This window comes from Paraburkholderia sp. D1E, assembly GCF_052682275.1.
Window position 1 is genome coordinate 2,642,070 of record NZ_JBQYMB010000001.1, and the last position, 56,306, is coordinate 2,698,375.

Here is a 56,306-nt window from a genome sequence, read left to right on the forward strand (position 1 = left end):
ACCGGTTTCGAACAGGACGACAGGGCGCACGATCTTGCCGCGTTCGCAGTCGCGCAGGGCCATTTCGAGTGCGGCGGCAATCTTGCTGCCGGACACTTCGCCGATGCTGCCGCCCTGGAACGCGGACTCGATGGCAGCAACAACAGCCGGCTCGCCGTCGATGGTGCCGCGCGCGATCACGCAGCCGTCATCCGCCTGGCAGACGACGCCTTGCAGCGGCAGCCACGGCGACTCGATCTTGTCGAACGGTCCGAGCAGTTCGCGGAACGTGCCGGCGTCGAGCAGCGAGCGCGCGCGTTCGCGCGCGGACAATTCAATGAAGCTTTCGTGCAGCATCGACGCGGGACGTGCAATGGTGACGGTCGTCATGCGTCGTCTCCCTGTTCCGCGGCTTCGATGGCTTCCGCAAGCCGCAGCGCGACGACCCCGGGCGTCGCGCCGAAGTCGTTGATTTCGATCTGCGCGGCGCCGTCGTAGCGCGTGAAGAAGCGGTCGAGCACGCTCTTCCAGATGTGGCTATAGCCGTCGACACTGGTACGCACGACTACATGCGCGCTCAGGGCCGCGCTGTTTTCTGCGGGCGACAGCAGGACTTCCAGATCGCCCGAACCGACCACGCCGACATGCGCGCGGGTCGTGACGGCGCGTTGTGCCGGATAGTCGAAGGTCAGATGTTCCATGAGGCAGAGCTCCCACTGGCGTCGTGATGCGCCAGCATGTCGAGAAAGAGGGTGGCGGCGAGCAGATCGGCTGCGCCGCCGGGCGATGCGTTGAGCGACAGCAATGCATGCTCGAGTGCGACCAGGGCGGCGTGACCGTCCGCCGTCGAGCTTCCGCCCGCTTGCAGGACGCGGCGCGCGCCTTGTTGTGCAGCGTGCAAACCAGGCAAACCCGCGCGATGCAGCAGGCAGGTGTCGTCGAGCGACACCATGATCGAGAGCAGGGCGTCGATGCGCGCGGCGTTCTCGCTGACGCCACCGGCTCGCGCTGCGAGTAACGCAGGCAAACCGATATCGATGACGTGCGGGAAACCGTCTTGTGCCTCACGGCGCGCTCCGCCTACCTGATAACGCTGCCGCGCCCGCTCGCCGTGACTATCGGCGGGGGCGGCGAAGCAATCCGGGAAGCAGGCAATCTGCGCGGCGAGCGTGCAGACGTGCGACGCTTTCGGATGCGTGGCGTTGCCCGTCATTGACGCACCCGCCACCAGCAGGCCGACGATCCAGATCGCGCCACGATGCGCGTTGCTACCGCCGGTGGCATGCAGCATGTCCTGTTCGCCGGCGCGACCGATCTGTGCGAGTTCAGTACGCAAAGGCGCGGAGGGTTCACGCTGGCGGCGCGCTGAGCGTGCAAGCGCCGCGAAGGTCGGTTCGAGCGCATGGGCCGAGCGCAGCATGGTGGCGAGATCGAGGTCGCGATGCGCGCCGCTGCCGCGTCGGTCGACTAGCGCGGGTTTCGGCGTGAGTTGCGCTTCTTCGATCAGCGCGGTGACGGCGTAGCGTGCGAGTCGCGCATCGAACGTTCCCGTTAGTACAGTAACCGTAGGGCCATTTGCCGTGCTTGCCGCGTGCAAAACCGTGCCGCGCTGGCGTGCCGGCGCGATGTACGAATGCACGGCGACATCAGTTGCCGGCGCGGCGTCGGTCCCACGCTCGAGCAAAGCTTCGCGCGAGCCCATCGTCACCAGCTCCTGAAGCGAGCCGGCGGCGCGTACAGGCCGCCCGACCACGTCACCAGATCGTCGATGCTGCGTGCCGCCAGCAGCGAACGCTTTGCTTCGCCGCGCCGAATGCCGAGATCTTCCGGATACGCGACGATGCCGCGCCGGCGTAACTCAGCAGTCTTTTCCGGCCTGGCGCGCAGCCCGATCGGCGTTACGCCGGCCACGGCAGCGAGTGCCGCGCGACGCTCGTCGATCCCTTCGGCTTTATGCAAATACGCGATGCCTTCCTCGGTGACCACATGGCTCACGTCGTCGCCGTAGATCATCACGGGGGCGATCGGCATGCCGCTCTTCGCGCCAACGGCGACCGCATCGAGTTCATCGACGAAAGTCGGTTCACCGCCTTTCTTGTAAGTCTCGGCCAACTGCACGACCAGCTTCTGTCCGCGCGAGACCGGACCCTGATCCTTCAGCAGCTTGAGCCACGCTTCGCTCGAATGACGCCGGCCGCGCGGATCGTGGCCCATGTTCGGCGCACCACCGAAACCGGCAAGGCGGCCGCGCGTAACGGTCGATGAATTCGCGTCTGCATCGATCTGCAAGGTCGAGCCGATAAACAGATCGACGCCGTATTGCCCGGCCAGTTGGCACAGCACACGGTTCGAGCGCAGGCTGCCGTCGTTGCCCGTGAAAAATACGTCGGGGCGCGCTTCGATGTACGCCTCCATGCCGACTTCGCTGCCGAAGCAATGGATGCTTTCGACCCAACCCGATTCGATCGCGGGGATCATCGTGGGATGGGGATTGAGCGTCCAGTTGCGGCAGATTTTGCCCTTCAGGCCAAGCGATTCGCCGTAAGTAGGCAGTAGCAATTCGATCGCCGCGGTATCGAAGCCGATGCCGTGATTCAGCGAGCTCACGCCATACGGCTCGTAGATGCCGCGAATCACCATCATCGCGGTGAGCACCTGCAAGTCGCCGATATGACGCGGGTCGCGGGTGAACAAAGGCTCGACGGCGAACGGCCTGTCCGCCTGCACGACCACGTCGACCCACGAACCCGGAATATCGACGCGCGGCAGTTCATCGACGATCTCGTTGACCTGCACGATTACGATGCCGTGCCGGAACGCAGCGGCCTCCGCGATAGTCGGCGTGTCTTCAGTATTCGGGCCGGTGTACAGATTGCCGTGACGGTCGGCTTTCTCCGCGCACAGCAGCGCGACGTGCGGCGTGAGGTCAACGAACATCCGCGCGTACAACTCGACGTAGGTATAGATCGCGCCGATTTCCAGCTGGCCGTCTTCCAGCAGTTGCGCGACGCGCAAACTCTGCGGCCCGGCAAACGAGAAATCGACCTTGTGCGCGATACCACGCTCGAACAGCGTCAGATGTTCAGGGCGGCCGATGCTCGATATCAGCAGATGCACGTCGTGAATCTTTTGCGGATCCACCTTGGCGAGCGAACGGGACAGGAAGTCGGCCTGCTTCTGATTGTCGCCTTCAAGCGCGACGCGGTCGCCTGGTCGAATCAGCGTTTCGAGTGCATCGACGATGAGGTTTGTCGGCAGGACCCCGTCTTCCAGCCACGGCGCAATGGCCGCGAGGCGACGGTTCTTTTCGTCGCGGCGCGTGGTCCAGGAACGTGCGGTGGTGGACGCTTCGACGGCTTCGGCGGGTCGGTTCATCGGCGGATTCAGCTCCCGGTGGTAGTGCGCGTGCGTTTGGCACGCGGCTTGGGTTGGTTCGCAAGCGCGGCTTCCGTCTGCGCGCGTTCAGTCAGGAAACGATGAAGCAGATCGCCGGTGCCGAGCAGATGCGCGACGACCAGGGACTGTGCAGCAGGAATATCACGGCGTTTGACAGCGTCGAGCAAGGCGGCGTGTTCATTGTCCGACTCGCCTTTGTATGAGGGCAAGCCGAACTTCAAACGCAGATACCGTTCGCCGCGCCGATGCAGCGTGCCGATCATATCTTCGAGTTGTGGACGGGCCGCGGGCGCATACAGGCTCATATGAAACGCCACATTGCGCGCGACGTACAACGACGGGTCCGACTCGCGTTCAGCGGCGCGGCACAGGCTCGTCGATTCCCGCAGCGTGACAGCGGTGTGATTCGGAATTGCGAGGCCGATGGCGAGGCTTTCCAGCGCGGAGCGGATTTCGTAGATTTCGCGCGCCTCATCCGCCGATAACGGCGCGACGGTCGCGCCTTTATGCACGGCGGCTCTCGCCCAGCCTTCGCTTTCGAGCTGACGCAGGGCCTCGCGCACGGGAATGGCGCTGACCGAGAAATGCCGCGCGATTGCGTCCTGCCGCAGCGGCGCGCCAGGCGCCAGCGTGCCGTCGACAATCGCCGCGCGCAGCGCCTCCGCGATGACGCGGGACGTGCTCTCACGCGGCGCCGCCGCGGGTAGAAGCGGACTGCGCGCCGGGGCGTCCAGGGGAAAACCATCTATTGCGTCGCTCATAATATCAAATATTATATATAAAAAAGTGCGCTTTGCAGGCGGGCAAACCCGGAAAGTTTTTCACCATCGGCGGCCCGCGGTACGCGCTCACGTTACACAGGGCACATCGATCCACTAACGGGCGCGTCTCGTCGTTCCCTTGATAAAAGCCAGATACGCCATGTACGCCAACCGCAGGGCCGGAGGAGCATGATGAATTCACTAACCGACCGCACGCCGGTCGTTCGGCGCCGCACGCCGCTCAATCGTTCGCAGATCGCAGGGTTTTGGGGAGCATGGGCTGGCTGGACGCTCGACGGGATGGACTCGTTCATCTACGCGCTTGTGTTGACGCCGGCGTTGACCGAGTTGTTGCCGCGCTCGGGGTACGCCGCGACGCCCGCGAATGTCGGCCTCGCCGGCTCGATTCTGTTCGCGCTGTTTCTGGTCGGCTGGGGGCTGTCGTTCATCTGGGGGCCGCTGGCTGACCGCTTCGGCCGCACCAAGGTGCTGGCGGGCACCATTTTCACGTTCGCCATTTTCACGGGACTTGCCGCGACCTCGCACAACGTGTGGGAGCTCGCCATCTATCGCTTCATTGCCGGGGTCGGCATTGGCGGCGAGTGGGCGTTGGCGGGGACGTATGTGGCCGAGGCATGGCCGGAAGATCGCCGCAAGATGGGTGCGGGTTATCTGCAAACGGGTTATTACGCGGGATTCTTCCTTGCGGCGGCGCTCAACTACACGATCGGCGTGCATTACGGCTGGCGCGCGATGTTCCTGACCGGCGCCGTGCCGGTCGTGGTCGCGATCCTGGTGCTGCTGCGCGTGAAGGAATCGGAGAAGTGGCAGAAGGCGGAGGCCGGCACTGTGCGCGCCAAACCGCTGCGCGAAATCCTCGGGCCAGCGTATCGGCGCCGCACGTGGGTCGCGTGCATTCTGCTGACGATCGCGATCATCGGTTTGTGGGCGGGCGCGGTATACGAGCCATCGGCTGTGATTCAACTGGCGACCAAGGCCGGCATGGCGAAGAACGATGCGATCAGGACGGCGTCGCTGGCAACCGGCTTGCTCTCCATTGCGACGATTCTCGGCTGTCTCGCGTTGCCGCCGCTCGCGGAGCGGATCGGCCGCAAGAAGACGCTGGCGATTTACTTTCTCGGCATGGCGGTGGCGATTGTCGGCAGTTTCGGCTGGGCGTTCTATCTGCCGAATGGGCTCGCGCCATTTATCGCGTGGCTCTGCGTGCTGGGCTTCTTTGGCGGCAATTTCGCGCTGTTCAGCTTGTGGCTGCCGGAGCAGTTCGAGACCCGCGTACGGGCGACGGCGTTCGCGTTCTGCACGTCGTTTGGACGGTTTGTCGGGGCGGGTGTCAATTTCCTGCTTGGCGCGGCGGTGCTGCATATGCATACGCTTGGCCTGCCGGTGGCGCTGACGGCGGTGGCGTTTATCGTCGGCTTGTTCGTGATTCCGTTCGCGCCGGAGACGAAGGGGGAGGTGTTGCCGCAATGAGGTTGGCCGTTTGGCTGAGTGGCGCGCACGATCGCTAGCGGGCATGCTTCCTATTATTAGACGACGTCTTCCTGCGCAGTTTTCGGTTTGCTGATCTGTACGTAACTCTGTACAATGATTGCGGTGGTTCGATGCGGTTTTGCTGCTGTGAACTGCCGCTTCACATTTGGCAGCCTTCGGGGTACAGGTACTCTGTTCGGCGGTGGAAACGTCTCTAATTTTTGACAGGAGCGACTGGGGGAAACCCTCTCAGATCGAGAAAACGAATGAACGTCCTTACTTACAGCGAGGCGCGTGCCGGCTTTAAGCAAGCGATGGACGACGTCTGCCGCGATCACACGCCCATGCTGATAACCAGGCAGAGCGGAGAAAATGTGGTCATGGTTTCGCTCGAGGATTTCAATGCGATGCAAGAAACCTTGTATCTCCTGAGTTCTTCGAAGAATGCCCAGCGGCTCGCCAGGTCCATCGCCCAGTTGAATGCCGGTGGTGCGTCCCCGCGCGAACTGCTGACCGATGAACAAACAAAGAAGCCGCAACGAGGAGGCCGCAAAGGCGGATAGTGTTTTTATGTTCACCGATGAAGCATGGGACGACTATCGGTATTGGCAGGAAACCGATCGCAGAGTCTTACGCAAAATCAATACTCTGCTAGAGGAGTGCCGGCGCGATCCTTACTGCGGCACCGGAAAACCGGAGGCGCTTGTCGGCAGCTTAAGCGGCTTCTGGTCAAGACGCATTACTCACGCTGATCGCCTGGTCTACTTGCCGAGAGACGGAAAGGTCTATGTGATCGCTTGCCGTTTCCACTACGACGACTAAAACAAAAAAACCGGGCACGTTGCCCGGTTTTTTTGTTTGACGCATCAACGCGTGCCACGCGTTACAACAATCATATATGCCACCTTGCCGACACCGTCAGCGTGCGCGGCGCGCCGGGCATGTTGTACATATCTGCGTTGCCGTGCGCCGCGATGAAGTACTTGCGGTCGAACAGGTTATCCAGCGTTAATGCCACGTCCACGTTCTTGCCGTGATACCCCGCGCCGAGATCGAACGTCACGAAAGAAGGCAACGTGACCGCATCGCTCGCTGACGTATAGCGCGCCGACTGGAACTGTGCCCCGCCCGCGGCATAGAAACCGTACTTTAGATCGCGCTTGATCCACACGCTTGCGCTATGACGCGGCATCAAGCCTGGCGTGTTGTCGTGCAGCACCAATCCCGCGGAACTCGCTTGCGGCGAGCCATCGACGTTTCCATTCAGATACGCATAGCCCGCATACACGGACCACTTCGGCGCGATTTCTCCCGTCGTGGATAGTTCCAGCCCGCGCACGTGCTGCGTGCCGATCGGTAGCGCGTAAGTCGGGTTGGATGGATCGGCGATCTGCTGATTGGTCTGCTTCATGTCGAACAGCGCGACGCTCGCGCTCGCGCGGCCCAGGTCGAACTTCGAGCCGATTTCGAAGCTGGTGGTCTTTTGCGGCGCCAGCGCCGAACCGTTGGCAAACGCGCCGCTGCTGATCAGCGTATCGGCGAGCGGTGAGAACGACTGGCTATACGACGCGTACAGCGACACCCAGTCGAGCGGTTCGTAAATCAGACCGACACGCGGACTCCACGCGCGATCCGTGCGGTCCAGATTCACGTGCGCCGTGGTGTAGTCGTTGCGGGTCTGCGTCAGGTAGTCGAAGCGCAGGCCGGCGAGAATCTTCCAGTGCTCGGTCAGCGAGATCAGGTCTTGTGCATAGACGCCGGCGAGTCCCAGCACGGTCGATGCATTCGTCTTCGCCGCCGTACCCGGCTTCACACCCGGCAAATCGATGAGTTGCGGATCAAACAGGTTATATGTCGCGACTTTGCTGGTCGAGTAGATGGTGTCGAATTTCTGCTGTTGCGACAGTTCAACGCCGTATAGCAACTCGTGCTTCATGCCGAACAGCGTGGTTTTCTGCGTCAACTCGAAGAGACCATCCACGCCGTGATCGTGGCGAAAGCGGGTGCTTTGATCGAGCGTGACGACCGGATTCGGCGCCGTCCTGATCGGCTCATACGTGACGTAGTTTTTGCGTTCGAGCGAAAAGTCGTACGCGCGCACGGCGGTGTGCAACGACAGCGAATCGTTGAAGCGATGATCGAGCGACGCGGTCGCGCTCTTCGCATCGATATCGTTATAGGACGTGTTCGTGGCGTTTGCCGAGCCGTAATACGTGTTGATCGGCACGTTGACCGGACGGCCGAGGTAGGCGGGCAGGCCTTGGTCCGAGGTGCGGCGGTCGTGCAGATAATCGGCTTCGAGATTGAGCGTGGTGTCTTTATCGATACGGAATTGCGCGGATGGCGCCACGGCCTGACGATTCAACTGGAACTGGTCGCGAAAGCTGTTCGAATTCTCGGCAGCGCCGGTGATGCGAAAACGCGCGGTGTCGTTCGCATTCCAGCCGAGATCGAATTCGCCGCGCCGTTCGCCTTCGGTGCCGAGCGTCACACCCACAGCTTGCTGTGGATCCGCTGTCGGCTTCTTCAGTACGCGGTTGATCAGGCCGCCGGCCGAGCCGCGTCCATAGAGTACGGCTGCGGGCCCCTTCAGCACGTCGACACGTTCGACGTTCGACAGATCGCGATAGTAGAGTGCATCGTCGCGAATACCGTCGACGTATTGATCGGTGATGTTGTTGAAGCCACGCAAGGTGATCTGGTCACGCTGGCCGTCGCCAACCGAAAAGCCGATGCCCGGCACATTGCGCAACGCGTCCTGCAGCGAGGTCGCGTTCTGTTCGTCGAGTAGTGCGCGCGGCACGACGTTGACTGTTTGCGGCACGTCCATCAACGACATATTCATCTTCGTCGCGGTGTTCGAGGTGCCCGAATCGTACGAGCGGTCGGCCGCGGCTTTGACGGCGATGGCGGGCAGCGTGCTGTCGGTCGTGCCGGCGGCCGGCGTAGCTTCCTGCGCCAGCAAAGGTTTGGCGCTGGCAAGAGATGTGGCGAGCAGCAGCGCGCGATAGGTATTCTTGTTGACGTTCATGGCAACGTTCTTCGAGTGTGGATCGGTGGTGCTATTGGTTTTGGCGTACAGCAAAAGCGGTAATGCAAAAGCACCAGGCTGGCGCAAAGACGGCGCAAGCAGGCGCGCACGGCCACGCAGAGGCCGTGTGGTCGGTCAGGCGAGATGAAGTGGTGAATTCCCCTGTTGCTATCGAACGAATTCGGAAGTTGAAACGGCCGGGGCGCCGCGTGTCAGCGCGTGAAATGCGCTGACGTGACATCGGCTGCCTCGGAATGGCATGTCGATGTGGGGATGGGAGGTGCAGCAGAAGCCGGATCAGTGCCCGGCTTGTAATATTTTGAAATTATAAACGAGAACTATTCTCGATTGTGCGAAATGAATGGAAGTTGCAGGGTTTTCGTATGCTCAATGCTCAATCCGCGTGATGCCGCGCCCGTCCGCCGGGGCGCAGCATCGAAAGTAGCGGCCAGCCGAGATTCACGCCAAGGCTGGCGATCACGATCAACGCCATGCCCGCGAGTTGCGGCAGCGACAGCGCCCGCCCATACACAACGGCATCGACCACGATCGCCGTCAGCGGATAGACGAACAGCAGCACGGCGATGATCGGCGTGGTCAGCTTCGGCAGCGCGCCGTAGATCAGCACATACGACAGCCCCGTATGCAGCACGCCCATGCCGACCAGCCAGAACCACTGCATTGGCCCGATATGCACGGCGGTCAGCGGCGCGATGAACGGCAGGCACACCACGCCGACCGCGCATTGTGCGAGCGTCAGCAGATGCGGCCGCAAGTTGCCGAGCCCTTTGGCAATCAGCGTGACGCTCGCGTACAGCACGGACCCCGCCAGCGCCTCACCGATGCCGATCAGATAGCTCGTGTGACCCTGCAGATTCTCGGTAGCCGCAACGCCTGAGGCCAGAACAAGCCCGACGAACGCGGTCGCGATCCAGCCGAGCCGGTCGACGCCGAGGCGTTCGTTGAACAGCGCCGCACCCATCAGCACGACCCAGAACGGCTGCACATGAAATACCACCGTCGCCACCGCAATGCTGGTGCGATGAATCGCGTCGAAGAAACCGACCCATTGCGTGACCATCAGCACGCCGGAGATCAGCGCGAGCGTGACGGTGCGCCGCGTGAAATGCGCTCGTGTGAAGAAACCTTTCCACGCACAGTACGCGGCGAGCGACAGGAAACCGAACAGGCAGCGAAAGAACACCAGCGTCAGCGCGCCGAGTCGCGCTTCCTCGACGAAGATGCCGAGCGTGCCCATCAGAAGCCCGCCGCTGGCCAGCGTAATAGCGCCTTGTTGACGTTGGGTGAGGGACATGCCGAGCAGCTCCGTGAGGTGGAGTCACAAGTATTGCGCGGCTTGCGCAGCACGGACAAACGAATTAAATTGAGTAATTCCATAAGCTGGATTGATAAATCATGCACCCCGAATTCGACGTCGATTTGCTGCGAACCTTCGTCGCGGTGGTGGAAACGGGCAGCTTCACGAAGGCGTCGACGACCGTGCATCGCTCGCAGGCGGCGGTCAGCATGCAGATCAAGCGGCTCGAAACCATGCTCGGCACCACACTGTTCGCCCGCACCACGCGCAATCTCTCGCTTACGCGGCCCGGCAATACGCTGCTCGAATACGCACGGCGTGTGCTGGCGTTGCATGAGGAAGCGTGGTCGGCGATCGTGCGGCCCGAGGTGACCGGGCGCGTGGTGCTGGGCGCACCGGACGATTACGTGTCGTCGCTCCTGTCGCCGGTGTTGCGGCGCTTTTCGAATCTGTATCCGCATGTGGAGATCGAGATCGTCTGCGCGCAGAGCACGTCGCTCGCGCCGATGCTGGCCGATAACAAGATCGATCTGGCCTTCGTTACGCGCGACCGCAAACTGCGCGGCGAATTCGTACGCAGCGAGCCGATGGTGTGGGTGGGGGCGTCGATGGATACGCCGGTGCTGGCGGCGTCACCTTTGCCGGTCGGGCTTTACGAGCCGGGCTGTGTGGCGCGCCAACATACGCTGGCGGCGCTGGACGGTGCGCGTATCCGCTATCGGGCGGCTTTTAGCAGTGCAAGTCTGATGGGTTTGGTGGCGACCGTCGATGCGGGGCTTTCGGTGATCGCGCTTACGCGCTGCAGCGTGCCGCCGCGGCTGGCGATACTCGGCGAAGCGCAAGGCTTGCCGAAGATTGCACCGCTGGAAATCGTGGTGGCGCGCAGCGCCAAATCGGACCGGCCGACATGCGATTATCTGGCCGCGCAGATGGTGCAGGATTTGTCGCTGCGGCCGCAGACACGTGGGGCTGCGGCCTAACTGCATGGCTCTACCTCGCGGCTCAAACTCGCGGATAAGCCGTCACCTCGCCATCCACGGCGAGCCGCACGTGTTCGCCCGGACGCGGCGACAGATATCCAGGCACGCGAGCGCGCACCACGGTCCGCGCGCCGGACTGCAATTGCAGCGCGACGCCTGCGTCCTGCCCCTGAAAGATCACCTCCTGCACGACGGCGTCGTAGGACGCCACGCCATTCGGCATCGTTTCCTCGGCGCGCAGCAGACGGATCTGTTCCGGCCGTACCATCACGTCGACCGCGCCGTTGCCCATCGGCTCGCACAGCGGCAAATCGCCGAGCTCGCAGTTCACGCGATCCTGCTTCACCACGCCCGGCAGCAACACGGCTTCACCGACGAATGAGGCGAGTTCACGCGTCACCGGCCTGCGGTACAGCGTCTCCGGAGTCGCGGTCTGGATCAGCCGGCCGTTCCACAGCACGGCGACCTCATGACCGAGCGACAGCGCTTCCGATTGATCGTGTGTGACGAGCACCGCGGTCGCGCCGGCCGCGGCCAGGGCGCTCGCCACCGCTTGCCGTGTTTCGAGCCGCAGTGCGGCGTCGAGCGAGGAGAAGGGCTCGTCGAGCATCACCAGCGTCGGCGACGGCGCGAGCGCACGAGCAAGCGCGACACGCTGCTGCTGACCGCCTGACAGTTGCTGCGGCGCCCGCCCGCTGAAGTTCGCCGGCAAGCCGACCAGCTCCAGCAATTCGGCCACACGATGCCGCGCGCGTCGCTGCGTGCGCGGTAAACCGAACACGATGTTGTCCGCCACGGAAAGATGCGGAAACAGTGCGCCTTCCTGCGGGACATAGCCAATGCGGCGCTGCTCGGAAGGCACATGCAGGTTGTCGCCGGCGACGCGGCGGCCGTCGATTTCGACGCTGCCGCTATCCGCGCGTTCGAAGCCGCACAGCAGGCGCAGCAAGGTGGTTTTGCCGCTGCCGGATGGTCCGAGCAGCGCGAGCAGCGTGCCGCGCTCGACGGAGAGATCGATACCGTGCAGCACGGGATGGCCGTCGAACGATTTTTGCAGTCCGCGGATACGAAGTTCGCTCATGAAAATCCGATGTCTAGGAGCAGGGCGATGGTGCGCGACGTTCAGTTGCGTTCGCCGAGTAAAGCCGATTTGCCGAGCAACGCGAACAGGAGGCCGGAGGCGAACAGCGAAATGCCGGTGAGGAGCGCCGCATAAGGCGCCGCGGCGGCGAACGCCATCGTCGACGTGTCGGCCCAGACCTGGGTCGCGAGGGTTCGCGTGTCGATCGGGGAGAGCAGCAGCGTCGCGTTCAACTCGGTGACGACCGAGATGAACACCATCGCCGCTGCCGCGCCAAGCCCGGGACCCGCCAGCGGCAACACCACGCGGAACAGAGTCTGCGACCAGGTCAGACCGAGGGCGCGCGCAGTCTCTTCGAGGCGCGGCTGCGCCTGCATGAAGGCGGCGCGCACGCTCACCAGCGCCACCGGCATGAACAGCATCGCGTAAGCGATCACCAGCAGCGTCGCGCTTTGATAGAGCGGTTGCAGCGCATGCACCGCGAGCGATACGATCGCCAGCGCGATCACCAGCCCCGGTATGCCTTGAGCCAGAAAAACGGTGCGTTCGAACAGCGTCGCGAAACGCGTCGGATAGCGCACCAGCAGAAACGCGAGCGGCACGACCAGCAGCGTGGTCAACAGCGCGGCAGCGAGCCCGAAACCGAGCGACGAGATCGTCGCGCTGAACAGCAGTTCGGGCGACACGTCGGCCGGTGTGACGGCGGCCGCGCCCGGTTGCGTGAGCCAGTAGCCGATCATGCCGAGCGGCACGCCGAGCGTCGCGATCGCCAGCGCAGCGAAACCGGCCACGACGATCCAGCGCCACGCGCCGAGGTCGTAGCGCAAGACCGCGCGACGCGTCCCGCGATCGACGCGTTCATAACGCGCCGCGCCGCGTACCCGAAACTCGAACGCCAGCACGATCAGGCAGATCACGATCAGCAGGCACGCGAGCAGTGAAGCGCCGCCGCCATCGAAACTGGTGCGGTATTCCGCATAGATTTGCGTGGTGAAGGTGCGAAAGCGCAGCAGCGTAAACGCACCGAATTCGGACAGCACGCCAAGCGCCACCAGCAGCATGCCGCCGAGCAGCGCGGGGCGCAGTTGCGGCAACACGACGCGAATGAACGTGGCCCAGCGGTTGCAGCCGAGCGCGCGCGCGCTTTCTTCAAGTGCCGGGTCCATACTGCGCAACGCCGCGGCCACCGGCAGATAAACGAGCGGGAAATACGCGGCGCTCAGCACCAGCAGCGCGCCGTTGAAGTCCTGCAGATCCAGGCTCAGCGACACCCACGCATAGCTCGAGATGAAGGCCGGCATCGCGAGCGGCGCGGCGGTGAGCACGGCCCAGATACGACGCCCCGGCAAATGCGTGCGTTCGACAAACCATGCGGCCGCCGTGCCGACGACAGCGCAGACGAGCGTGGTCGATACGGTGATCAGCAGCGTGTTGACCAGCAGTTCGCCGACCAGTGGCCGGAAGATCAGATCGACCGCCTCGTCGATGCCGAAGCTCGCCGCCCGCCAGAAGGTAAACGCAATCGGCAGCAACACCAGCAAAGCGCTGAGTGCTGCTGCCGCAAACAAACCGCGCGGCGCGCGCAAACGGGCGCGCGCCGGGGCGGAGGTTACAGCCGGAGGCCCGGCTGACACGGCATCGCTCATTTACAGCAAGCCTGCCTGACGCAGCAGTTTGCCTGCCAGGCTGTCGTCGCCGAGTTGCTGGATCGTCAGCGCCGGCGGGTTCAGTTCAGTGAAGGGCTTGAGGATCGGGTCCGGTGCAACGCCTGCATGCAACGGATATTCGAACATGACGTGGCTGTTCGCCATCAGCTTCTGTGCACGCTCGCTGACCAGATACGCAAGAAACTTCTGCGCGCCGTCCGTGTTGTGCGCGGACTTCAGCACCGCTGCGCCCGATACGTTCACCAGCGCGCCGGCGTCGCCGTTGCCGAAGTGATAGATCGCGCTGCGGGTTTTCGCATCGCCGATTTCAGCGTGCAGACGTGCCCAGTAGTAGTTGTTGATCAGACCCGTCGCGACACCGCCGCGATTGACGGCTGCCACCACGCCTTCGTCGTCGTCGAAAATCTGCGAGTTGGCTTTCAGGCCCTTCAGCCATGCGACGGTTTGCGCTTCACCCTTCAGTGCGAGCACGGCGCTCACGAGCGGCAGGAAGTCGCCGTCGCTCGGTGCAATGCCGACCTTGCCTTTCCATTCCGGCTTGGCCAGATCGAACAGCGACTGCGGCAGTTGCGATGCCTGCACCTTGGCCGTGTTGTAGGCCAGCACGTTTTCGCGTGCGGTCACGCCAACCCATACACCGCCCGGCGAATTGAAACGCGCCGGCACGGTGGCGAGCGTCGAGTCGTTCACGTGGCTCAGCAGGCCTTTCTCTTCGAGCAGCATCAACTCAGGCGAGTTTTCCGTGAAGTAGACGTCAGCGGGCGTGGCGGTGCCTTCCGCGACGAGTTGCGCGGCCATCGCCGGGCCTTCGCCGCTGCGGATCTTTACCGAAATGCCCGACTCTTTCTCGAAATCTTTAGCCAGCAGATTGACGACCTGCTCGTGCTGCGCGCTGTACAGCGTGATCGACGCAGCGTGGGCCGTCGACGGTACGGTCGCGAAGGCGGCCAGCGTGAGGGCGGCTGCGCTGCTGAGCAGGCGCAGGCGGGTGCCAAACCAGGAATGAGCCATGATCCTAAAATCCGTTAATGATGTTATTGGTCTTCGCCATGCCGCTTGCCTCGTGGCATAGCGGCTTACTTCGCGGCTTGCATTACGTCTCGAACAGTCCTGCGCCGATATACGAACCCGGCTTCGCGCCCGGCGGCACAGCGAACACCGCGCTGCCGACGTGCGTCGTGAACTGGTTCATCATGTCGAACTTCGCGAGCTTGTCATTGATCGGAATGAAGCCGGTACGCGGGTCGCTCTGGTGAGCCACGAAAATCAGGCCCGCGTCGTACTCGGTTTCCTGACGCCATGGCGGCCAGCGCTCGATGTAGAAGTTCGTGCCGTCGTTGTACGAGTACGAGCGGCGCAGAATCTGCGCACCGTTGTTGCTCGCCTGATTCGACAGACGCACGTGCGAGTTCTCCGGAATCACCGGATTGCCGTCCTTGTCTTCTTCCTTCAGGTCCACCGCGTCGAACTCGTTCTTCTTGCCGATCGGCGCGCCGCTGTATTTGTGGCGGCCGAATACCTGCTCCTGGAAATCCACCTCGGTGTTGTCCCAGTGTTCGAGCGTGATGCGGATGCGCCGCACCACCGTATAGGTGCCGCCTTCCATCCAGGGTGCGTCGGCGGTGGCGCCGGCCCAGATGAATTCGTTCATCAACTGCGGCTTCGCGGTCGACGGATTGTTGGTGCCGTCCTTGAAGCCCATCAGATTGCGCGGCGTCTGACCGCGCGGACCCGACAGGAAACCGGATTGACCCCAACGCATCGCTGCGGTGCCGTACGCGAGACGCGCCAGTTGCCGGACCGCGTGAAACGCGACCTGCTGATCGTTCGCGCAGGCCTGGATGAACAGGTCGCCGCCGGTCTTCTGCTCGATCAACTGATCGCCGTTAAAACGCGGCAGATCGACGAGCGCGGCGGGGCGGCGCGCGGCGAGGCCGTAGCGGTCCTTGCCGTCTTTCGTGAACAGACCCGGGCCGAAACCGAACGTGATCGTCAGGCCGCATGGGCCTAAGCCGAGCACGTCGCCGGAATCGGGCGCGGCTTTGGTGTTGGTCCGGCTGTAGGCCGCGTTGTCGGCCGTATTGTCGGCCTTGGCATCGGCCTTCGTAACAATCGTGGTGTCGGCCAGTTCCGCTTTGGCCGCGGTGCCAGTCGGCAGCGGTGCGGCCGTGGCGCCTTGCGTCAGACGCGCAGCGGCGTCGGTCCAGGCGCGCAGCAGGGCGATCACGTCGTCGCGTTTGTCGGTCGTGAGATCGAGCGCGGCGACATACGTGTGACTCTGCTGCGGCGTGACGATGCCGCCTTGATGCAGGGCGTAGAACGGCTCGACCGCCATCAGCGGATCGGCGTTGTGCGCCGGCGTCTTGCCAAGCGCGGCCTGGGCGACGCCGGTCGCACCGAGGCTCGCGCCCGCTGCGACCGCCGCACTGCCGGCCTTCAGAAAACCGCGCCGTGAGGGCCGCGGGGGTTGATCGTTTGCCATGGTTACTTCACCTTCAGTTGGCCGTGGGATGTGCCGGTTTTGCGACCGGCTCTGAGGCCGGGTTCGCTTCGCTCTTTTGCGTGGCTGGTTTGCCTGTCCTGTTTGCGTCGCTTACCTGGCCAGCACCAGCGTATTCACATCGTCCTGCACGTAGTAGAAACCGTCGCCTTCCGGGGTCATCGCGAGACCGAACAGGTCGCCGTTGCCCGGGGGCGATTGCGCCTTGTCGGTATCGATCCAGCGTGCGTAGAGTTGCTTGCCGGTGGCAGGATCGATTTCGACGATCTGGCCGTTCAGTGCATTGGTGACGAGCAGGTGGCCGTTAGGCGCCGTGACCATCGCGAGCGGGCGATGCAGCAAGCCGTCGGCGGTCAGTTGGCGGCCCACGCCCGCGCTGGTGTCGCGCGTCATCGGATCGTCGATTTCGGTGACGCGGTTGCCGATTGCATCGGACACGTACAGCAGTTTCTGATCGCCCGAGAGCGCGAGGCCGGTCGGGCCGACGAGGAATACGCCCTTGTCAGCCTGCGCGCCGAAGCCGCTGCCGATCACGGTTTCCTTCTTCACGACCGGTGGCTTGCCGGCCGGCACGTCGAGGTCCAGACGCAGCACGGTGGCCTGCTTGAACACCGGCGGATTGCCGTTCGCACCGCCCACGCCGAAACCGGCGTTGCTGACGAACAGCGTCGCGCTCGTGCCGTTGTCGACGACCGCCATGTTGCCCCACGGATCGTTGATGTTCGGACTGTTGATGGTCGATGCGACCTTGCCGTTCGGATCGATCACGATCAGGCAGCCGGCGCCTTTGGTGCCCGTGGTGCCGTCATTGCTCGGCGTGCTGCCGACGATCACGTAGCCCGACTTGAGCATCGTCATCGCGGTCGACAGGCCGATGCCGCCCGGGCATTCCTTCAGATCGCGCGGCACCGTGGCGAACACCGTCATCTGTCTGGTGTCCGGGTGATAGTTGATGATCGTGCTGCCGGTGCCCTGCAGATTGGTCGAATTATTGAAGTTGCCAACCAGCACGTCGCCCTGCTTGACGGTACCGGCCGTGACCGGTGCGACCACTACCGCATACGGATTCTGGTCGCCGTTTTCCGGCACGGTGTTGATCAGCGTGGTGTGATGCTTGACGGTTTCGAGGAAACCTTGCGGTTCGGCGTGCGCAATGCCGGTCGTCGCGAATGCGGCGGCGCTGACGGTTGCGGCAAGCAGGGCCCGCGCGGCGCGCGGCGAAATAAGGCGCGTGGGGTTGTTCATGAGTGAGCCTCCGTGCCTGCGCACAAAGCGGTGGTTGCGGTCATGATCGAAAGCATGGGATTCGATTGGGCTAGAGCGTGTGTGATGGCTGGGAACGGCATCAGAATGTGATGTTGGTCCGCACGCCGATGACGAACGTATTGCGCAGCGGCTGCGTGGGATCGCTCGGGTTCTGACCGGCGCCGGCATTGAACGTGTATTGCGCATCGGCTTGCAACTGCCACCACGGGTTGACCTGGTACTGGTAGGTCGCTTCGAGTGTGGTTTCGCTGGTGCGCACGCCGTACGGGCCGCCACTGAATGCCAGGTTATCCTGATCGAGACCGTTCACATGGTTGCCGATCTTGATGTACGTGAGCGCGATGCCGGCGCTGTCGTTGTCGCGGCCGGCGAACGGCGCCTTCAGCACGATGCCGAGATTGGCGGCGACGCTTACCAGGTTACGGTCGCCCGGTGCGCCCATTACGCGCGCGAAGACGTTGAGGCTACGCGGCTCGTCCGGATCCGGGCGCCAGATCATCTGGTCGGCGACCGCGTAGAAGCTGTAGTCGCCGTGATGATTCTGCGCAACGCCGGTACTTGCCGGGTTCGCAAGCGAGAGGCCGGTGTTGTCGAAGCGCTGATCAGCGAAGCTGCCGTTGTTGTACCAGACGCCGACCTTGTAGGTGCCCGGCAAACCGCCGCCGCCCATACCGACCATTTCCCCGTCAGCCGGCTGGTTGATCGCATACTGCAACTCGCCGATGAACAGCGTGCCGTTATGCAGGTTGAAGTTGGTGCCGCTTATGTTGTTCGGGTTGTTGCCGAGCGGATCGCCGTCGAATACGCCGGCGAGCGCTGTCAACGAAGGCGTGATCTGTCCGCGCACGCGCACGCCGAGGTCGGCCAGCGGATAAGCGGGACCGCCGGACGGCATGTCGTAGGACGGCAGGGCAGGCCAGCCGAACATCGTGTTCACGAACAGCGCCGAATTCGTGCTGGTGATGAATTCCTGGTCGATACTTTGCTGACCAACCTTGACGTCGATGCGCTTGTTCAGGAACGACTGCTGGTACCACAGTTCCCACAGGCGGGTCGTGTCCTGGGCTTCGATGCCGCTCGCCGTATTCAGCGTGCCCAGCTTGTTGGCGCTGAGGTTGGCGCCGTGGATCTGCAATGCGCTGACGTTGAACAGGCCGCCTGGCAAACCGAACGCTTTTTGCGTATCCATTTGCACGGTGGCTGTCGTGAGACCGTCGTAGTCCGCTCCGCGCGCGAGGCCGCCGCGGACATTGCCGAGCACCTCACTGGTTTCGGTGAGCGCGAACGTCACGCCATATTTGCCGAGCCAGGGGCGCAGACCGCCAATGTCGCCGAGCATCGTCGGGCGATTCCAGAAGCCGGTCCATTGATTCGTTTGAGCCGCCTTGATGTTCAGGTCGGCTTCCGGCGCTTCCGGTGCGGCATCGGGATTGGCGTCGGCCATTGCGGTGCCGGCACTCAACGTGGCCCAGGCGAAAGCCGTGCAAAGCGCGGCGTGGCGTATCGAGGGCAAACGCGAGCGGCGCACGGCACCGATGCGCGAGGCGGAGTCGCGAAGCGAACGCGCCTGGCCGGCGGGTTCTGTTGATCGGGCGAACTTCATCGAAATCCTTATTTGTGTTGTATCGACTCATCTGGGCATCGCGGCGGTACATCACTGTGCGCCAGCGACTTACTGCATCGGTTCGCGACGCCGGATGCAGCAGATGGCGAGATCGTACGCATGCGAAATAGGTGCGTCAACACAAATGAGAACGATTCGCATCAATATTACTGATGTGTAATTATGAGCTTTACGGACTGCTACTAAAGGTTGTTTGTGCGTAATTAAAATGGAATATAAGAGTAATGTTTTAGTATGGTTTGGCCGTATCAAACCGGCGCCGGATTAGCGGAGCGCTTTCTGAAGTAGCCGCCGTTCCGAACAGGAGCGGCGCCAATAGACAAGGGCGGGTGGCGACGAAGACAAGGAGAGGTGGACGCCTCGGGCAGGCAACAAAAGACGCTATGATCATCTTCCGAAGCCACGCTGTCATGCCAAGCCCTTAAATGCCCAACGCCCAAAACCATACCGGGACGACACCGATGTCACACTCAGTGAATCTGGACAATTACTTCACCCGCATAGGCTACAAAGGACCGCGCGCGGCGACGCTGGAAGTACTCCATGAACTCCATAAGCTGCACCCCAGAGCGATCCCCTTTGAGAACCTGAATCCGCTCACACACCGCGCGGTAAAACTCGATATCGAGTCAGTCGAACACAAGCTGATAACGCAACACCGCGGTGGCTACTGCTTCGAACAGAATGCGCTCTTCGCGAACGTCCTGACGCAGTTAGGCTTTAACGTTACGCCGCTATTGGGCCGAGTCCTGTGGGGCCGTGAATCCGGTGCAATTCCTCCTCGCACACATATGGTCCTGCGCGTCGAGATAGAAAGCGAAGCATGGATCGCCGATATCGGTTTCGGCAGCGTGACGCTGACAGCGCCGCTGCGCCTGATCGCGGGCATCGCGCAACCCTCGCAACTAGGCACGTTCCGTCTGGCCGACGCCTCGCACGATGCGCTCTACCTCGAAGTTCAATCCCGCGATGAAACCTGGGCTCGCGTCTACCGTTTCGACTTGCACCCGGTCGAATGGATCGACTACGAGACCTCGAACTGGTACACGTCGACCGCGCCGGATTCTGTTTTTCTGAACAACCTGATCGTGTGCCGGGTTCTCGCAGAATCGCGCCTGACACTGCTTAACGACCAACTGAACGAACGCGCTGCGGACGGCCAGCTCATCAGCGAACGGCAACTAGAAAGCGCAGATGAACTGGCAAGCTGCCTGCGCGATCAATTCGGTCTGAATACGGGTGACATCGACATGGCGGAAGTGTTCGGGCGCGTGCGCTCACCGGCGGCGGGCTCCGCCTGACGAGAGCGTACCGGGCACCTGCCCACCCCGAGTCATCAACGACCCTTAGCGAACGCCACAAACTCATCATGATCACGCGCCTCATTCTGCAAACGGTGGCCTGGCTGATATGCATGGGCGCGCTGCTGTTCGGCGCCGCCGGTACCCTCGCATGGCCTGCCGGCTGGTGGTATCTGATCGAGACAGGCGCATTGAGTTTGTGGGTTGGCTTCTGGCTGGCACGCCACGACCCGGGCCTCCTCGCCGAGCGTCTCGCGCCGATCGTTCAGGCGCAGCAAAGCCGCTGGGACCGCTTCTTCATGATTGGCGTGGCGCTGATGTGGACCGCCTGGCTCGTCCTGATGGCATTCGACGCGATGCGCTATCACTGGTCGGCGCCGCTGCCGGTATGGCTGGTGAGCCTCGGCTCGCTCTGCATCTTCCTCTGTATCTTCATGTGCCGTTTCGTGTTCCAGGCCAATAGCTTTGCCGCGCCGGTCGTGAAGATCCAGACAAGCCGTGGTCACAAAGTTATCGACACCGGCCCCTATGCCTATGTGCGTCATCCGATGTACTCGGCCGCGCTGCTGTTGTTCATCGGCACGCCATTGCTGCTCGGCTCATGGTGGGGTCTTGCCTGCGTGCCGCTGCTAGTGATCGGTATCGGCTGGCGCGCGGTCCGCGAGGAGCGCGTACTGGCGCAGCAACTCGACGGCTACACCGCCTACACCTCACGCGTGCGTTACCGCTTCGTCCCGTTCATCTGGTAAGGCGCGCAAGGCGCCAATTCGAAGCGCGCCAAGCTCTCAAGCACCAACCTGTCTAGACAAAATGCACCACGCTGACGCACCCGGTCGAGCGCGGTGCATTGTCTTTGCACGTTCAGAACTCCCTTAAAAGCCTTGTCGCGCGGCAATTCATAGGGGCTTACCCGATGATTCCGACGATTTCTAACAAATCCTCTTGCGACTGCTTTTTGACTCATGCAGACTTGTCTATACAAATTAAGCGGCAGAAAAAACCCAGCTCGACGGTTTCCTCAATCAAAGGAGTTTCGACGTGAAAGTGAAGCGCACGACGTTAGCAAAAGCATTGATGGGCGCCGTTCTCGGCGCCGCGACGATTTTCGCGGCACCGGCGCAGGCCAAAGACTGGAAGACGGTGACGATCGCGCTGGAAGGCGGTTACGCGCCATGGAACCTGACCTTGCCGGGCGGCAAGCTGGGCGGCTTCGAACCGGAGCTGGTCGCCAACCTGTGCGAGCGCATCAAGCTGCAATGCAACCTTGTGGCGCAAGACTGGGACGGCATGATCCCCGGTCTGCAAGCCGGCAAGTTCGATGTGCTGATGGACGCGATCTCGATCACACCGGAGCGCGAAAAGATCATCGCGTTCTCGAAGCCGTACGCCGCTACGCCGGCCACGTTCGCTGTGACTGACGCGAAGGTGCTGCCGAAGGCCGTGCCGACCGCAGGCGTCGTGAAGCTGTCAGGCGATCCGAAAGCCGACCAGCCTACCGTCGACGCCTTGCGCAAGCAGCTGAAGGGCAAGACCATCGGCATTCAGTCGGGCACGGTTTACACCAAGTTCATCAACGACGGCTTCAAGGACGTCGCCACGATCCGCGTCTACAAGACATCGCCCGAGCGCGATCTCGATCTGGCCAACGGCCGCATCGACGCCTCGTTCGACGACGTGACCTACTACGCCGCCAACATCGACAAGAAAGATACCGCGTCGATCGTCATGGCCGGTCCGAAGATTGGCGGCCCGATCTGGGGTCCGGGTGAAGGCCTCGCATTCCGCAAGCAGGACGCCGACCTGAAAGCGAAGTTCGATACCGCGATCAGCGCCGCGCTTGCCGACGGCACCGTCAAGAAGCTCTCCACCAAGTGGTTCAAGACTGACGTCACGCCTTGATTCGCCTGAGCGTTCAGATGTGCGGCAGGCGGGGTGTGAAGAACCGCGCCTGCTGGCTGGTTCGATCCGCTGTAATGGATGAGAGGTAGGGAATGGCTCTGATAGAGATGCTCGGCTTCGGGCCGGAAGGCTGGGGCGGCGTGTTGCTGCTTGCAGCATTGATGACGGTCGCACTCACGCTGGCGGCGCTCGCGGTCGGCGCCGTGTTCGGCGCGCTGGTCGCGGCGGCCAAGCTGTCGCGTTTTCGCACGCTGCGCGTGATCGGCGATGTGTACACCACCGTGTTTCGTGGCGTGCCCGAGTTGCTCGTCATCTATCTGTTCTATTTCGGCGGTTCGACGCTCGTGACCACGATCGGTCAATGGTTCGGCGCGGACGGCTTTGTCGGCGTGCCGCCATTCGTGATCGGCGCACTCGCAGTCGGCATGATTTCCGGCGCGTATCAGGCCGAGGTGTACCGCTCGGCGGTGCTCGCGGTATCGCGCGGCGAGCTCGAAGCGGCGCGTTCGATCGGCATGCCCACCATGACGATGGCGCGCCGCATTCTGATTCCGCAAGTGCTGCGTTTCGCGTTGCCGGGCATTGGCAATGTCTGGCAATTGAGCCTGAAAGACTCGGCGCTGATTTCCGTCACGGGCTTGGCCGAACTGCTGCGCACCAGTCAGATCGCGGCGGGTTCGACGCATCAGTACTTCACGTTCTTCGTGGTGGGCGGCGCGCTGTATCTGCTGATGACCAGCATCTCGAACCGGATCTTCAACCGCGCCGAAGCGCGCGTGGGCCGATCCTTCAAGCGCAACTTCGCGCGCAACTGACGAGGACCGGACATCATGCATTTCGACTTCGATTTCCTGCTCGACACGCTGCGGCAACTGATTGCAGCCGTGCCGACCACGCTAGGGCTGTTCTTCTGCTCGCTGATTCTTGGTGGCTTGCTCTCGCTCGTGATCGTCACGATGCGCGTGTCGCCGCACTGGCTGCCGAATCGCTTCGCGCGCGCTTATATCCTCGTATTTCGCGGCTCGCCGTTGTTGATCCAGATGTTCCTTGTCTACTACGGCATGGGCCAGTTCGGGGTGATTCGCGAGAGCTTCCTGTGGCCAGTATTGCGCGAGCCGTACATGTGTGCGGTTTTATCGCTGGCGCTGTGCACCGCCGGATATACCGCTGAGATTATCCGCGGTGGTTTGATGGCCGTGCCGGTCGGTCAGATCGAAGCGGGCTATTCGATCGGCCTGTCGGGTTTCGCGCTGCTGCGCCGCGTGATCGGTCCGATTGCTTTGCGCCAGTGTTTGCCCGCGTATTCGACCGAGGCCGTGCTGCTCGTCAAATCGACCGCGCTCGCCAGTCTCGTTACCGTGTGGGAAGTGACCGGCGTCGCGCAGCAGATCATTCAGCAAACGTATCGCACCACGGAAGTATTCATCTGCGCCGCGCTGATCTATCTGTTCCTGAATTTCGTCATTGTGCGTTTGCTCGGTTTCCTCGAGATCCGTCTGTCGCGCCATCTGCGTGCGGCGCCCACGCAAAGCTCGCCGAGCCGGCCGGTTTCTGCCACGACCGAAGCACGCCGCGCCGCACCCTGAACGATCGCAAATCTTGCAGAATCTGGAGAATCCCATGAACGCTACGGCACCTGTTGCACTGTCGGTCAAGAACATCCATAAATCGTTCGGCGACCACCACGTGCTCAAAGGCATTTCGCTCGACGCCCATCAAGGCGACGTGATTTCGATTCTCGGCGCGAGCGGCTCTGGCAAGAGCACTTTTCTGCGCTGCCTGAATCTGCTCGAAACGCCGGACGACGGCTCGGTGGCGCTGGGCGGCGAAGAGCTGAAAATGAAGCGACGCGGGGACGGCAAGCTGCATCCCAGCGACCGCCGCCAGGTGGATCGTGTGCGCTCGCAGCTCGGCATGGTGTTTCAGAACTTCAATCTGTGGTCGCATATGACCGTGCTGGAGAACCTGATCGAAGGGCCGATGCGCGTGCAGAAGCGCAGCCGCGCCGAATCGGTTGAAGAAGCGGAAGCACTCCTCGCGAAAGTCGGTCTCGCGGAAAAACGCGGCCACTATCCGGCACATCTGTCTGGCGGCCAGCAGCAGCGCGTGGCGATCGCGCGTGCTTTGGCGATGCATCCGAAGGTGATGCTGTTCGACGAACCGACCTCGGCGCTTGACCCCGAACTGGTTGGCGAAGTGCTGCGCGTGATGCGTTCGCTCGCCGAAGAGGGCCGCACGATGCTGGTTGTCACGCACGAGATGGGTTTCGCGCGCCATGTGTCGAATCGCGTGATGTTCCTGCATCAAGGTCAGGTAGAAGCCGACGGTACGCCGGACGAAGTGTTCGTCGAATGCAAGTCGGACCGCTTCCGCCAATTCGTGTCGAGCCACCAGGATCGCACGACTAACTAACTGATCAGCGTTAGCTGGTCACCCCCTCATCACTTCACTGGGCAGCGCACTATCATGGCCGTGATCCGTTCCGATTGTTCTCTCAACTGGCGTCAGGCCGCAGCAGTTGCGGCGGGCGAGCCGCTTGAGCTTTCCGCCAGTTCGCGTGCGCGGATCGCGGCGTCACGCGAGCTGGTCGAGCAGATCGTCGCGCGCGGCATTCGCGCGTATGGCGTGAATACCGGCGTCGGGGCCTTGTGCGACGTGATCGTGTCGCCGTCCGAGCAGCACACGTTGTCGCGCAACATCCTGATGAGTCATGCAGTCGGCGTCGGCGTGCCGCTCGGTGCGGCTGAAACGCGCGCGATCATGGTGGCGGCCGTCAACAATTATGCACACGGACATTCGGGGATTCGCCTCGAAGTCGCCGACCGGCTCGTGGCGTTGATCAACGCCGATTGCCTGCCCGAAGTGCCGACGTTCGGCTCGGTCGGTTATCTGAGCCATATGGCGCATATTGCGCTGGTATGTATCGGCGAAGGCTATGTGCGCTATCGCGGCGATCGGCTCAAAGGGCGCGACGCGCTGCAGATGCTCGGGCTCGAACCCCTGGTGCTTGAAGCCAAGGAAGGCCTGAGCCTCGTCAACGGCACACCGTGTGTGACAGGTCTCGCAACGTTGGCATTGGCGCGCGCCGAGCAGTTGCTCGACTGGTGCGACGTGGTTGCCGCGATGAGCTTCGAGAATCTGCGTGGCCAGCTCGCCGCGTTCGATGCCGAATCACTGGCATTGCGCATCTCGCCTGGCCTGAGCCTGGTCGGCGAACGGATGCGCACGGCGCTCGCAGACAGTGGCATCCTCGCTGCGGTAGTCGGTCAGCGCACGCAAGACCCGTTGAGCTTGCGGACCATTCCGCACGTGCACGGGGCCGCGCGCGACGTGCTGGCCGCGACCGCCGAAGTGCTCAACCGCGAGCTCGCATCGATTACCGACAACCCGATCGTAGCCGGCACGCCGGAAAACCCGCGCGTCTATTCGCAGGCGCACGCGGTGGGGGCGTCGATCGCACTGGCAATGGACAGTCTCGCCACCGCGATCGCGCAAGTCGCGGCGATGGCCGAGCGGCGTCTCGACCGCCTCGTCAATCCGCTCGTCAGCGGCTTGCCGGCGTTTCTCGCGGAGCCGGGCGGCACCTGCTCGGGCTTCATGATCGCGCAGTACACGGCGGCCTCGCTGGTCGCGCAGAACCGGCGCCTCGCGATGCCCGCAAGTCTCGATGGCGGCATCACGTCCGGTCTGCAGGAGGACCACCTGTGCCACGCCACGCCCGCTGCGCTGAAAGCGTTGGAGATCGTCGACAATGCCGGGCGTATCGTCGCGATCGAATTGCTAGCGGCGGCACAAGCTTACGATCTGCAAAGCGTCGATGCCCCGCGCGCACCGCACACCGACGCGCTCTGGCAACGCGTGCGCCGCGTCGTACCGACCTATCGCGACGACCGGCCACTCGCGGACGACATGACGATTGCGTTTCGCATGATCGCCGATGAAACACCGCCGCCGCTGCCAAACCCGGGTAATATTCGGCCCGGGCTGGACGCTTCAGTCTGCGGCGCGGGTCCTGCCGCATTGGCGAGTGTGACGAGCGTTGCCACTACGGGCAAGGTCGACGCCGACCCGGCGGCCAATGACGGCCGGGCGGCTGCCCACGCAGGTTGAAGGACTCAGTTGCCTGGCCTGAGTTGATGCACCTGGATTGATGGAGACAAAGCCGGTGAGCGGGCTTACCCGCCGGTGAACCGGCCTGACGTGTACCACCCGTGTACCATCCGCGTACCACCCACGAGGTCGACGTGAACACTATTACAAACGCGCAAACCGCAGACACGCAGGACCGCCCTGATCGTACCCATGAGACACCCGCGAAGGCGATGCCCGCCTATGAGCAGATCAAGCGCTATGTGATCCGGCGCATCAGCGAGGGGGACTGGAAGCCGGGCGGTTTGATCCCATCCGAAACAGAGCTGGTCAAGGAATTCGGCGTTGCGCGCATGACGGTATCGCGCGCGCTGCGTGAACTCACGACCGACCGCGTGCTGACGCGTGTGCAAGGCTCCGGCACGTTCGTTGCGCCGCAGCGCTACGAATCCACGGTGCTTGAAATCCGCAATATCGCCGACGAAATCGCGGCGCGCGGCCATCGCCATTCAGCGCGTGTGCTGACGCTCGAACCGAGCGACGATCCGCACGCGCTCGAAGCGCTCGGTCTCGCCGGCGGCCCCGCGTTTCACTCGTGCATCGTGCACAGCGAAGAAGGCGAGCCGATTCAGTACGAGGATCGCTACGTCAATCCGAAAGTATTCCCCGACTACCTGCAACAGGACTTCACCGTCGAGACACCGAATCACTACATGGTGCGGCTCGCGCCGATCCAGCGCGCGGAGTTTCGCATCTATGCGCAGAAGCCTGACGCGTATGTGCGGCGGCATCTGATGATGGATATCGGCGAGCCCTGCTTGCAGCTATGGCGCCGCACATGGGTGGGTGACGACGTGGCGACGTCGGTGCAGTTGTGGCATCCGGCATCGCGTTTCCATCTGGCGGGCAACGTGTGAGTGGCAAGACCTGGGCGAGGGCACGGGGCTCGCGTCGCTAGCCCTGCCGCTGCGATAGATCGGGTGTGAACCGGCAACCCAGTCGGTACCGCGAACCCGGGTGCACGAAACGCGCGAACGTGACCGCAATGCCGCTCGTCCACGTGCGGCGCATCAGCGTCAGGCAGGGTTCATCGACACGAATTTCCAGTAACTCGGCTTCGGCGCGCGTCGGCAGACCCGCGTCAACGATATGCTCGACGTCGTGCGCCGGGACGGTCTCGAACAGATACTCCGATGGCCTCGTCGTGGAGAAATCCTGCTTCAGGAAGTCAGGTGCCGTTACTGGATTGACGTAGCGGTCTTCGAGCTGCACCGGCAAACCGTTCTCGCGATGCACGCATATCACATGAAACACGGAAGCGCCAGGTGCAAGTCCTAAAGCGCTCGACACGGTTACCGGCGCGGTTTCGCGTTGCGAAAGGACCGTGTCGTAGCCGTATTCGTGACCCCGCGAGCGGATCTCGTCGCCGATATGGGCGATCATCAGCAGTGTCGATTGCGGTTTGGTTTGCGCGACGAAAGTGCCCACACCGGACACGCGGGTGACGAGGCCTTCATCGGCGAGTTCGCGCAACGCGCGGTTCACCGTCATGCGCGACACGCCGAGCGTCGCGACCAGGTCCAGTTCGGACGGTAGCCGCTCACCCGCTTGCCGCGCGCCCGATTCGATAATCTGGCGGATGTGGTTTTTGACCTGTTCGTAGCGGGCGGCCGGTGCGTCGTTAGCCCTGCGCGTGGCTTTTATCGCCGCGGCGGATGGGTGGCCGTGAGTTTTGCTGCGAACGGTAGAAGACATCGGCGGCCCTTGCGCTACTGTCCGCACGAAACGGACGAACCACGCGAACCACGCGAACCACGTGAACACCGGTGCAGGTTCATACCGGCTCCGCATCGTCAGGACCGCGCGCCCAGAAGGCATTGCGGTCGAAGTAGTTTTGCAGGAACTGCCGCAAACGTGGCTGTCCGGCGTCATGAAAAACTTCGCGCGGCTTGCCTTGCACGGCGATGCGCCCCTGGTCGATGAACATCACCTTGTCGGCCACCTGTGCCGCAAAGCCCATTTCGTGCGTGACCACGGCCATTGTCATGCCGTCGCGCGCAAGCTGCTTCATGACCTGAAGCACTTCGCCGACCAGTTCGGGATCGAGCGCCGAGGTCGGCTCGTCGAACAGCATGATGTGCGGCTCCATCGCCAGCGCGCGTGCAATTGCAACGCGCTGCTGTTGACCGCCCGAGAGTTTCGACGGGTAGGCATCGCCTTTGTGTGCGAGGCCGACTGTTTCCAGCATCGCATTGGCGCGGCGGCGTGCTTCTTCACGCGACAGATGGCGCACACGCAGCAGTGATTCCATCACATTGCCGAGCGCCGTCATATGCGGCCACAGATTGAATTGCTGAAATACCATGCCGACGTTGCGCCGCACGCGATTGATCTCGCTTTGCGACGCGCGTACGCGTTTTCCATTGCGCTCGCTATAGCCGAGCAGTTCGCCTTCAATGCGCACGTCGCCCTGATCGTAGGTTTCGAGCGCGGCGAGGCAGCGCAGCAGCGTGCTCTTGCCCGAGCCCGACGGGCCGATGATGCAGACCACTTCGGAACGGGCGATCTCGAGATCGACGCCACGCAGTACTTCGACTTCGCCGAAGCGCTTCTTCAGGTCGCGCACTTCGATCAGCGGCGCGCCGGGCAGCGTAGCGAAGGTAGCAGTGGATGCGGAGGATGGCATGTCGGCGATGGCGTTCATAAGGTGGTCCGGATTTCCGTTCATGCCATGAAGCGCGCGATGCGGGTTTCGGCCCACATGCCCACGCGCGAGGTCAGTTCGACCAGCGCGAGATAGCACACGCACAGCACCAGCAGCGTTTCGACGAAAGCGAAGGTGGCCGAACCGATGCCGGTCAGCACGAACGTGAGCTCGGGCACGGTGACGATCGACAACACCGCGGTTTCCTTGCTCAGCACGATAATCAGATTGGTCAGCGCGGGCACGATCAGGACCAGCATTTGCGGTACCTGAATGCGCAACACGGCTTGCCAGCGGGTGAGTCCGAGACATGACGCCGCTTCGAGATGACCCGGCGGCACCGATTGAAAGCCTGAGCGGAAGGCTTCGGCGAAATACGCGCTGCCATAGAGGCCTAAGCCGAGCACGCCGGCCGTCATCGGTTCGAGCGTGAGGCCGAAGGATGGGCCGCCGTAGTACAGCAAAAACAGTTGCACCAGAAATGGCGTGCCGCGAAATAGCTCGATATAGAAGCGCAAAACGCCGCGCACCCAGCGTCCGCAAAAGAGCTGGAGCACGGCGATCAGAAAGCCGATCAGGATGCCGATTGCCACGCCCGCGGTCCAGGTGCCGAGCGTGGTCGCGAGACCGGCGGCGATCGGCTGCAGATTGTGCGTGATGACGGTGGGGTCGAGCTTTTGCATGGCTTAGTTCAATGTCAAGCTCAGGGCCGGTCAGGCGTGCTGCAAACGGTATTCGGCGGCGTGCGCGACGAGCGCCAGGCTTCCGCAGATCACGAAGTAAATCAGCCCGGCGGCGAGGTAGGCTTCAAGCGGCCGATAGGTGCTGGCAGCAATGTTCTGCGCGGTGCGCGTCAGCTCGGCCACGCCCACCACCGAAATCAGCGACGAAGCCTTGATCAGCAGCACCATTTCATTGACGAGCGAGGGCAGCGTCAAGCGAAACGCCTGCGGCACCAGAATCCGCCGCAGCATATCGAACGGTGAAAGCCCGAGCATGCGCGCGGCTTCGATATGACCCGGCGGAATACTGAGGAAGCCGCCGCGCAGAATCTCGGCGATATAGGCCGCGGAACACAGCGACACGGTGCTCACCGCCGCGACGACGGGCGAGACATTGATTCCGGCGAACGGCAGCAGGTAGTACACCAGCAGCAGTTGCACCAGCATCGGCACGCCGCGAAAGAAGAACACGTAGGCGCCGCCAAACATGCGCGCGGCGCGCTTCGGGGAGAGGCGGGCAGCACACACGCCGATCGCGACGAAGAAACCGATCACGAGACCCGTCAGTGAAATACCGATAGTGGCGAGCGCCGCATGCAGCAGCAGCGGCAAACCCTGAAGGAAGACGGTTGTGCTGAACATAAGCGTCGCACTCGCTAGAACGGGGAGGGCGATGCGGCTCGCCGGAGCGCCCGCATCGCAAACATCAGAAAAGCGTGCTGCAAAACATCAGGCCATCGCTGCGCCAGTGCATCAATAGTTCGGCGCGGGCATCGTGGTCGGCGCATCCATTGCGACACCGAACCACTTTTTCTGCAAGGCCGCGAGACGCCCATCGCTGTGCATTTTCACGAGCGCGGCGTTGAAGGCGTCGGCGAGCGGCTTGCTGTCCGCGTCTTTACGCAGACAGTAGGCAAAGTACACTTTCGCGCCAAACGGCGGCTGTACTACGGCGAAGGCCTCGGGGCGTTGTTTGGCGACGTACGCGATGTTGGTCATCGAGTTCGCGACCGCCGCGATACGGCCGGCGGCGAGATCGGCATAAGCCTGATTGTTGTCGACGTATTCGCGGATTTCAGGCGGCTTCGGCAAGGTAGCAACGTAGGCCTTCAACTGGTCGAGCTGGGCCGAGCCTTTGCCCGCGCCGACAGTCTTGCCGGCGATATCCGACGATTGCTTGACGGAGGCGTCGTTGGCTCGCTTGAGCAGCGCGTCGGTGGCATCCGCGATCGGCAGGGTGTAGGTGTAGCGTTCCATGCGCGCTTTGGTGACCGTCAGCGGGCCGCCCACCATATCGAACTTGCCGGCTTCGAGACCTGGCAGCACACTCGGCCACGGCAAGTCGATGAAGCGCACCTTCACGCCCAATTCCTTGCCGACCTCGGCGAACAGATCCTTGTTAAAACCCGCTTGCTGGCCGTTTTCAAGAAAGTCGAAGGGCGCGAACTGCATTTCGGTACCGACTACCAGTTCGCCTGCTTTCTTCACTTTGGCGAGCTGGTCTTCCGCGTGGGCGGTGACGCTTGCCGCGCACAGCGCCAGCATGACCAAACGACACTTCCAGCCTGCAAGGATGTTCATGGGATTCTCCGGTTGGCAAAGCGGTGTCGCGCGAAAGCGGTTCGTCAGGGAGGCCCTGCGCGAGTCATGCGAGGCAGTATATACCGCAGTTTTCGTGCAAAATAAATAAACCCGCGAGTAGAGAAAAGCCCTTATGTGAAGCCCCATGAAGCAACTTGCGAGTACGCTTTTGGCGGTATATACAACTGGGATGCACGAGGCGCGAGCGCGCTTGTCGCAAGTCATCCGCACGCCTCTTTCGTCAGTTGAATTGGCCGGCTTTTCAGGGAGCAATGCAATGCCCGTGACCCGCATTCCGATCATCGATCTTGCCGGCGTGCGCGCCGGCGACCCGCAGGCTTTGACGCGCGTGGCGCAAGAAATCCGCGAAGCGTGCACGACGATCGGCTTCTTTTACATCGTCAATCACGGTGTGCCGCAAGCGGCAATCGATGCTGCCGAACTGGCGGCGCGCACGTTCTTTGCGTTTCCGGTGGAGACGAAGCGGCGCGCGGCGGTCAATCAACGGCATCGAGGTTTCAACGCGCTCGGCGACGCCACTATGTATCAGGCCAAGCGCCCCGACTACAAGGAGTTCTTCAGCATCGGTCTCGAGTTGCCGGAAGACGATCCCGACGTGCTGGCCGGGCAGGCGCTGCGTGGGTCGAACAACTGGCCGGATTTCATGCCTGAACTGCGGCCGGCGCTTTACGGTTATTACGAGGCAATCGCCGCATGCGGCGCCGATCTGCTGCGGGCGGTCGCGCTGAGCCTTGGCGTCGACGAGCATTTCTTCGCGCCGCGCTATTCGAAGCGGATGCAGCGCACGCAGATGGTCTACTATCCGCCGCAACCGCCCCAGCCGGACGCGGATCAATTCGGTGTCGCGCCACATACCGACTACGGCTGCATTACCTTGCTGTGGCAGGATCAGGTGGGCGGCTTGCAGGTGCGTGAAATCGCCAACGATACATGGGTCGATGCGCCACCGATCGAAGGCAGCTTCGTCGTGAACGTCGGCGATCTGCTGGCGCGCTGGACCAATGACCGCTTCCGCTCCACCTTGCATCGCGTGATCAATGCGTCGGGGCGCGAGCGCTATTCGATCGCGACGTTCTATGATCCCACTTACGGTGCGATGGTCGATCCGCGTGAACTCGGTACGGGCGAAGCCGACCTCAAGTACCAACCGGTCGCCGCGGGCGACTACATCCTCGGGCGGATCAACGATTCGATGGGTTATCGGAAGAAAGCAGCAGTTGAAGGAACGCAAGGAACCACTGCATGACAGATAACAGTTCGGCAAACGGCATGGCGAGCAACGTAAGCGGCAATGCAGGCAGCAGCGCAACCCACAGCGCGGCGCGGCTTTCCGCAACACTTGACGCGTTGCGTGCCGCGCTCGGTGCCGACGCGGTGCGCGTCGGCGAGCAGATCGGCGAACGCGCGATGACCGACTGGACACGCCATGATCCGACGCGTCCTGCTGCGCTGCTTTTGCCGCGCAGCACGGAAGACGTCTCGCGCGCGCTGGCCATTTGCCACGCGGCGCATCAACCGGTGGTGCCGCAGGGCGGCATGACCGGCCTCGCCGGCGGCGCGATTGCGCGCGCCACCGATATCGCGCTGTCGCTCGAGCGGCTCACCGGCGTCGAAGAAATCGACACCGCCTCGGCCACGCTAACCGTATGCGCCGGCACCACCTTGCAAACCGCACAGGAAGCCGCCGCCGAAGCAGGCTTCGAGCTTACCCTCGATCTCGGCGCACGCGGCTCGTGTCAGATCGGCGGCAATCTGGCGACCAACGCGGGCGGCAATCGCGTGATCCAGTCGGGTACCGCGCGCGACCAGGTGCTCGGGCTCGAAGTCGTGCTCGCCAATGGCGACGTGCTGACTTCGCTCGGCAAGATGGTCAAGAACAACACCGGCTACGACCTGAAACACTGGTTCATCGGTTCGGAAGGCACGCTCGGCGTGATCACGCGCGCGGTGCTGCGGCTCCATCCTAAACGCGCGGCGCGCCACACGGCGCTCGTTGCGCTCGACGGTTATGGTGCCGCCGTGAACCTGCTGCGCCGCCTGTCGACGCGTTTTGGCAACGACATCGGCGCGTTCGAGATCATGTGGCCGGACTTCTACGATTTCGGCGTGAAACTGACGGGCACCCGCTCGCCATTCGCCGACTCGCATCCGCTCTATGCACTGATCGAACACGCGAGTTTCGATGCAAGCGACGACGGCGAACGATTCTCCGCCGCACTGACCGAAGCGCTCGATTCAGAAGCGATTCGCGACGCGGTGATCGCGCAATCGGTGGCCGACGTGCGCGCTTTATGGGCGATTCGCGAATGCACCGCCGAGTTTCCCGTCCGGCTGGATGCGATCAACTTCGACGTGAGTTTGCCGATCAGCGAGATCGGTGCTTTCGTCGACCGCTGCCGCGCGGCGCTCGATCAGCGCTGGCCGGGCAACGTGTCGTATTTCTTTGGGCATATCGGCGACTCGAATCTGCATGTCACCGTCGACGGTCATTCGATCCCCGGCGTGGATCACCGTTCGGTGTATGCGTTCGTCTATGAGATGCTGGGACCGTTGCACGGTTCGGTGTCGGCGGAACACGGGATCGGTTTGCTCAAGCGCGAGTTCTTGCCGATCTCGCGCTCGCCTGCTGAATTGGCGGCCATGGCCGCCATCAAACATGCGCTGGACCCGCACGGCATTCTGAATCCGGGCAAGCTGTTTTGAGCAGGACGTATCGCGCGAATTACTGCGGTGCGTCCACGGCGTGCGTCAGCAGTTCGCTGGCGTAACGGCGGTACAGCCATGACAGCGAGGCCGCCGCGAACACGATGAACACGGCATTGAACAGCGCCTGAACGATCGCGATGACGGCCACGGCCTGGGTCTGGTGCGCGGCCAGCATTTTGGGGCCGGCGAAGAAAAGGAAAATGGCGCTTAGCACGAAGAGCGGCAGATACGTGACGAAGCCCACGCCGATCATGCTCCACACGTGCCCGCGGCTGTCTTTCCAGGCGGCGCGCAGCGCGAGCCTGCTGCCGAGCGCAATGGACGGATAGAGCAGGATCAGCCGCATGGTGACGAACAGGTAGATCACCAGCATGGGCAGGTAGATCAGGACACCGAGCCGAAAAGCGCGCATGGCGACGTAAGCCAGAGCGGCAAACACCAGCATCGACAGCACGACAGTCAGCGAGACCAGCGCGTAGCGGCCGAGCGGTTTGCCATTGAGCGGCACGAGCGGCTGCACGCCTTCGCCGAGCAGCACGAAGCGGTGGACCTTGATGGTCAGCGTGCCACCCACCACCAGTTGCAGCGCGGTCCAGACGAGCGGCAGCAGCCCCTGGCCGAGATGCGCGATTGCGTCGACACCCTCGGCGGCCGTGGTGGCCGGGTGTGGGCGGGCCAGCAGCGACGTGCAGGCCAGTACCGCGCAAACGCCCAGGAACAGCCAGGGCATCTGCGTAACGGCTTGCCACGAACTGATCCATCCTTTCTTGACGCAGGCCCCGAAGGTCAACTGTTCCATAGTTTTTAGTGAAATCGCTTTGACGTGTGAAGCCCCTCAGCTAGGCGTATATCGAAGGAGGGGGCCAATTCTGTTTTTCAAGGCAATGTGGACGGCATGAGACGTATTTGCCGGACACGCTCTGGCCGCTTCGTCAATGCGTTGCGACGGAGTCCAATCCGGTCGATGTGACCTCGGGTTGCGCGGCGGGTGAGGCGAGGTAGTCAAGCAGCGCCTTGGCCTCTTTCGGATGCTCCGCGTTCACAGGGATGCCCGCGGCAAATCGCGTGACGGATTGCACCGACTCCGGGATCTTTCCAACGAAGGTCACGCCCGGCACCGGCAGCAACTCGCTGATCTGCTGGAATCCCACCTCGTAATCGCCATTGGCGACCACCGACGCGACCGGGATCTTCGGAACCATCTTCGCTTTGGCTTTCACCTGATCCTCGATGCCGAGCTTACTGAAGAGCTCGCGCTCGATATAGACACCGCTTGCGCTGTCCGAGTAAGCGATCGATCGGGCATGCAGCAAGGTTTCTTTCAGCGCATCGACCGAGCTGATATCCGGTTTCGGCGCACCGCTGCGCACGACCATGCCGATGCGGGAATCGGCAAGCTCGACACGCGATCCGGGAATCACCTTGCCTTGCTTGATCAGATCGTCGAGCGCGTAGCCGACCATGATGACCACGTCCGCGTGCTCGCCGCGTTCGAGGCGGTTCGGAATGGCTTCCGGCGATTTGCCCATCGAGGGCCCGAGGATGGTGTCGAGCGTATTGCCGGTCGACGTCGCGAACCTGGGACCGAGCAGTTTGTAAGCGGCGGTGAAGCCGCCCGAACTCATCACGTGAAGTTCTGCCGCCTGGACGTTTGCGGATGCAACGGTGCTGGCCAGCAGCCCAGCGCTCAATATGGTCAGAAAGAAGGTTTTCATCCGAATAAGCGTGGCAGTCTGATGGGATAAGGGCGTGATGGGCTCACGAGGCCGGGCGCGTCGACCGTAAGCGCAGCAACCCGCCCCTATATACCATACCTCGACCGGCGCTGGAACAGCCAGCGGCGCGCAACCCGTGCACGCGCCTGCCGGTTTTCCGATCCTATGGCGACGTCGCGTTCAACCATGTCAATGCGCATTCAGATACCGCGCAATCACCGGATAGACATCCACCGCCGCGTCTTTGCCGAAGATGCAGTCAACGTGGCCGTAGCCCGGAATCAGATGCCGCTCGTAAGGCTGCTCGGGGAAGTGCTCGACCAGCATGTCGTACGTGAGCTGGGTACTCTTCGGCAGATAGGTTTCGTTTTTTTCGCCGTGAATGAAGCCGATCGGCAGACGCATGCCCTCCAGACCTTTCATACCATCCGTGCCCCTCAGGTAAACATCCTCGCCCTGGGCATTGACGACCTTACCCGCTCGTACCATGGCGGCCAGATGCTTGAACACCTCGATGTCGTGGACGCCGAACAATTCCTGCAGATTCGAATGAAGCGTCTCGTTCAATTGCCCATGTTCGTAGAGCAGGCCGTAGAGGAAGGTCGCCCGGTGGCAGATTGGGCTGCCGCAACCCTGTTTGTGATTGAGCGGGTAGAGCCGCAGCGCTTCATCGAGCAGGTTCTGGGGCCACGACCTGTGCTCCGTAAATGCGGTCAGGTCGAGTACGCCGAGATGCCCCATGATGTCCGGCACGTGCAACCCGCACTTGATCTTTTCCAGCGTGCCCGGCACCGGGTGTGCCGAGACCTGCGAGATGACTGCCGAGCGCACGCCCTTGAGGCCGTATAGCAGCGACATGGTCAACGCCATCCCACCCATGCAATGCCCCAGCGCCTGAATATCCGGTACGCCGGTCAACTCCCGCACTTTGGCGACCGCGCCCGGAATGTCCTCGCGAGCAACCTTGTCGACATTGGTCGGCACCAGCACGCTGGGCATTTCGATGCTGACGCGCAGATCGACAAGCCATACGTCGTAGCCGGCCGCATAGAGAAATTCCACCAGGTTGGTTGCGATCAGATCGGTGGAAAAGATCCGGCTCGATACGCCGGAGCCGTGAACCAGCAGCACGGGGTGCAGCGGTTTGTCGGGCGAACCGGCGTAGCGCGTGAGTCGGAGTGTGGTCCCGTCGGGCGTGTCGAAGAAGACTACTTGCGGCACGGGCGCGCGCAGCGCACGCTTCAGACGCGGCGGCGCCTTCGGATCATAAAACTGCAGAGGCGCGGCCACGCCGCCATATTCGGTGAACAGCACGCCCGCGAAAAACTTGCCGAACTTCAGGGTCCATTCAAGGCGCGTTGTCAGATCGGGCGTGTTGGTGACTTCAAGCGTGCGTTGCTGTTTGAGGAAATTCTCCGGCGTGATGATCAGCGTTGCTTTGCCGATTATCAACGCATCCGCTTGCGCCGACTCGCGGATTTCGGCGTAGAGCGTGTTGGTCTGCTCCCACAGATTGATCGGCGACGTACGCGTGATGATCTTCTGTCCGCTCAGATAATACGTTCTGCCTTCAGTGGAATTGAGCGTCATGTGGTAATTCATGTTGCGCTCGTCCACGTCCGATTCATTGACCACGAACAGATTGAAGGTGCCGTTGGTGATCGTCATGGGTTGCGCGGAGAGCGCGGGGCAAGTCAGCGTGCCGGTGGTATGCGCCAGATGTTGCGGATTGCTGAGCATATCGGCCAGATCGTCCGATTCGACGGTCAGCGTGAATTCAATCGGACTGGTGGCGTCGCCCACGACGGCCGGTGTATAGGTGCCGATCATCGTTTCGGTGAAGTGCAGGCCGATCTTTTGCTGTGGGGGCGTAGCAGTCGTGCCTTTGGATAAGTAGTCGATGTTCCAGCCTCGCGCGTTTGCGAGCAGCGCGCAATTGCGTTCCGCAAGCGCTGAAATCGTCAGCAACGGATTGACACCGAGCGACATCGGCATGACCGCGCCATCCATCACATACAGGCCGTCGTGCACCGCATTACCCATCGTGCCGCTGAAAACGCGTCCCTGCTGGTCGACGACGCCGCGCTCCGCATCTTCGCCCATCCCGCAGCCGCCGAGCGGATGCACGGTGACGGTACGGTTCTTGAACAAGTTGGTTGAAATCGGGTTACGCACGTATTTGCCGCCCAGCGGTGCCTGCGACTTCTCGAGCGTTTGTTCGACGATGCTGTAGATCGGCTGCTTGCCGGCGTTCGGCCAGTCGATGCGCGCTCTGCCTTTGTCGTTCACGCTGATCTGGCCGCTTTCGTCGTCATGCGCCATGACCAGATAGGCTTGCGTGTGGTTGAGGGCGCCGTGATAGGGGCCGCGCAGGAAGCTTTCGATCACACGCGCGTCGTAGCCGAGCGGCTCCCCGGCCGGGTGCGGCGCGGGAATGTCGACGCCTTCGAGCGGCGCGGCGCCACCGAGCAGGGCCACCATCGCCGCGCCGATCGGCCCGGCGAGCGAACCTTCTTCAATCACGAAGCCGTCTTTCACGTCCGGGGTGTTGCGGTGGTCGATGATGCCGGTAATGGTTGGCCCGACCGGCGGAATGTCGCCCTTCCGGTGCGCACCCCAGCCGACGCCGTTGATTACCTCTTCGGTGTTGTACGCGAAGGCCAGGACATCGCCGTTCCCGGTGAAGTGTTTGCCGAGCATGGTCGAAACGGTCAGCCCCGCCTCACGCGAGCGCAACAGCAGAGCGCTCGAACCGATCGTGCCGGCCGACACGATGACGATATCGGCGCTCACGAACAGATCAGGCGCGTCATAACTCTCGCGGCCGAGCTTGACCTCCTGAAAGCGCACGATCCATTTTTGCGTGGCTGCGTCGCGCAACACCGAATGCACTGCTGTGCCTGTGAAAATATGTGCGCCGTGCGCGACCGCATCGGGCAGATAGTTCATGTGCGTCGAATTCTTCGCGTCGTAGTTGCAACCCGAGTTGCAATCGCCGCAGCCGACGCAGGCCTTCTGCTCGACACCTGCCGCGTTGATGCAGTCCTTGAAGGTGACGGTGACCGGCGGCGGGTAAAAACGATCTTCCATACCGAGCGCCTGCGCGGATTTTTTGAGCGCCTGCAGTTTCGGCAACCGCAGGAAATCGCCCGACACCGGCGACGGTTGCAGCATGGCGCGGGCAAGTTCATAACCCTTGTCGCGTCCCGCCTTGTCGGCGCGCAGCGCCGCGGGCCAACGGTCGTCCTCCCATAACCGCGGTTCGGCTTCGAGCGCGACGTTCGCGTTGATCAGCGACGTGCCGCCCAGCCCGCACCCCACCACTGCATTCACATCTTCATTCACGTGCACTTCGAGCAGCGCGAGCGGCGTGCCGATTTGCGCGAGGGCGGTGTTGTATTGCATCTGCGCGGCGCCTTCGAGCGGCGTGCGTGGATAGTCGCCGGCCATGAATTCGCGCCCACGTTCCAGCACGCACACGCTTTGGCCGGCGCGCGCCATACGGCTCGCGGCAATCGCACCGCCGTAACCCGAACCCACGACCACCACCTCGTAATGCGATTGCATCGCCGTCAGGGCGCTTGATAAGCGGTTCATTAAGACCACCTCGTCAGGAATGGGATGCCGGGTGGGGGAACCCGGACTTCGGAAGGAAGACGGTGTGCGGCTAAGGCTTTTTTATCGTAGGCGGTGCGCGATGACAAAAAAAGGCGCATCGTACGTGGCGCGCGGGGCATGCGTGCAGGGTGCCCGACTTCCTGAAGGGAAAGGAGCCGCCGCCGGCCCACGCCACTGTGTGCACGCGCTATTACGCGGCTACTTCATTCATTTCGCTGTCGCTCGATTCGGCGGCGAGCAGGTTCAACGCAAGCAGAATCGCCGCGCGATTGTCGATGTCGATCTCGATGCCGAGCACGTCGGTCAGCCAGCGGCCGATCTTGGTATTGGAAAATTCGTCGGCGCCGGCCGTCTTTTTCATGGTGACGCCAAGTTTGACGGCGCGATAGTGATACGAGGGCACACGATGCTGAGCAGCGACTGCCGACAGGCCGCCTTTCCCTTCCGAGCACCAGCCGAGGCTGCCGGCCAGCACGATGCGCTCCGGCTCGTCGAGGCTGTCGATAAAGGCGCGCGCCGCGAGCCGCACGCGTTGTTCGTCGAGACCGTACTGCAGCAACACGCTTTCGACGGGGTCTTCCAGCGCTTGCGCGTGCAAATCGATTTCCTGTGCCATGCCTTCGTTTTCCATCGACACGTTGCGTTGATGGCAGGCGCTGCGCAGGCAGTCGATCAGGTAACGGCGAAAATACGCGCACAGTGCGTAGCCGTTGGACGGCGCGCTGTCGGCGCAGGCATTGGTTTCCGTGTGGCCGGGCGCGAGGCGCAGTACTTTCGAGTAGATGAACTGCGCGACCAGTTCTTCCTTGTCGTCGCCGAGCGCCTGCAATTCAAGTGGGTGATAGGTGCGCAGCGCCCGTTTGACCAGATCGACCATCGACACCATTTCGTCGGCGGACAACTGGGTACGCCGACGCCACAGGTCGGGCAGGATCGCATCGTCGAGATTGCGGACGAACGCGTGGCTCGGAACTGCGCCCATGAAAACCTCCATAAGGGGTAAGACCAGGAGCGCGGGAGCCTCGACTGCAGGCAAAGAAGGGGGGGGTGGAGCTTTTAAGCCGCGCTGGAATGTGAAGCCAGTATGGTTGCCGGCGGCGGCTTCGCCTATATGGATTAAGTGGTAGCTGATGGGTAAACTGTCGGGTAAACCATCCGCGCGTCCGTCCGTTTGCCGTTTGAAAACCGTGTGCTGCACCAAAAAGCTGCCGACCAAGGAGACCGCATGATGCGGGCTGACCCAATTCAGCGTGCGATCGACGAAGACCTGGTGCGCGTGCTGTACGCGCAAGATCCGATCGCCTTCTTTTCGCACTGGTTTTCGATGGCGGTGCTGGTGGCGATCTACTGGCCGAACATCCCTTCGCCGCGGCTGTTCATCGCGTGTTTCGGGTTTTATGCGGTGGCCAATTGCGGCAGCCTCGCGCTGTGGATCTGCAATCGCCATTATCCGCACCTCGTGACGCCGCGCGGCTGGATCAACTTGCACGCGGTGCGGGGCGTGCTGCTTTACAGTGCACCGGGTATCGCGGTGTGGTTCGCGTTCCAGAGCCCGCAAACCGATTTGCCGCTGCTGCACACTGTGATGCTCGTTACGCTGGCGGCGGGCGTGTTCATGTCGAACGGCTTCGATCTGCTGAATTTTTCGACCGCAATTCCGTTTCTGCTGTTTCCGTCCATCGTGCTGCATTTCGGCTCGCATACGTTCGACCGCACGATTCTCGCGATCGTCCTGGCGTTTTTCTTCTGCGCGATCAATGTCTATGCGCTGAGCTATCGCAAGCTGTTCCAGCAGGTCGTGCAGGCGCGTGTCGATCAGCAATACCTCGCGGAGTCGCTGGCGGCGCAAAAGCGGGTCGCCGAAGAGGCCAGTCTCGCCAAAACACGTTTTTTTGCGGCCGCGAGCCACGATTTGCGCCAGCCGCTGCATGCGATCGGACTGCTGGCTGCTTCGCTCAACGACACGGCGGCGACGCTCGCGCAGCATGCGAAGACCGCCGAGCACATTGTTTATAACGTCGAGGCGTTGAACCAGCTGTTCAACCAGGTGCTCGATCTCGCCAGACTCGAAAGCGGCGTGACCCAGGTGATCCGTTTGCATTTCCGGCTTTCTGAACTGTTCGAGCGGGTCGGCAGCCAGTACCGGCCGCAAGCCGCGGCCAAGGGGCTGGCATTGCGGATCGCGCCGGCCTCGGTGGTCGTGCATGACGATCCGGTGCTGCTCGAACGCGTGTTGAGCAATCTGCTCTCGAACGCGGTGCGCTATACCGAGGAAGGCGCGATCTGGGTCGGCTATCGCCGGGCCGGGCGTCTTTCGGGCGGCTATATCGAGGTGCGCGATTCCGGTATCGGCATTCCAGCCGAAGAACATGAACGCATCTTCGAAGAGTTCTACCAGGTTGCCAATCCGCAGCGCGACGCGCGCCAGGGCCACGGTTTGGGCTTGCCCACGGTGAAGCGCCTCGTCGAAATGCTCGGCGGCGAGTTGCAGTTGCGCTCGGCGCCGGGCCGTGGCTCGGTGTTTCGCTTTCCCGTGCAGGCGGGCGACGCCGGCGGGATTGTCGCGAGCCTGAACGAGGCGGTGGTGGGCGGTCCGTCGGCGCAGGGGCGGCGCGTGCTGTGCATCGACGACGACCCGTCGATACTCGAAGGTCTCGCCAGTCTGCTGGGCCGCTGGGGTTGCACCGTGCGCGGCGCGCGCGACGAGGTCGACGCGCTCGTGGCGCTGGAAGACGGTTTCGTGCCCGACGCCGTGTTGTGCGACTACCAGTTGGCGAACCACCGAACTGGCGCGCAGGCGCTGACGGCCGTGCGCAATGTGCTCTCAAGGGCGGGGCACGAGGGCGTGGTGACGTTGCTGATTACGGGCGACATGGCGTCGGCGGAACTGGCCGCGCTGGCCCTGCAGGGGATTCCGGTGCTGCATAAGCCGGTCACGCCGGCGCGCTTGCGGCGTACGCTGGAAATGCTGTGGCAGCAGGCGGAGTTGGACAAGGTACGGAAGGCGGCTGCGCCCGAACTGCGCGCCAGCGAAAGCGTACGTGAACCAGGCGGCTGGGCGGCGAAGGGCGTGGCGGGGGACGTAGCGATGCGGCCGCCGGGTGAAGCGGGGATTTAGTCGCAGAATCAGTCAAGGAGCGAGTCGCACAACAGGCGGCGCGAGCCGCCCACTCCCACTGCCGGCTACAGGGTTTTCCCCGCCTCCAGCCAGCCGTTGATTACGGCGATCGCCGTGGACCGGTTATGCACGCCGAGCGCCCGGAAGATCACCGACAAATGCACCTTGACCGTACCTTCCGCGACGCCCAGCTCACGCGCGATCATTTTGTTGGTCCAGCCGCGATGTACCAGCCGCATGATGTCCTGCTGTCTTGGCGACAGGTTCTCCAGCAAATGTTGCTGATGCGGCTGCAGTGCCTGGATTTGCGTGATCGGTTCGGTGAGCGCGGCGCTGCCCTGAGTCGATGCATGGGCGGCTCCCTGAGCGGCAAGTTCGGTGGCCGCTTCTGTCCGCGCAGGTGCGGCCTGGGTCTCCCGTGAACCCAGCAGGCTGAGCGCTTCCATCGGCACATAGGCGCCGCCTGAGAGGACCAGTTCGATCGCCTTGAGCATGACGCTGGCGGGTTGCCGCTTGGGCACGAAGCCGAGCGCGCCGGCGGCCAGCACCGCGCGCATTTCGTCGGGCGATTCTTCGGCGGAGAGCACGACGACCGGCAACGCGGGGTTCGCCTTCAACAGCACCTCAAGCGACGACGCGCCGCTCATGCCCGGCATATGCAGGTCGACGATGGCGAGGTCGTGGTCGGCATCGGGCCGCGCGGCGGCGGCAAGCGTTTCCCAGGTGTCGGCTTCGTCGAATTGGGCGTCGGGGTCGAGGCCCCGTAACATCCCTTTGACGCCTTGCCGGATCAGTTCATGATCGTCGGCCACAAGAAACTTCATGATGTCTCCGCGAGTCGGGCCTGCGCGTAGTGGACTACCGCCGCTGCGCTTCTGGCGTTACTTCCCGTTTTACGTCTTTTCTCGAATCGCGTCATTGCCGGCTCCCCGCGATCATATGCTGATCGGTGGCGCGGCGCGCCTTCTGGTTTGCCGCGCCGCATAAGTGACTGTCTATTTGTATGATCGCCGGCTGGTTCGCCGCACCAGCATGATGTGTAAGGCAGGTCTCCCGCGCATAGGTTCCGGCTTGCTACGTAGACGAACCGCACGCCCCAATTTTGAAGCCGCTCACCCAGGAAGCCGAAGGTTATGCCCGTCGAGTGAAATCACGCTGAAATCACCCAGAAGCAGCATTCATCTGACTGCAAACAACGTCGCATTCATCAGGAGCTTGAACGCGAAACCGAGCGACACCGCCGAGCCTACGCCGAAACACCAGAGCGCGACGAACCACAACCAGCCTGGCAGTTTGCGCGCCGCAGTTTGAGACGCGCTGCGGTCGGCCTTGGCGTCCGCGTCCTTAGTGATAGTGATGTTGGTCGCCATGACGCACCTTGCCACGAAATACCCAATAACCCATCGTCGTATACGCGATGATGACCGGCAGAATCACCGCTGCGCCGACCAGCGTGAACATCTGGCTCGAGCGCGGCGCAGCGGCTTCCCAGAGCGTCATGCTCGACGGAATCGCATATGGCCACAGGCTCACCAGCAGCCCGGCATAACCGAGCAGCACCAGCAGGAGCGCCAGCACGAACGGGGTGTTGTGATGCCGCGCCCGCACCGCGCGATGCATGAAGAACGCACAGGTCGCCACGAGGAACGGCACCGGCAGCAGACGGTAGAACAGGTTGTCGTGGAACCAGCGTTGCGCGATATTCGGATCTTGCAACGGCGTCCACAGGCTGACCATTGCGATGAACCCGAGCAGCACGAGCGTCAGCGGCCACACCACGCGATGCAGGCGGCGTTGCAGATCGCCTTCGGTCTTCGCGACCAGCCAGCAGCAGCCGAGCAGCGCGTAAGTGATAATCAGACCGAGGCCCGTCAGCAGACTGAACGGTGTGAGCCAACTGAAGGCGTCGCCGGCATAGCCGCCGTCGATTACCGGAATGCCTTGCAGGAACGCGCCCAGCACGATGCCCTGAAAGAACGTCGCGCCCGCCGAGCCGCCGATGAATGCCAGATCCCACAGATGTTTCGTGCGTTTCGCCTTGGCGCGAATCTCGAACGACACGCCGCGGAAAATCAGGCACACGAGCATGAAGATCAGCGGCAGATACAGTGCGGAAAGCACGGTCGAGTAGACCACCGGAAACACCGCGAACAGCGCGGCGCCGCCGAGCACCAGCCAGGTTTCGTTGCCGTCCCACACGGGCGCGACGGTGTTCATCATCAGATCGCGTTCTTTCTCATCGGGGAAGAACGGGAAGACGATGCCGATGCCCAGATCGAAGCCGTCCAGCACTACGTACATGAATAGGCCCAGCGCAATGATCGCGGCCCACGCTACGGTTACGTCCATTTTATTTCTCGCAAGCAGGGAGTGAAGCAGGTGAGTTCAGGCGGCGTCGATCATCTGATCGGCGGCGGACAGTGGGCGGCGCGCGGTCTGATTTGGCGTGTATTCAGGCACCCCGTGCGGCGTTTGTCCCGGTAGCGCCGGACCCGCGCGCATCAGCTTGAGCATGTAGTAGATGCCGGTGCCGAACACGAGGAAGTAGACAACCACGAAGGCCATCAGCGAGATGCCGACCTGTTGCGTGGTCAGCGGCGATACCGCCTGCGAGGTGCGCATCACGCCATACACCACCCACGGCTGACGGCCTGCTTCAGTGGTAACCCAACCCGCCAGCAGTGTGATGAAGCCGGTCGGACCCATTGCCACGGCGACGCGCTGGAACCACTTCGATTCGAACAGTCGATCGCGGCGGCGGAGCACCCATGCGGCCAGAGACATCAGGATCATCAGCACGCCGAGCCCGGCCATGATGCGGAAGCTCCAGAACACCACCGTCGAGTTCGGCCGGTCTTGCGGCGGGAATTCCTTCAGGCCGCGAATTTCGCCGTCCCAGCTATGCGTGAGGATCAGGCTGCCGAGGTGCGGAATCGACACGGCATAACGCGTGGTCTCCGCTTGCATATCGGGAATGCCGAACAGATTCAGTGGCGTGCCGCCTTTCTCGGTTTCCCACAGACCTTCGATCGCAGCGATCTTGGCCGGCTGATACTTGCGCGTATTCAGCCCATGCTGATCGCCGACGAATGCCTGGATTGGCGTGAGGATCAGCAGCAGCCAGAGCGCCATCGAGAACATCTTCCTGACGGCTGGATCGCGCCGGCCGCGCAGCAGATGCCATGCGCCCACCGCCGACACCACCAGCCCCGCGACGATGAATGCCGCCAGCGCCATATGCGCGAGCCGGTACGGGAATGAGGGATTGAAAATGATCTTGAACCAGTCGAGCGGCACGACATGGCCGTCGACGACTTCAAAGCCTTGCGGCGTTTGCATCCAGCTATTGGACGCGAGAATCCAGAAGGTCGAGATCAGCGTGCCGATCGCCACCATCAGCGTCGCGCCGAAGTGGGCGCGCGGGCTCACGCGCTGCCAGCCGAACAGCATAATGCCGAGGAAGCCCGCTTCGAGAAAGAACGCGGTCATGACCTCGTACATCAGCAACGGACCGGTAATCGGACCGGCGAAACTGGAGAAGCCCGACCAGTTGGTGCCGAACTGATAGCTCATCACGACGCCGGAAACGACGCCCATACCGAAGGCGACTGCGAAGATCTTCGACCAGAACAGGCAAAGATCTTTGTAGTACGCCTTGCCGGTTTTCAGCCAGCGCCATTCGAGTACGGCGATGAAGCTGGCGAGGCCGATGCTGAGCGCCGGAAAAACAATGTGAAACGAGACGGTGAACGCAAATTGAATGCGGGCGAGATCGAATGCCGAAATTGCGGAGTTCATGAGCGTGAAGTGCTGTAGGTGCGTCATGCCCGGAGGCGGACTACGCGCGTCGACCGGTGTCGGCGCGCACTGCGCTGGGCAGATGGCGCAAGAGTAGGGGATGAGTGATTTTTTTGCTGCGATGCGACGTGCGTCAAAAAACCACGTTGTTTTGCGCGGTTTTTCGCTTTTGAGATGACAAAGCCTTGATAGGTATCAAGTTTTGCTTACTACGTGTCTGCGTGTGTTTCTCGTGATCACCGTGGAACTGCGGCAATAGACCGCGCTGCAGCAACGGTGCTCGGCACCCCGGCGGCCGATGCGTCGGCCTGGTGTTTCCCCGCAATCTGCTTGACTTAGATATTTCCTGAGCATAAAGTTTTATTCATGTGCAGGAATTAACGGCCGCGGCGCACCGTCGGCCAATCAGGAGACAAGCCTTGCTCAATCTCACGCCCGGTTCGCTCGCGGGACTTCGCATCATCGATCTGTCACGCGTGCTGGGTGGTCCGTATTGCACGCAAATCCTCGCCGACCACGGTGCGGAAGTCGTCAAGGTCGAGCCGCCTGACGGCGACGAAACCCGTACCTGGGGGCCGCCGTTCGACGGCGACACGGCGTCGTATTTCGTCGGCGTGAATCGCAACAAGCTCGGCATCGCGCTCGATCTGGCGCAGGAAAGCGAGCGGGACAAGCTGCTGCAACTGCTTGAGACAGCCGACGTGCTGGTCGAAAACTTCAAGATCGGCACACTGGAGCGCTGGGGACTCGGCTATGACGCGTTGCAGGCGCGTTTTCCTCGCCTCGTGCACTGCCGCGTCTCCGGCTTCGGCGCGGATGGTCCACTCGGCGCTTTGCCCGGCTACGACGCGGCGGTGCAGGCGCTGACCGGCTTGATGAGTGTGAACGGCGAGGCGGGCGGCGCGCCGTTGCGCATCGGCGTGCCGATCGTCGATCTGGTCACCGGGCTGAATGCGGCGCTCGGCATTCTGATGGCGCTGCGCGAACGCGAGACGAGCGGGCGTGGTCAGTTCGTCGAATCGACATTGTTCGACAGCGCGTTATCGATCCTGCATCCGCATACGCCGAACTGGTTCTACTCGGGCAAGGAGCCGCAACGCAGCGGCAACGCGCATCCGAACATCACGCCGTACGACATGTTCCATACGGGCAGCGTCGACATTTTTCTGGCGGTGGGCAACAACTCGCAATTCGCGGGACTGTGTGCCGTGATTGATGCACAGCCGCTCGTCGACGATCCGCGCTTTGCCAGCAACAAGGAGCGCAGCGCGCATCGCCGCGAATTGCGCGCTGAACTCGAGAAGCGCTTTGCGTCATGGGAAGGTGAACTGCTTGCCGATACGCTGATCCGGCGCGGCGTGCCATGCGCGCCGGTGCTTGGGCTGGGAGCGGCGTTGGAGCATCCGCATACGGCGCATCGTGGCATGCGGGTGGAGATGGGCACGTACAAGGGCATTGCGTCGCCGATCAAGCTGAGCCGCACGCCGGCCAGTTACCGTAGCACGCCCCCGGCGCTCAATGAGCATGCGGAGCAGGTCTTCGGCAAGCCGCCGGCGGACAGCTGAAGTTTTCGCTTCGCCTCGATAAACCCCGTCGATACAACAACGAGCGGCCGCGTGCCGCCAAGGAGACAGCATGTGCATTAGCCGCGCAGGACGACGCTCGCCGTCGGGTTTCACGTCCCGTTTCATATCGATCGTTGAATGGCCGTCCAGCATGCAAGGAGCCACACCATGCTCGCGCTGATCGGCACGGTCGCCATCGTCGCGCTGTTCGGGCTGATCATCACGAAGCGCCTTTCGCCGCTGGTCGCGCTGATCATCGTGCCGATCGTGGCGGCGCTCATCGCCGGTTTTGGGCTTTCGACGGGCAAGTACATCGTGCACGGCGTGCAGAACATCGGGCCGGTAGCCGGCATGTTCGTGTTCGCCATTCTGTTCTTCGGCATCCTGACGGATGCGGGCATGCTCGATCCGATCATCAACGGCGTCTTGCGTGTGGTCGGCTGCCATCCGACGCGCATTGTGATGGGTTCGGCTTTGCTCGCATTATTGATTCACCTGGATGGCTCCGGCGCGGTGACGTTCCTTGTTACCTTGCCAGCGATGCTGCCGCTCTATACGCGACTCGGTATCGACAAGCGGATTCTCGCGTGCGTGGCGTCGATGGCGGCGGGTGTCAATTTTCTGCCCTGGGTGGGGCCGATGCTGCGGGCCTCGGCGGCCTTGCATATTCCGGGCACAGTGATTTTCTATCCGATGATTCCGGTGCAGATCGTCGGTCTGATTTTCGTGTTCGGCACCGCGTATATGCTCGGCAAACGTGAAGAAAAGCGCCTCGGCCTCGACCGCGCGAATGCAGCAACGGTTGCGGCGGCGACGCGTGAACTTACACCCGAAGAGCAGGCGCTGCGCCGCCCCGGCCGCTTCTGGATCAACCTCGCGTTGACGCTGATCGTGCTGGTCACGTTGGTGTCGGGCATCGTCGATCCGATGGTGATGTTTATGCTCGGCACGGTTGCCGCGTTGATCATCAATTATCCCGACGTCAAGCAGCAGCGCGAGCGCATCGACGCGCACGCCAAAGCCGCGCTGATGATGGCGAGCGTCCTGCTCGCAGCGGGCGCGTTCACCGGCATCATGTCCGGCACCGGCATGCTCACGGCAATGGCGCAAGTGGTGGTGCAGCACGTGCCGGTCGACCATGCACGCCATATGCCGTTCGTGCTCGGGCTCGTCTCGATGCCTTTGAGTCTGCTGTTCGATCCCGATTCGTTTTACTTTGGCATCCTGCCGGTTCTGGCCGAGAGCGGGAAGATTCTCGGTGTGCCGCCAGTGCAGATGGCGCAGGCCGCCTTGCTCGGTCAGATGACGACCGGTTTTCCAGTCAGTCCGTTGACGCCCGCGACGTTTCTGATCGTCGGCCTGACCGGCGTCGAACTTGCCGAGCACCAGAAATTCACGATTCCCTTTCTGTTCGCCGCCACCATCATCATGGTGTTGACCGCGGTGCTGGTCGGCGTGTTTCCGCTTTGAGTGCGTTCCGGGAGTGTTTGACGATGCGCACGTACTAAACAGTAACAACCCAGGACGTTGACATGAATTTCGATCTCACCGAAGACCAGCAATCGATCCAGGCCGCGATCGAAAAGCTCTGCGAAAAGTACGACGACGAGTACTGGCTTGCACGCGACCGTGACGGCGGTTTTCCGCACGACTTCCATCGCACGCTGGCCGATGCCGGCTGGCTTGGTATCGCGATGTCGCCGGAATACGGCGGCTCGGGTCTCGGCATGACCGAAGCTGCGCTCATGATGCGCACGATTAGCGGCTCGGGCGCCGGCCTGTCGGGGGCCTCGGCCGTGCATATGAATATCTTCGGGCTGAACCCGGTGCAAGTGTTCGGTAGCGAGGAGCAGAAGCGCCGCTTTTTGCCGCCCTTGATCGAGGGCCGCGACAAAGCCTGCTTCGCGGTAACCGAGCCGGACGCCGGCCTCGATACCACGCATCTGAAAACCCAGGCCGTGCGCGACGGCGACCACTACGTGCTGACCGGCCGCAAGATCTGGATCTCCACGGCCCAGGTCGCGAGCAAGATGCTGATCATCGCGCGTACCACACCACTTGAGCAGGCCGCCAAGCCGACCGACGGTCTCACACTGTTCTATACCGACCTCGACCGTGAGCACGTGGAAGTACGCGAGATCGAGAAGATGGGCCGCAAGGCGGTCGATTCGAACATGCTGTTCATCGACAATCTGCGTGTGCCGGTCGGGGACCGCATCGGCGACGAAGGCGCGGGTTTTCGCTATCTGCTGCATGGCCTGAACCCCGAGCGGATCCTGATTGCCGCCGAAGCCATCGGTCTCGGCCAGGTAGCCTTGAAGCGCGCAACGCAGTACGCGAAGGAGCGCGTGGTGTTCGGCCGCCCGATCGGCCAGAACCAGGCGATTCAGCATCCGCTCGCCCAGGCCTGGATGCAGCTCGAAGCGGCCAACCTGATGGTGTTCAAAGCCGCCGCGCTCTACGATGCGGGCCAGCCCTGCGGCGCGGAAGCCAACGCGGCCAAGTACCTCGCCGCGGAAGCTGCGTTCCAGTCGTGCCAGACAGCGATCGCCACGCTCGGCGGAATGGGCTATGCGAAGGAATATCACGTCGAACGTTATCTGCGGGAGTGTATGATTCCGAGGCTCGCGCCCGTGAGCCCGCAGATGATCATGTGTTTCATCGCGGAGAAAGTGCTGGGCCTGCCGAAGTCGTACTGAGCGTTTTACCCCACCGCCATGGATGTCAAACTCGTTGCCCGCACGTTAGACCTGTTCGAATTGTTCGCTGCCGAGCAACGGCCGCTGCCGCTCACTGAACTCGCGCGTTTGCTGAACGTACCTGTGTCGAGCTGCCTCGCGCTTGCCCGCACGCTGGTGAGCCGCGGCTATCTGTACGAGGTCAGAAAACGCGGCGGCTACTATCCGACACGTCGCTTGCAGATGCTCGCCAGCGCCATCAACGCGGTCGACCCGATTGTGGAGATGGTGCATCCGCGGCTCGTCGAACTGCGCGACGCAAGTGGTGAGACGGCGGTGCTCGGCAAGATTCACGGCACGGCCGTGGTGTATCTCGATGTGGTTGAATCGACCAAGGCGATTCGCTACACGCGAGCGCCCGGCGAGTTGCGGCCCTTGCATGCCAATTCGATCGGCAAGGCGATTTTTGGTGAACTCGATGCCGCCGCGCAGCAATCACTCGGCGTGCAACTCTCGTTCGAACACTTTACGGCTGCGACCGTTGCCGACCTGCCAGCGCTCGTCGTGCAAGCGGCGGCTGCGAAGGCCAAGGGCTGGTGTGCCAATCTTGGCGAGAGCGCGCCGGAGTTGTCGGCGGTCGCGGTGGCTGTGTCGATTGGCGGGGACCTGTACGGTCTTTCGGTAGTAGGACCGACCGAGCGCATACAGAAAGATCAGAAAACCCATGCGGTCGAATTGATGCGCGTGAAGCAGGCGATCGAAGCGCAGGAGCAGCAGGAGCCGCAGGAATAAGCGACGCGTGGGGCGTTAACTCTCGATTGGCAACTCCGTGAAGACACACTCGCGAAGACTTAATTCCGCAACGAAGCGGCCCCGTGAGCGGCCGCTTCGCGAAGGCCCAACGCGAGCGGCATGCTGGCTACGCGATCGAAATAAACAGTTGCTTGCCGCACGCGGCCGCGTATCGACGCAACGTGTCGATAGAAGGCGAGTGCTGCCCTGAAGCAAGCGCCCGTTCAAGCCGGGTGATGGCCGGCGCTTTCGTGCCCATGCGCTCGGCGACTTGCGCCTGAGTCAAACCGGCTTCGCGGCGCGCGGCGAGCATCTGATCGAGCAGCGCGAATTCTTCGCGATTCAACCGCTCGTATTCGGCACGTACTTCCGGGTCGGCGAGCGCCCGTTCGCGCATTGCCTTATAAGTTGCCATTTCTGATCTCCAGCAATCTTTTGCGCGCCACGTCCAATTCGTTACGCGGCGTTTGTTGCGACTTCTTCACGAAGCAGTGAAGCATGACGATTTTCTGTTCCACGATCGCGCAGTAGAACACTCTGGCGATACCCTCGGCGCCTTTCAGGCGCATCTCGAACAAGCCGCCACCCATTGAGGCAGTGTGGGGCTCGCCGAGATTCGGGCCGTATTCCTCCATGCGATCGGCCAGCGCGATGAAGCGCGCGAGCAGCGTTTTCGGCAAGGAGGCAACGTTCACTTTGACCTTTTCGTTGTAGAAACCGATCGTAAATGCCATTGGAATTCATGGTAACAAATATGTTATTAACGCGCAAGCAAACGACCTTGCCAGTTGTTGCTGTAAATCAGCAAAAACCGGCGGCGTTGCCCGGCAGGGAATCGAACGATCGGAAGAGGGCGAAGGCAGGACCGCGATGAGTGGTTACGACGGCGTTGGCGCAACGAGCTGTTCGGCTGGGTTGAGTCGTGCGGGACGCGATATGGGGCGCGGCGCGGTGGCTGTCTCCTTTGACATTGGCTGGTTGAATGGGAGTAACGAACCAAGGTCCATTCGTCATCAACCGACAATAACTCCGTTCGCGCCGACTTTCTATTAGCCGGTCGGCTAGTCAATGGGCTGGTTTGCTTCTACCATGCAAGCAGCTAACCGGAGACTCAACCGGCGTGGCCGCATGCCCGAAGCGGATGAGCGTCGCGTCGCCATTTGCTGCTTCATTCAGGATAGTCATTTCGAATACCGCGTGAACCATTGCGGTTCTCCGTGAGTCCGTCACAAAAGCGTGTTGCAGGCCGTGTCATGCTTTGAACAAGCGCCGTGCCGTGCATCGGCCGGTCGTTTTTCTTCCCCTGTTGCAATTGCCTATGCTTTGAATTCGCTGTTAGCGGGTTTCGTCGGGCGGCGCGGCGTGTGCCGCTCCCATGGTTTGAGAGAGCACGCTTCATCCACCTGTCGGCGACGACAGACTTCATCCAAGGAGTCAGCAGATGAGCACGATCACCACGAAAGACGGTACGGAAATCTTCTACAAGGACTGGGGCAAAGGCCGCCCGGTGGTCTTCTCGCATGGCTGGCCGTTGTCCGCGGACGCCTGGGACGCGCAGATGCTGTTCCTCGGCAGTAAAGGCTTTCGCGTGATCGCGCACGACCGGCGCAGCCATGGCCGTTCGGCGCAGACCTGGGATGGCAACGACATGGATACCTATGCCGACGATCTCGCCACGCTGATCGAGCACCTCGACCTGCAGGACGCCACACTGGTCGGCCATTCGACCGGCGGCGGCGAAGTCGCGCACTACATCGGCCGTCACGGGACGAAGCGCGTGGCGAAGGCAGTGCTGATCGGTGCGGTGCCGCCGCTGATGCTCAAGACTGAAGGCAACCCGGAAGGCACGCCGATCGGTGTGTTCGACGGCATCCGCAAGGGCGTGGTCGACGATCGTTCGCAGTTTTTCAAGGATCTGGCGCTGCCGTTCTACGGCTACAACCGTCCGAACGCGAAAGTGTCGCAAGGCGTGATCGATTCATTCTGGGCACAAGGCATGGTCGGCTCGATCAAGGGGCTGTACGACTGCATCAAGCAGTTCTCCGAAGTCGACTACACGGAAGATCTGAAGAAGATCGACGTGCCCACTCTGGTGCTGCATGGCGACGACGACCAGATCGTGCCGATCGACGCGGCAGGGCGCAAGACAGCGAAGATTGTGAAGAACGCCACGCTCAAGGTCTACCCGGGCGGCCAGCACGGTATGTGCACCGTCGAGGCAGACAAGGTGAACGCCGATCTGCTGGAATTTATCAGCTCATAGTGCGCTGACGTAGCGAGTGCGGCGGCGCGCGGCGATTGCTCTGCGCCCGCCGCACCTTGTAACTGCGTATGGCTGCGCTGCTCAGGCAGTTGGCCAGCCGATACGTGCCGCGCGACGCAACGCCGAGCGAGCGACCAACCGATGGAATGGCGCGATGACGAGGATATAGAACCGCCCGAGTCCATTGTGGCAGTGCACGACGGTCGAGAGGATCAAATAGCGTGCGCTGCCTTCACGCGTATCGCGCGTTTGCTGTAACACCGAAACCCTGAAGTCGAGATGGCTGTCGTTCTCGCCGAGGATGATCTCGCGCGCGCTGCGCGTGTAGATTCTGAAGACGTCGACCCGCTCCCTGGCGTCGTGGGAGCCTGCCGCGCGCAACTGCTTTGACGTCTTGATGCCGAAGCGGGCGACCAGCGCGTCGCGCAATCCCATCAGTTTCGCGACCCATTCCGCCTGGTGTGCGAACACAAAACGCGCGAGCAGTTCCGGGTCGTCGATTGCATTGTCCGGCAAACGGACCGCGTATGCGTCCGCGAGGTCCGGGGCATCGTACAGGCGGGCCACGCCTGACTCGGGCGGCAAAGCGACGGAAAGCACGGAAAGGTGGGCGTTTGGCATGAGGAGGTGCTGCGTTAAAAATGGATCGGGCAGGGAAGGGGTGACTTCGCTGCGGTCGCGTCGCAGTTCCAATCGCGCACGTGCATCAAGTCTACGCGTGCTTGAGTGAGGCGGGATCGCTCTCGGTCCGTTATGTATTGGGACAAGCACGGCATCGAGAGTATTTGTGTGCGCATCGGCAGTTGCCTCGAACGGCCAACCGAGCCCAGGCACTTGAGCACCTGGTTCGGTCATCGCGACCTGCTGCATTTCCTCGACCGCTGTATCGACGCGGAGGACGTAGGGTTCATCACCGTGTGGGGTATGTCGGCCAATAAACGTAGCTGGTGGGACAACAGCGGCGCCGAAGGCCTCGGTTACCGGCCGACCCAGGACGCCGAGGCTTACGCCACGGAAGTGCTGGCGCAGCCGAATCCGCTCGATGCATTGGGCCAGCGCTACCAGGGTGGCAGCTTTGTCGGCATCGACTACTCGCGCGACGACACCGCGAGCCGGCCGCTCTGACTGCTTAAAGAATACGAGGAGACGTAGTCATGAAAATCAAGGGCATCCGCTGGTGGATGGTCAGTCTGGTCGCGGCCGGACTCATCGTCAATTACCTCGCGTGCAATACGTTGTCGGTGGCGGCGCCGACGTTGATGAAGGACCTCAATATCACGACCGAGCAGTATTCGCATATCGTGGTGGCGTGGCAACTTTGCTATGCGTTCATGCAACCGGTCGCGGGCTACGTGCTCGATACCGTCGGCACCAAGATTGGCTTTGCAGTGTTCGCGCTTGCCTGGTCTCTGGCCTGCGCCGCGGCCGCATGGTCGACAGGTTGGCGCAGTCTGGCGTTCTTTCGCGGCGTGCTCGGTATCGCCGAAGCGGCGGGCATCCCGGCCACCGGACCCTGCGCGACGATCGCCTGGAAGCACGAGCCCGACGTCGCGGTAAAACCCGAAGTCAGCGCGTAGCTCACCGCGCCCGACGTGTTGGTTGCGTTCACGTTTGTGACGTTGACATTGTTGATCGTCGCCAGATCATAAGTCATCCATAATATTTGCAGCAAAGTACCAGGGATGAGCACAAAACCGTTGTCGTTGAGACTGGCTCGCTCGGGCCGCGAACGTGCAAATGCGCCGCGCCAGCTTCTCTATCTGTAATAGAGCAGGTGGAACGGCGTCTGAGGTAGGGTCTGTGGGTTTAGCTGGCCGGCTGGCCGATTTCGTGATTGGCGAGTATTTCGAGCGCACGCACCATGGCGGAGTGATCCCATGCCTTGCCGCCATGTGCCACGCAGGCGTTGAAGAGTTGCTGGCAGGTGGCCGTATTGGGCAAGGACACGCCAAGTGCCTGGGCTGTCGAGAGCGCGAGATTCAGATCCTTCTGGTGAAGCTCGATGCGAAAGCCCGGATCGAAGGTGCGCTTCGTCATCCGTTCACCGTGCACTTCGAGAATGCGCGAGGACGCAAAGCCGCCCATCAATGCTTCGCGCACGCGCGCCGGATCGACGCCTGCCTTGGAGGCGAGCAGCAACGCTTCGCCGACGGCCTCGATCGTCGCGGCCACGATCACCTGATTGGCAACCTTGCACACCTGACCCGCGCCGACCGCGCCGATCAGCGTGACGTTCTTGCCCATCATGTCGAACAGCGGCTTGACGCTTTCGAAGGTTGCCGTTTCGCCGCCCACCATGATGGTCAGCGAACCGGCCTTGGCGCCGACCTCGCCGCCAGAAACCGGCGCATCGAGATAGTCCGCGCCGCGTTCACGCACGCGGGCCGCGAACTCGCGCGTGGCCATCGGCGAAATCGAACTCATGTCGACCACGGTTTGTCCCGGACGCAAGGCCTCGGCGAGACCTCGTTCGCCAAACAGCACGCGTTCGACGTCCGGCGTATCCGGCACCATGACGAAGATCACGTCGGCATGCGCGGCCACGGCGGCCGGGCTGTCACACGCGACGGCGCCGGCCTGGGTGAGATCGTCGGGCACGCCGCTGCGCGTAAACGCGGCAAGGGCTACACCATTCTTAAGGA

Annotated in this window: 50 protein-coding genes and 2 pseudogenes (2 of these 52 cut by a window edge); 22 read left to right on the forward strand and 30 right to left on the reverse strand. The window is 62.4% G+C overall.

All coding sequences use genetic code 11. From position 1 onward, the window contains the following. The 5 genes in view from ACUN0E_RS11980 to ACUN0E_RS12000 are tightly spaced (at most 8 nt apart) and all read right to left on the reverse strand, a layout consistent with a single transcriptional unit that may run on beyond the window. A protein-coding gene (locus tag ACUN0E_RS11980) for a biotin-independent malonate decarboxylase subunit beta (RefSeq protein WP_445566707.1) crosses the window boundary here: on the reverse strand, positions 1-369 show its beginning. It extends 498 nt beyond the left edge of the window; 369 of the gene's 867 nt are visible here — the first part of the coding sequence; it begins with the start codon at positions 367-369; the stop codon falls past the left edge of the window. After that, the gene (locus ACUN0E_RS11985) at positions 366-680 is read right to left on the reverse strand and encodes a malonate decarboxylase subunit delta (protein WP_408229977.1); all 315 of its coding nucleotides are present in this window, start codon (positions 678-680) and stop codon (positions 366-368) included. The genes ACUN0E_RS11980 and ACUN0E_RS11985 overlap by 4 nt, the downstream gene beginning before the upstream one ends. Beyond that, positions 668-1,681 (reverse strand): triphosphoribosyl-dephospho-CoA synthase, encoded by a 1,014-nt coding sequence (locus ACUN0E_RS11990; RefSeq protein ID WP_445566708.1) that lies wholly within the window; start codon positions 1,679-1,681, stop codon positions 668-670. The genes ACUN0E_RS11985 and ACUN0E_RS11990 overlap by 13 nt, the downstream gene beginning before the upstream one ends. A gap of 2 nt (positions 1,682-1,683) precedes the next feature. After that, on the reverse strand, positions 1,684-3,354 hold the full coding sequence (gene mdcA / locus ACUN0E_RS11995) for a malonate decarboxylase subunit alpha (protein WP_445566709.1): 1,671 nt from the start codon (positions 3,352-3,354) through the stop codon (positions 1,684-1,686). An 8-nt stretch (positions 3,355-3,362) separates the two neighbouring features. After that, positions 3,363-4,136: a GntR family transcriptional regulator gene (locus ACUN0E_RS12000; RefSeq protein ID WP_445566710.1), complete on the reverse strand. Its 774-nt coding sequence runs from the start codon at positions 4,134-4,136 to the stop codon at positions 3,363-3,365. A gap of 192 nt (positions 4,137-4,328) precedes the next feature. Here ACUN0E_RS12000 and ACUN0E_RS12005 point away from each other — a divergent pair, with 192 nt between their 5' ends. From ACUN0E_RS12005 to ACUN0E_RS12015, 3 genes are all read left to right on the forward strand, one after another. Further along, complete coding sequence (locus ACUN0E_RS12005; protein ID WP_408230327.1) at positions 4,329-5,627, forward strand: MFS transporter; 1,299 nt, start codon at positions 4,329-4,331, stop codon at positions 5,625-5,627. Positions 5,628-5,893: 266 nt separating this feature from the next. Further along, positions 5,894-6,190, forward strand: a complete 297-nt coding sequence (locus tag ACUN0E_RS12010; RefSeq protein ID WP_445566711.1) for a type II toxin-antitoxin system Phd/YefM family antitoxin — start codon at positions 5,894-5,896, stop codon at positions 6,188-6,190. Positions 6,191-6,197: 7 nt separating this feature from the next. Then, the gene (locus tag ACUN0E_RS12015; RefSeq protein ID WP_445566712.1) at positions 6,198-6,449 is read left to right on the forward strand and encodes a Txe/YoeB family addiction module toxin; all 252 of its coding nucleotides are present in this window, start codon (positions 6,198-6,200) and stop codon (positions 6,447-6,449) included. A 70-nt stretch (positions 6,450-6,519) separates the two neighbouring features. On the opposite strand, the gene ACUN0E_RS12020 is transcribed toward ACUN0E_RS12015, so the two are convergent. Both ACUN0E_RS12020 and ACUN0E_RS12025 read right to left on the reverse strand, forming a co-directional pair. Further along, complete coding sequence (locus ACUN0E_RS12020) at positions 6,520-8,658, reverse strand: TonB-dependent receptor (RefSeq protein WP_445566713.1); 2,139 nt, start codon at positions 8,656-8,658, stop codon at positions 6,520-6,522. Positions 8,659-9,052: 394 nt separating this feature from the next. Beyond that, positions 9,053-9,973, reverse strand: coding sequence for a DMT family transporter (locus ACUN0E_RS12025; RefSeq protein ID WP_445566714.1), 921 nt, complete (start codon positions 9,971-9,973; stop codon positions 9,053-9,055). 101 nt (positions 9,974-10,074) lie between these two features. Between ACUN0E_RS12025 and ACUN0E_RS12030 the strand changes: the two genes are divergently transcribed. Beyond that, positions 10,075-10,956, forward strand: a complete 882-nt coding sequence (locus ACUN0E_RS12030; RefSeq protein WP_408339634.1) for a LysR family transcriptional regulator — start codon at positions 10,075-10,077, stop codon at positions 10,954-10,956. A 22-nt stretch (positions 10,957-10,978) separates the two neighbouring features. Here the strand turns inward: ACUN0E_RS12030 and ACUN0E_RS12035 are convergent, their stop codons facing one another. The 6 genes from ACUN0E_RS12035 to ACUN0E_RS12060 form a co-directional block, all read right to left on the reverse strand. After that, positions 10,979-12,037: an ABC transporter ATP-binding protein gene (locus ACUN0E_RS12035; protein WP_445566715.1), complete on the reverse strand. Its 1,059-nt coding sequence runs from the start codon at positions 12,035-12,037 to the stop codon at positions 10,979-10,981. 41 nt (positions 12,038-12,078) lie between these two features. After that, entirely contained in the window at positions 12,079-13,683 is a 1,605-nt protein-coding gene (locus tag ACUN0E_RS12040; protein ID WP_408230004.1) for an ABC transporter permease, read from the reverse strand. Next, on the reverse strand, positions 13,684-14,715 hold the full coding sequence (locus ACUN0E_RS12045; protein ID WP_408230007.1) for an iron ABC transporter substrate-binding protein: 1,032 nt from the start codon (positions 14,713-14,715) through the stop codon (positions 13,684-13,686). Positions 14,716-14,797: 82 nt separating this feature from the next. Beyond that, a complete protein-coding gene (locus ACUN0E_RS12050) occupies positions 14,798-16,186 on the reverse strand; it encodes a Dyp-type peroxidase (RefSeq protein WP_445566716.1) in 1,389 nt (462 codons plus the stop codon). A gap of 111 nt (positions 16,187-16,297) precedes the next feature. Continuing rightward, positions 16,298-17,449, reverse strand: coding sequence for a hypothetical protein (locus tag ACUN0E_RS12055; protein WP_445566717.1), 1,152 nt, complete (start codon positions 17,447-17,449; stop codon positions 16,298-16,300). A gap of 100 nt (positions 17,450-17,549) precedes the next feature. Beyond that, positions 17,550-19,073 carry a carbohydrate porin gene (locus ACUN0E_RS12060; protein WP_445566718.1) on the reverse strand — a complete coding sequence of 508 codons (1,524 nt, stop codon included), beginning with the start codon at positions 19,071-19,073 and terminating at the stop codon, positions 17,550-17,552. A gap of 482 nt (positions 19,074-19,555) precedes the next feature. Here ACUN0E_RS12060 and ACUN0E_RS12065 point away from each other — a divergent pair, with 482 nt between their 5' ends. The 8 genes from ACUN0E_RS12065 to hutC (ACUN0E_RS12100) all read left to right on the forward strand — a co-directional run bounded on the left by ACUN0E_RS12065 (position 19,556) and on the right by hutC (ACUN0E_RS12100) (position 27,300). Continuing rightward, the gene (locus tag ACUN0E_RS12065) at positions 19,556-20,395 is read left to right on the forward strand and encodes an arylamine N-acetyltransferase family protein (RefSeq protein WP_445566719.1); all 840 of its coding nucleotides are present in this window, start codon (positions 19,556-19,558) and stop codon (positions 20,393-20,395) included. A 68-nt stretch (positions 20,396-20,463) separates the two neighbouring features. Further along, positions 20,464-21,144, forward strand: a complete 681-nt coding sequence (locus ACUN0E_RS12070; RefSeq protein WP_408339652.1) for a methyltransferase family protein — start codon at positions 20,464-20,466, stop codon at positions 21,142-21,144. 325 nt (positions 21,145-21,469) lie between these two features. Then, on the forward strand, positions 21,470-22,294 hold the full coding sequence (locus tag ACUN0E_RS12075; RefSeq protein ID WP_408230330.1) for a transporter substrate-binding domain-containing protein: 825 nt from the start codon (positions 21,470-21,472) through the stop codon (positions 22,292-22,294). Positions 22,295-22,386: 92 nt separating this feature from the next. Next, on the forward strand, positions 22,387-23,109 hold the full coding sequence (locus ACUN0E_RS12080; RefSeq protein ID WP_408230025.1) for an ABC transporter permease: 723 nt from the start codon (positions 22,387-22,389) through the stop codon (positions 23,107-23,109). 15 nt (positions 23,110-23,124) lie between these two features. Further along, entirely contained in the window at positions 23,125-23,880 is a 756-nt protein-coding gene (locus ACUN0E_RS12085) for an ABC transporter permease (protein ID WP_408230028.1), read from the forward strand. Positions 23,881-23,914: 34 nt separating this feature from the next. Continuing rightward, positions 23,915-24,706 (forward strand): ABC transporter ATP-binding protein, encoded by a 792-nt coding sequence (locus ACUN0E_RS12090; RefSeq protein ID WP_325045789.1) that lies wholly within the window; start codon positions 23,915-23,917, stop codon positions 24,704-24,706. 54 nt (positions 24,707-24,760) lie between these two features. After that, on the forward strand, positions 24,761-26,404 hold the full coding sequence (locus tag ACUN0E_RS12095; protein ID WP_445566720.1) for an HAL/PAL/TAL family ammonia-lyase: 1,644 nt from the start codon (positions 24,761-24,763) through the stop codon (positions 26,402-26,404). Positions 26,405-26,616: 212 nt separating this feature from the next. Then, a complete protein-coding gene (gene hutC, locus ACUN0E_RS12100; protein ID WP_325045801.1) occupies positions 26,617-27,300 on the forward strand; it encodes a histidine utilization repressor in 684 nt (227 codons plus the stop codon). Positions 27,301-27,337: 37 nt separating this feature from the next. Here the strand turns inward: hutC (ACUN0E_RS12100) and hutC (ACUN0E_RS12105) are convergent, their stop codons facing one another. The 5 genes from hutC (ACUN0E_RS12105) to ACUN0E_RS12125 form a co-directional block, all read right to left on the reverse strand. After that, complete coding sequence (gene hutC / locus ACUN0E_RS12105) at positions 27,338-28,138, reverse strand: histidine utilization repressor (protein ID WP_445566721.1); 801 nt, start codon at positions 28,136-28,138, stop codon at positions 27,338-27,340. Between the two features lie 79 nt (positions 28,139-28,217). After that, positions 28,218-29,087: an amino acid ABC transporter ATP-binding protein gene (locus ACUN0E_RS12110; protein ID WP_408230038.1), complete on the reverse strand. Its 870-nt coding sequence runs from the start codon at positions 29,085-29,087 to the stop codon at positions 28,218-28,220. Positions 29,088-29,107: 20 nt separating this feature from the next. Further along, positions 29,108-29,770, reverse strand: a complete 663-nt coding sequence (locus tag ACUN0E_RS12115) for an amino acid ABC transporter permease (protein WP_408230041.1) — start codon at positions 29,768-29,770, stop codon at positions 29,108-29,110. 30 nt (positions 29,771-29,800) lie between these two features. Further along, on the reverse strand, positions 29,801-30,451 hold the full coding sequence (locus ACUN0E_RS12120) for an amino acid ABC transporter permease (RefSeq protein ID WP_408230044.1): 651 nt from the start codon (positions 30,449-30,451) through the stop codon (positions 29,801-29,803). A gap of 111 nt (positions 30,452-30,562) precedes the next feature. Beyond that, a complete protein-coding gene (locus tag ACUN0E_RS12125) occupies positions 30,563-31,390 on the reverse strand; it encodes a transporter substrate-binding domain-containing protein (RefSeq protein WP_408230047.1) in 828 nt (275 codons plus the stop codon). Between the two features lie 277 nt (positions 31,391-31,667). Between ACUN0E_RS12125 and ACUN0E_RS12130 the strand changes: the two genes are divergently transcribed. Next, entirely contained in the window at positions 31,668-32,657 is a 990-nt protein-coding gene (locus ACUN0E_RS12130; protein ID WP_408339656.1) for an isopenicillin N synthase family dioxygenase, read from the forward strand. 23 nt (positions 32,658-32,680) lie between these two features. Then, the gene (locus ACUN0E_RS12135; RefSeq protein ID WP_408510682.1) at positions 32,681-34,114 is read left to right on the forward strand and encodes an FAD-binding oxidoreductase; all 1,434 of its coding nucleotides are present in this window, start codon (positions 32,681-32,683) and stop codon (positions 34,112-34,114) included. A 19-nt stretch (positions 34,115-34,133) separates the two neighbouring features. On the opposite strand, the gene ACUN0E_RS12140 is transcribed toward ACUN0E_RS12135, so the two are convergent. From ACUN0E_RS12140 to ACUN0E_RS12155, 4 genes are all read right to left on the reverse strand, one after another. Continuing rightward, positions 34,134-34,916, reverse strand: a complete 783-nt coding sequence (locus ACUN0E_RS12140) for a hypothetical protein (protein ID WP_445566722.1) — start codon at positions 34,914-34,916, stop codon at positions 34,134-34,136. A 133-nt stretch (positions 34,917-35,049) separates the two neighbouring features. After that, positions 35,050-35,832, reverse strand: a complete 783-nt coding sequence (locus ACUN0E_RS12145) for a substrate-binding domain-containing protein (protein ID WP_445566723.1) — start codon at positions 35,830-35,832, stop codon at positions 35,050-35,052. A gap of 189 nt (positions 35,833-36,021) precedes the next feature. After that, positions 36,022-39,429, reverse strand: coding sequence for an alpha/beta fold hydrolase (locus ACUN0E_RS12150; protein ID WP_445566724.1), 3,408 nt, complete (start codon positions 39,427-39,429; stop codon positions 36,022-36,024). Positions 39,430-39,640: 211 nt separating this feature from the next. Next, complete coding sequence (locus ACUN0E_RS12155; protein WP_408230062.1) at positions 39,641-40,432, reverse strand: hypothetical protein; 792 nt, start codon at positions 40,430-40,432, stop codon at positions 39,641-39,643. A 246-nt stretch (positions 40,433-40,678) separates the two neighbouring features. Here ACUN0E_RS12155 and ACUN0E_RS12160 point away from each other — a divergent pair, with 246 nt between their 5' ends. Then, positions 40,679-42,568, forward strand: coding sequence for an ATP-binding response regulator (locus ACUN0E_RS12160; protein ID WP_445570425.1), 1,890 nt, complete (start codon positions 40,679-40,681; stop codon positions 42,566-42,568). A 65-nt stretch (positions 42,569-42,633) separates the two neighbouring features. On the opposite strand, the gene ACUN0E_RS12165 is transcribed toward ACUN0E_RS12160, so the two are convergent. The 4 genes from ACUN0E_RS12165 to ACUN0E_RS12180 form a co-directional block, all read right to left on the reverse strand. Then, the gene (locus ACUN0E_RS12165; RefSeq protein ID WP_445566725.1) at positions 42,634-43,392 is read right to left on the reverse strand and encodes a response regulator; all 759 of its coding nucleotides are present in this window, start codon (positions 43,390-43,392) and stop codon (positions 42,634-42,636) included. A gap of 354 nt (positions 43,393-43,746) precedes the next feature. After that, complete coding sequence (locus tag ACUN0E_RS12170; RefSeq protein WP_408510670.1) at positions 43,747-43,938, reverse strand: hypothetical protein; 192 nt, start codon at positions 43,936-43,938, stop codon at positions 43,747-43,749. Beyond that, positions 43,913-44,917 carry a cytochrome d ubiquinol oxidase subunit II gene (gene cydB, locus ACUN0E_RS12175; RefSeq protein WP_445566726.1) on the reverse strand — a complete coding sequence of 335 codons (1,005 nt, stop codon included), beginning with the start codon at positions 44,915-44,917 and terminating at the stop codon, positions 43,913-43,915. The genes ACUN0E_RS12170 and cydB overlap by 26 nt, the downstream gene beginning before the upstream one ends. Positions 44,918-44,953: 36 nt before the next feature. Beyond that, positions 44,954-46,366, reverse strand: a complete 1,413-nt coding sequence (locus ACUN0E_RS12180; RefSeq protein ID WP_445566727.1) for a cytochrome ubiquinol oxidase subunit I — start codon at positions 46,364-46,366, stop codon at positions 44,954-44,956. Between the two features lie 419 nt (positions 46,367-46,785). Between ACUN0E_RS12180 and ACUN0E_RS12185 the strand changes: the two genes are divergently transcribed. The 4 genes from ACUN0E_RS12185 to ACUN0E_RS12200 all read left to right on the forward strand — a co-directional run bounded on the left by ACUN0E_RS12185 (position 46,786) and on the right by ACUN0E_RS12200 (position 51,401). Beyond that, complete coding sequence (locus ACUN0E_RS12185) at positions 46,786-47,931, forward strand: CaiB/BaiF CoA transferase family protein (protein ID WP_445566728.1); 1,146 nt, start codon at positions 46,786-46,788, stop codon at positions 47,929-47,931. Positions 47,932-48,099: 168 nt separating this feature from the next. Continuing rightward, positions 48,100-49,401, forward strand: a complete 1,302-nt coding sequence (locus ACUN0E_RS12190) for a CitMHS family transporter (RefSeq protein WP_445566729.1) — start codon at positions 48,100-48,102, stop codon at positions 49,399-49,401. 62 nt (positions 49,402-49,463) lie between these two features. After that, positions 49,464-50,630, forward strand: coding sequence for an acyl-CoA dehydrogenase family protein (locus ACUN0E_RS12195; protein ID WP_408339671.1), 1,167 nt, complete (start codon positions 49,464-49,466; stop codon positions 50,628-50,630). A gap of 18 nt (positions 50,631-50,648) precedes the next feature. Further along, positions 50,649-51,401: an IclR family transcriptional regulator gene (locus ACUN0E_RS12200; RefSeq protein WP_445566730.1), complete on the forward strand. Its 753-nt coding sequence runs from the start codon at positions 50,649-50,651 to the stop codon at positions 51,399-51,401. 127 nt (positions 51,402-51,528) lie between these two features. On the opposite strand, the gene ACUN0E_RS12205 is transcribed toward ACUN0E_RS12200, so the two are convergent. Beyond that, complete coding sequence (locus ACUN0E_RS12205; protein ID WP_063498788.1) at positions 51,529-51,816, reverse strand: helix-turn-helix domain-containing protein; 288 nt, start codon at positions 51,814-51,816, stop codon at positions 51,529-51,531. Continuing rightward, positions 51,803-52,135, reverse strand: a complete 333-nt coding sequence (locus ACUN0E_RS12210) for a type II toxin-antitoxin system RelE/ParE family toxin (protein ID WP_408230090.1) — start codon at positions 52,133-52,135, stop codon at positions 51,803-51,805. Before ACUN0E_RS12210 ends, ACUN0E_RS12205 begins: the two co-directional genes overlap by 14 nt. A gap of 707 nt (positions 52,136-52,842) precedes the next feature. Between ACUN0E_RS12210 and ACUN0E_RS12215 the strand changes: the two genes are divergently transcribed. Continuing rightward, positions 52,843-53,664, forward strand: coding sequence for an alpha/beta fold hydrolase (locus ACUN0E_RS12215; RefSeq protein ID WP_445566731.1), 822 nt, complete (start codon positions 52,843-52,845; stop codon positions 53,662-53,664). An 81-nt stretch (positions 53,665-53,745) separates the two neighbouring features. Here ACUN0E_RS12215 and ACUN0E_RS12220 read toward each other — a convergent pair whose 3' ends face one another. Continuing rightward, entirely contained in the window at positions 53,746-54,285 is a 540-nt protein-coding gene (locus ACUN0E_RS12220; protein WP_445566732.1) for a DUF2867 domain-containing protein, read from the reverse strand. Positions 54,286-54,417: 132 nt separating this feature from the next. On the opposite strand from ACUN0E_RS12220, the pseudogene ACUN0E_RS12225 reads away from it, so the two are divergent. After that, a pseudogene (locus ACUN0E_RS12225) lies at positions 54,418-54,789 on the forward strand (NAD-dependent epimerase/dehydratase family protein); the annotation flags it as partial. A gap of 29 nt (positions 54,790-54,818) precedes the next feature. Beyond that, positions 54,819-55,196 (forward strand): annotated as a pseudogene (locus tag ACUN0E_RS12230) (MFS transporter); the annotation flags it as partial. A 274-nt stretch (positions 55,197-55,470) separates the two neighbouring features. On the opposite strand, the gene ACUN0E_RS12235 reads toward ACUN0E_RS12230, so the two are convergent. Then, positions 55,471-56,306, reverse strand: partial view of a 2-hydroxy-3-oxopropionate reductase gene (locus tag ACUN0E_RS12235; RefSeq protein WP_445566733.1) — the 3' portion only. The gene runs 79 nt beyond the window's last position; only the last 836 of its 915 coding nucleotides appear in the window; the start codon falls outside the window, past its right edge; its stop codon occupies positions 55,471-55,473.

What these genes read in the sequence shown, in the direction of transcription:
- ACUN0E_RS12050 (WP_445566716.1), bottom strand. Translation starts at nt 16,186, where the DNA reads ATGGCAAACGATCAACCCCCGCGGCCCTCACGGCGCGGTTTTCTGAAG.
- ACUN0E_RS12140 (WP_445566722.1), bottom strand. Translation starts at nt 34,916, where the DNA reads ATGGAACAGTTGACCTTCGGGGCCTGCGTCAAGAAAGGATGGATCAGT.
- ACUN0E_RS12210 (WP_408230090.1), bottom strand. Translation starts at nt 52,135, where the DNA reads ATGGCATTTACGATCGGTTTCTACAACGAAAAGGTCAAAGTGAACGTT.
- ACUN0E_RS12005 (WP_408230327.1), top strand. Translation starts at nt 4,329, where the DNA reads ATGAATTCACTAACCGACCGCACGCCGGTCGTTCGGCGCCGCACGCCG.
- ACUN0E_RS12160 (WP_445570425.1), top strand. Translation starts at nt 40,679, where the DNA reads ATGCGGGCTGACCCAATTCAGCGTGCGATCGACGAAGACCTGGTGCGC.
- hutC (WP_325045801.1), top strand. Translation starts at nt 26,617, where the DNA reads ATGCCCGCCTATGAGCAGATCAAGCGCTATGTGATCCGGCGCATCAGC.
- ACUN0E_RS12190 (WP_445566729.1), top strand. Translation starts at nt 48,100, where the DNA reads ATGCTCGCGCTGATCGGCACGGTCGCCATCGTCGCGCTGTTCGGGCTG.
- ACUN0E_RS12030 (WP_408339634.1), top strand. Translation starts at nt 10,075, where the DNA reads ATGCACCCCGAATTCGACGTCGATTTGCTGCGAACCTTCGTCGCGGTG.
- ACUN0E_RS12155 (WP_408230062.1), bottom strand. Translation starts at nt 40,432, where the DNA reads ATGGGCGCAGTTCCGAGCCACGCGTTCGTCCGCAATCTCGACGATGCG.
- ACUN0E_RS12195 (WP_408339671.1), top strand. Translation starts at nt 49,464, where the DNA reads ATGAATTTCGATCTCACCGAAGACCAGCAATCGATCCAGGCCGCGATC.
- ACUN0E_RS11990 (WP_445566708.1), bottom strand. Translation starts at nt 1,681, where the DNA reads ATGGGCTCGCGCGAAGCTTTGCTCGAGCGTGGGACCGACGCCGCGCCG.
- mdcA (WP_445566709.1), bottom strand. Translation starts at nt 3,354, where the DNA reads ATGAACCGACCCGCCGAAGCCGTCGAAGCGTCCACCACCGCACGTTCC.
- ACUN0E_RS12215 (WP_445566731.1), top strand. Translation starts at nt 52,843, where the DNA reads ATGAGCACGATCACCACGAAAGACGGTACGGAAATCTTCTACAAGGAC.
- ACUN0E_RS12000 (WP_445566710.1), bottom strand. Translation starts at nt 4,136, where the DNA reads ATGAGCGACGCAATAGATGGTTTTCCCCTGGACGCCCCGGCGCGCAGT.
- ACUN0E_RS12200 (WP_445566730.1), top strand. Translation starts at nt 50,649, where the DNA reads ATGGATGTCAAACTCGTTGCCCGCACGTTAGACCTGTTCGAATTGTTC.
- ACUN0E_RS12015 (WP_445566712.1), top strand. Translation starts at nt 6,198, where the DNA reads ATGTTCACCGATGAAGCATGGGACGACTATCGGTATTGGCAGGAAACC.
- ACUN0E_RS12135 (WP_408510682.1), top strand. Translation starts at nt 32,681, where the DNA reads ATGGCGAGCAACGTAAGCGGCAATGCAGGCAGCAGCGCAACCCACAGC.
- ACUN0E_RS12020 (WP_445566713.1), bottom strand. Translation starts at nt 8,658, where the DNA reads ATGAACGTCAACAAGAATACCTATCGCGCGCTGCTGCTCGCCACATCT.
- ACUN0E_RS12120 (WP_408230044.1), bottom strand. Translation starts at nt 30,451, where the DNA reads ATGTTCAGCACAACCGTCTTCCTTCAGGGTTTGCCGCTGCTGCTGCAT.
- ACUN0E_RS12110 (WP_408230038.1), bottom strand. Translation starts at nt 29,087, where the DNA reads ATGAACGCCATCGCCGACATGCCATCCTCCGCATCCACTGCTACCTTC.
- ACUN0E_RS12035 (WP_445566715.1), bottom strand. Translation starts at nt 12,037, where the DNA reads ATGAGCGAACTTCGTATCCGCGGACTGCAAAAATCGTTCGACGGCCAT.
- ACUN0E_RS12165 (WP_445566725.1), bottom strand. Translation starts at nt 43,392, where the DNA reads ATGAAGTTTCTTGTGGCCGACGATCATGAACTGATCCGGCAAGGCGTC.
- ACUN0E_RS12080 (WP_408230025.1), top strand. Translation starts at nt 22,387, where the DNA reads ATGGCTCTGATAGAGATGCTCGGCTTCGGGCCGGAAGGCTGGGGCGGC.
- ACUN0E_RS12040 (WP_408230004.1), bottom strand. Translation starts at nt 13,683, where the DNA reads ATGAGCGATGCCGTGTCAGCCGGGCCTCCGGCTGTAACCTCCGCCCCG.
- ACUN0E_RS11985 (WP_408229977.1), bottom strand. Translation starts at nt 680, where the DNA reads ATGGAACATCTGACCTTCGACTATCCGGCACAACGCGCCGTCACGACC.
- ACUN0E_RS12115 (WP_408230041.1), bottom strand. Translation starts at nt 29,770, where the DNA reads ATGCAAAAGCTCGACCCCACCGTCATCACGCACAATCTGCAGCCGATC.
- ACUN0E_RS12130 (WP_408339656.1), top strand. Translation starts at nt 31,668, where the DNA reads ATGCCCGTGACCCGCATTCCGATCATCGATCTTGCCGGCGTGCGCGCC.
- ACUN0E_RS12085 (WP_408230028.1), top strand. Translation starts at nt 23,125, where the DNA reads ATGCATTTCGACTTCGATTTCCTGCTCGACACGCTGCGGCAACTGATT.
- ACUN0E_RS12060 (WP_445566718.1), bottom strand. Translation starts at nt 19,073, where the DNA reads ATGAAGTTCGCCCGATCAACAGAACCCGCCGGCCAGGCGCGTTCGCTT.
- ACUN0E_RS12150 (WP_445566724.1), bottom strand. Translation starts at nt 39,429, where the DNA reads ATGAACCGCTTATCAAGCGCCCTGACGGCGATGCAATCGCATTACGAG.
- ACUN0E_RS12065 (WP_445566719.1), top strand. Translation starts at nt 19,556, where the DNA reads ATGTCACACTCAGTGAATCTGGACAATTACTTCACCCGCATAGGCTAC.
- ACUN0E_RS12070 (WP_408339652.1), top strand. Translation starts at nt 20,464, where the DNA reads ATGATCACGCGCCTCATTCTGCAAACGGTGGCCTGGCTGATATGCATG.
- ACUN0E_RS12090 (WP_325045789.1), top strand. Translation starts at nt 23,915, where the DNA reads ATGAACGCTACGGCACCTGTTGCACTGTCGGTCAAGAACATCCATAAA.
- ACUN0E_RS12075 (WP_408230330.1), top strand. Translation starts at nt 21,470, where the DNA reads ATGGGCGCCGTTCTCGGCGCCGCGACGATTTTCGCGGCACCGGCGCAG.
- ACUN0E_RS12125 (WP_408230047.1), bottom strand. Translation starts at nt 31,390, where the DNA reads ATGAACATCCTTGCAGGCTGGAAGTGTCGTTTGGTCATGCTGGCGCTG.
- ACUN0E_RS12010 (WP_445566711.1), top strand. Translation starts at nt 5,894, where the DNA reads ATGAACGTCCTTACTTACAGCGAGGCGCGTGCCGGCTTTAAGCAAGCG.
- ACUN0E_RS12220 (WP_445566732.1), bottom strand. Translation starts at nt 54,285, where the DNA reads ATGCCAAACGCCCACCTTTCCGTGCTTTCCGTCGCTTTGCCGCCCGAG.
- ACUN0E_RS12205 (WP_063498788.1), bottom strand. Translation starts at nt 51,816, where the DNA reads ATGGCAACTTATAAGGCAATGCGCGAACGGGCGCTCGCCGACCCGGAA.
- ACUN0E_RS12045 (WP_408230007.1), bottom strand. Translation starts at nt 14,715, where the DNA reads ATGGCTCATTCCTGGTTTGGCACCCGCCTGCGCCTGCTCAGCAGCGCA.
- ACUN0E_RS12095 (WP_445566720.1), top strand. Translation starts at nt 24,761, where the DNA reads ATGGCCGTGATCCGTTCCGATTGTTCTCTCAACTGGCGTCAGGCCGCA.
- ACUN0E_RS12025 (WP_445566714.1), bottom strand. Translation starts at nt 9,973, where the DNA reads ATGTCCCTCACCCAACGTCAACAAGGCGCTATTACGCTGGCCAGCGGC.
- ACUN0E_RS12145 (WP_445566723.1), bottom strand. Translation starts at nt 35,832, where the DNA reads ATGAAAACCTTCTTTCTGACCATATTGAGCGCTGGGCTGCTGGCCAGC.
- hutC (WP_445566721.1), bottom strand. Translation starts at nt 28,138, where the DNA reads ATGTCTTCTACCGTTCGCAGCAAAACTCACGGCCACCCATCCGCCGCG.
- ACUN0E_RS12170 (WP_408510670.1), bottom strand. Translation starts at nt 43,938, where the DNA reads ATGGCGACCAACATCACTATCACTAAGGACGCGGACGCCAAGGCCGAC.
- ACUN0E_RS12055 (WP_445566717.1), bottom strand. Translation starts at nt 17,449, where the DNA reads ATGAACAACCCCACGCGCCTTATTTCGCCGCGCGCCGCGCGGGCCCTG.
- ACUN0E_RS12180 (WP_445566727.1), bottom strand. Translation starts at nt 46,366, where the DNA reads ATGAACTCCGCAATTTCGGCATTCGATCTCGCCCGCATTCAATTTGCG.
- cydB (WP_445566726.1), bottom strand. Translation starts at nt 44,917, where the DNA reads ATGGACGTAACCGTAGCGTGGGCCGCGATCATTGCGCTGGGCCTATTC.